General features: G+C 68.8%; 71 protein-coding genes and 1 pseudogene (2 of these 72 only partly in view). 35 read left to right on the top strand and 37 right to left on the bottom strand.

Annotation, left to right across the window (positions count from 1 at the left end; all coding sequences use genetic code 11):
* From ABD164_RS18020 to ABD164_RS06165, 5 genes and pseudogenes are all read left to right on the top strand, one after another.
* Positions 1–115, top strand: a pseudogene (locus ABD164_RS18020) (alpha/beta fold hydrolase); its annotated part reaches 218 nt to the left of the window's first position; the annotation flags it as partial.
* Entirely contained in the window at positions 9–623 is a 615-nt protein-coding gene (locus ABD164_RS06150; RefSeq protein WP_425545912.1) for an alpha/beta fold hydrolase, read from the top strand. The pseudogene ABD164_RS18020 and the gene ABD164_RS06150, both read left to right, overlap by 107 nt.
* 179 nt (positions 624–802) lie before the next feature.
* A complete protein-coding gene (locus tag ABD164_RS06155; protein WP_344294516.1) occupies positions 803–1528 on the top strand; it encodes a hypothetical protein in 726 nt (241 codons plus the stop codon).
* A gap of 53 nt (positions 1529–1581) precedes the next feature.
* Positions 1582–2481 (top strand): NAD(P)H-binding protein, encoded by a 900-nt coding sequence (locus tag ABD164_RS06160; protein ID WP_344294518.1) that lies wholly within the window; start codon positions 1582–1584, stop codon positions 2479–2481.
* A gap of 53 nt (positions 2482–2534) precedes the next feature.
* Positions 2535–3125 (top strand): hypothetical protein, encoded by a 591-nt coding sequence (locus ABD164_RS06165; RefSeq protein WP_344294521.1) that lies wholly within the window; start codon positions 2535–2537, stop codon positions 3123–3125.
* Positions 3126–3351: 226 nt separating this feature from the next.
* Here ABD164_RS06165 and ABD164_RS06170 read toward each other — a convergent pair whose 3' ends face one another.
* From ABD164_RS06170 to ABD164_RS06180, 3 genes are all read right to left on the bottom strand, one after another.
* Positions 3352–3933, bottom strand: a complete 582-nt coding sequence (locus ABD164_RS06170) for a DUF6036 family nucleotidyltransferase (protein ID WP_344294523.1) — start codon at positions 3931–3933, stop codon at positions 3352–3354.
* Entirely contained in the window at positions 3930–4508 is a 579-nt protein-coding gene (locus ABD164_RS06175; RefSeq protein WP_344294525.1) for a helix-turn-helix domain-containing protein, read from the bottom strand. The genes ABD164_RS06170 and ABD164_RS06175 overlap by 4 nt, the downstream gene beginning before the upstream one ends.
* Before the next feature lie 160 nt (positions 4509–4668).
* Positions 4669–5019 carry a metallopeptidase family protein gene (locus ABD164_RS06180; protein WP_344294527.1) on the bottom strand — a complete coding sequence of 117 codons (351 nt, stop codon included), beginning with the start codon at positions 5017–5019 and terminating at the stop codon, positions 4669–4671.
* A 151-nt stretch (positions 5020–5170) separates the two neighbouring features.
* On the opposite strand from ABD164_RS06180, the gene ABD164_RS06185 reads away from it, so the two are divergent.
* Positions 5171–5704: a GNAT family N-acetyltransferase gene (locus tag ABD164_RS06185; protein WP_344294529.1), complete on the top strand. Its 534-nt coding sequence runs from the start codon at positions 5171–5173 to the stop codon at positions 5702–5704.
* A 51-nt stretch (positions 5705–5755) separates the two neighbouring features.
* Here ABD164_RS06185 and ABD164_RS06190 read toward each other — a convergent pair whose 3' ends face one another.
* The 6 genes from ABD164_RS06190 to ABD164_RS06215 form a co-directional block, all read right to left on the bottom strand.
* Positions 5756–6631 (bottom strand): RNA polymerase sigma-70 factor, encoded by an 876-nt coding sequence (locus tag ABD164_RS06190; RefSeq protein WP_344294531.1) that lies wholly within the window; start codon positions 6629–6631, stop codon positions 5756–5758.
* On the bottom strand, positions 6628–7248 hold the full coding sequence (locus ABD164_RS06195) for a carboxymuconolactone decarboxylase family protein (RefSeq protein ID WP_344294534.1): 621 nt from the start codon (positions 7246–7248) through the stop codon (positions 6628–6630). Before ABD164_RS06195 ends, ABD164_RS06190 begins: the two co-directional genes overlap by 4 nt.
* A 97-nt stretch (positions 7249–7345) precedes the next feature.
* Positions 7346–7729: a type II toxin-antitoxin system death-on-curing family toxin gene (locus ABD164_RS06200; protein ID WP_344294536.1), complete on the bottom strand. Its 384-nt coding sequence runs from the start codon at positions 7727–7729 to the stop codon at positions 7346–7348.
* Positions 7726–7929: a TraY domain-containing protein gene (locus ABD164_RS06205; protein WP_344294538.1), complete on the bottom strand. Its 204-nt coding sequence runs from the start codon at positions 7927–7929 to the stop codon at positions 7726–7728. Before ABD164_RS06205 ends, ABD164_RS06200 begins: the two co-directional genes overlap by 4 nt.
* A 26-nt stretch (positions 7930–7955) precedes the next feature.
* The gene (locus ABD164_RS06210) at positions 7956–8216 is read right to left on the bottom strand and encodes a hypothetical protein (protein ID WP_344294540.1); all 261 of its coding nucleotides are present in this window, start codon (positions 8214–8216) and stop codon (positions 7956–7958) included.
* 12 nt (positions 8217–8228) lie between these two features.
* Entirely contained in the window at positions 8229–9155 is a 927-nt protein-coding gene (locus tag ABD164_RS06215) for a LysR family transcriptional regulator (RefSeq protein ID WP_344294542.1), read from the bottom strand.
* Between the two features lie 197 nt (positions 9156–9352).
* On the opposite strand from ABD164_RS06215, the gene ABD164_RS06220 reads away from it, so the two are divergent.
* The 3 genes from ABD164_RS06220 to ABD164_RS06230 all read left to right on the top strand — a co-directional run bounded on the left by ABD164_RS06220 (position 9353) and on the right by ABD164_RS06230 (position 12088).
* Positions 9353–9769: a helix-turn-helix domain-containing protein gene (locus ABD164_RS06220; RefSeq protein ID WP_344294544.1), complete on the top strand. Its 417-nt coding sequence runs from the start codon at positions 9353–9355 to the stop codon at positions 9767–9769.
* Positions 9756–11072 (top strand): HipA domain-containing protein, encoded by a 1317-nt coding sequence (locus tag ABD164_RS06225; RefSeq protein WP_344294546.1) that lies wholly within the window; start codon positions 9756–9758, stop codon positions 11070–11072. Before ABD164_RS06220 ends, ABD164_RS06225 begins: the two co-directional genes overlap by 14 nt.
* Before the next feature lie 89 nt (positions 11073–11161).
* On the top strand, positions 11162–12088 hold the full coding sequence (locus tag ABD164_RS06230; protein WP_344294548.1) for an EamA family transporter: 927 nt from the start codon (positions 11162–11164) through the stop codon (positions 12086–12088).
* A gap of 23 nt (positions 12089–12111) precedes the next feature.
* Here the strand turns inward: ABD164_RS06230 and ABD164_RS06235 are convergent, their stop codons facing one another.
* Positions 12112–12792: a hypothetical protein gene (locus ABD164_RS06235; RefSeq protein ID WP_344294550.1), complete on the bottom strand. Its 681-nt coding sequence runs from the start codon at positions 12790–12792 to the stop codon at positions 12112–12114.
* Between the two features lie 96 nt (positions 12793–12888).
* Here ABD164_RS06235 and ABD164_RS06240 point away from each other — a divergent pair, with 96 nt between their 5' ends.
* From ABD164_RS06240 to ABD164_RS06255, 4 genes are all read left to right on the top strand, one after another.
* Positions 12889–13512, top strand: a complete 624-nt coding sequence (locus tag ABD164_RS06240; protein WP_344294552.1) for a TetR family transcriptional regulator — start codon at positions 12889–12891, stop codon at positions 13510–13512.
* Positions 13513–13570: 58 nt separating this feature from the next.
* Positions 13571–14062 (top strand): hypothetical protein, encoded by a 492-nt coding sequence (locus tag ABD164_RS06245; protein ID WP_344294554.1) that lies wholly within the window; start codon positions 13571–13573, stop codon positions 14060–14062.
* A gap of 101 nt (positions 14063–14163) precedes the next feature.
* Positions 14164–14505, top strand: a complete 342-nt coding sequence (locus ABD164_RS06250; protein ID WP_344294556.1) for a hypothetical protein — start codon at positions 14164–14166, stop codon at positions 14503–14505.
* Between the two features lie 55 nt (positions 14506–14560).
* Positions 14561–15001 carry a VOC family protein gene (locus tag ABD164_RS06255; protein ID WP_344294558.1) on the top strand — a complete coding sequence of 147 codons (441 nt, stop codon included), beginning with the start codon at positions 14561–14563 and terminating at the stop codon, positions 14999–15001.
* A 49-nt stretch (positions 15002–15050) separates the two neighbouring features.
* Here ABD164_RS06255 and ABD164_RS06260 read toward each other — a convergent pair whose 3' ends face one another.
* From ABD164_RS06260 to ABD164_RS06270, 3 genes are all read right to left on the bottom strand, one after another.
* Complete coding sequence (locus tag ABD164_RS06260; RefSeq protein ID WP_344294560.1) at positions 15051–15539, bottom strand: hypothetical protein; 489 nt, start codon at positions 15537–15539, stop codon at positions 15051–15053.
* A 76-nt stretch (positions 15540–15615) separates the two neighbouring features.
* Complete coding sequence (locus ABD164_RS06265; protein WP_344294562.1) at positions 15616–16512, bottom strand: TerC family protein; 897 nt, start codon at positions 16510–16512, stop codon at positions 15616–15618.
* 44 nt (positions 16513–16556) lie between these two features.
* Positions 16557–17351, bottom strand: a complete 795-nt coding sequence (locus tag ABD164_RS06270) for an SDR family NAD(P)-dependent oxidoreductase (protein WP_344294563.1) — start codon at positions 17349–17351, stop codon at positions 16557–16559.
* A 250-nt stretch (positions 17352–17601) separates the two neighbouring features.
* Here ABD164_RS06270 and ABD164_RS06275 point away from each other — a divergent pair, with 250 nt between their 5' ends.
* The 5 genes from ABD164_RS06275 to ABD164_RS06295 all read left to right on the top strand — a co-directional run bounded on the left by ABD164_RS06275 (position 17602) and on the right by ABD164_RS06295 (position 20195).
* Entirely contained in the window at positions 17602–17835 is a 234-nt protein-coding gene (locus ABD164_RS06275; protein WP_344294564.1) for a helix-turn-helix domain-containing protein, read from the top strand.
* Entirely contained in the window at positions 17828–19084 is a 1257-nt protein-coding gene (locus ABD164_RS06280) for a HipA domain-containing protein (protein WP_344294566.1), read from the top strand. Before ABD164_RS06275 ends, ABD164_RS06280 begins: the two co-directional genes overlap by 8 nt.
* A 94-nt stretch (positions 19085–19178) precedes the next feature.
* A complete protein-coding gene (locus ABD164_RS06285; protein WP_344294568.1) occupies positions 19179–19574 on the top strand; it encodes a hypothetical protein in 396 nt (131 codons plus the stop codon).
* 21 nt (positions 19575–19595) lie between these two features.
* Complete coding sequence (locus ABD164_RS06290) at positions 19596–19937, top strand: SDR family oxidoreductase (RefSeq protein ID WP_344295068.1); 342 nt, start codon at positions 19596–19598, stop codon at positions 19935–19937.
* Positions 19938–19988: 51 nt separating this feature from the next.
* Complete coding sequence (locus ABD164_RS06295) at positions 19989–20195, top strand: hypothetical protein (RefSeq protein ID WP_344294570.1); 207 nt, start codon at positions 19989–19991, stop codon at positions 20193–20195.
* 52 nt (positions 20196–20247) lie between these two features.
* Here the strand turns inward: ABD164_RS06295 and ABD164_RS06300 are convergent, their stop codons facing one another.
* A complete protein-coding gene (locus tag ABD164_RS06300; protein ID WP_344294572.1) occupies positions 20248–20781 on the bottom strand; it encodes a dihydrofolate reductase family protein in 534 nt (177 codons plus the stop codon).
* 97 nt (positions 20782–20878) lie between these two features.
* Here ABD164_RS06300 and ABD164_RS06305 point away from each other — a divergent pair, with 97 nt between their 5' ends.
* Complete coding sequence (locus ABD164_RS06305) at positions 20879–22180, top strand: glycosyltransferase (RefSeq protein ID WP_344294573.1); 1302 nt, start codon at positions 20879–20881, stop codon at positions 22178–22180.
* Here ABD164_RS06305 and ABD164_RS06310 read toward each other — a convergent pair.
* From ABD164_RS06310 to ABD164_RS06345, 8 genes are all read right to left on the bottom strand, one after another.
* A complete protein-coding gene (locus ABD164_RS06310) occupies positions 22155–23006 on the bottom strand; it encodes an alpha/beta fold hydrolase (protein WP_344294575.1) in 852 nt (283 codons plus the stop codon). The two genes, ABD164_RS06305 and ABD164_RS06310, sit on opposite strands and share 26 nt — an antisense overlap.
* Positions 23007–23019: 13 nt before the next feature.
* Positions 23020–23520 carry an SRPBCC family protein gene (locus ABD164_RS06315; RefSeq protein WP_344294577.1) on the bottom strand — a complete coding sequence of 167 codons (501 nt, stop codon included), beginning with the start codon at positions 23518–23520 and terminating at the stop codon, positions 23020–23022.
* Positions 23510–23860: an ArsR/SmtB family transcription factor gene (locus tag ABD164_RS06320; RefSeq protein ID WP_344294579.1), complete on the bottom strand. Its 351-nt coding sequence runs from the start codon at positions 23858–23860 to the stop codon at positions 23510–23512. The genes ABD164_RS06315 and ABD164_RS06320 overlap by 11 nt, the downstream gene beginning before the upstream one ends.
* Positions 23857–24582 (bottom strand): DUF998 domain-containing protein, encoded by a 726-nt coding sequence (locus ABD164_RS06325; RefSeq protein WP_344294581.1) that lies wholly within the window; start codon positions 24580–24582, stop codon positions 23857–23859. Before ABD164_RS06325 ends, ABD164_RS06320 begins: the two co-directional genes overlap by 4 nt.
* Before the next feature lie 84 nt (positions 24583–24666).
* Positions 24667–25056 (bottom strand): type II toxin-antitoxin system VapC family toxin, encoded by a 390-nt coding sequence (locus ABD164_RS06330; RefSeq protein WP_344294583.1) that lies wholly within the window; start codon positions 25054–25056, stop codon positions 24667–24669.
* On the bottom strand, positions 25053–25289 hold the full coding sequence (locus tag ABD164_RS06335) for a FitA-like ribbon-helix-helix domain-containing protein (RefSeq protein WP_344294585.1): 237 nt from the start codon (positions 25287–25289) through the stop codon (positions 25053–25055). The genes ABD164_RS06330 and ABD164_RS06335 overlap by 4 nt, the downstream gene beginning before the upstream one ends.
* A 20-nt stretch (positions 25290–25309) precedes the next feature.
* Positions 25310–25765, bottom strand: coding sequence for a hypothetical protein (locus ABD164_RS06340; protein WP_344294587.1), 456 nt, complete (start codon positions 25763–25765; stop codon positions 25310–25312).
* 184 nt (positions 25766–25949) lie between these two features.
* Positions 25950–27542 carry an ABC-F family ATP-binding cassette domain-containing protein gene (locus ABD164_RS06345; protein WP_344294589.1) on the bottom strand — a complete coding sequence of 531 codons (1593 nt, stop codon included), beginning with the start codon at positions 27540–27542 and terminating at the stop codon, positions 25950–25952.
* Between the two features lie 168 nt (positions 27543–27710).
* Here ABD164_RS06345 and ABD164_RS06350 point away from each other — a divergent pair, with 168 nt between their 5' ends.
* The gene (locus ABD164_RS06350) at positions 27711–28133 is read left to right on the top strand and encodes an acyl-CoA thioesterase (RefSeq protein ID WP_344294591.1); all 423 of its coding nucleotides are present in this window, start codon (positions 27711–27713) and stop codon (positions 28131–28133) included.
* A 31-nt stretch (positions 28134–28164) separates the two neighbouring features.
* On the opposite strand, the gene ABD164_RS06355 is transcribed toward ABD164_RS06350, so the two are convergent.
* The 3 genes from ABD164_RS06355 to ABD164_RS06365 all read right to left on the bottom strand — a co-directional run bounded on the left by ABD164_RS06355 (position 28165) and on the right by ABD164_RS06365 (position 30154).
* Positions 28165–28641, bottom strand: coding sequence for a recombinase family protein (locus ABD164_RS06355; protein ID WP_344294593.1), 477 nt, complete (start codon positions 28639–28641; stop codon positions 28165–28167).
* 61 nt (positions 28642–28702) lie between these two features.
* A complete protein-coding gene (locus tag ABD164_RS06360) occupies positions 28703–29581 on the bottom strand; it encodes an LLM class flavin-dependent oxidoreductase (RefSeq protein WP_344294595.1) in 879 nt (292 codons plus the stop codon).
* Positions 29582–29629: 48 nt separating this feature from the next.
* Positions 29630–30154: a TetR/AcrR family transcriptional regulator gene (locus ABD164_RS06365; RefSeq protein ID WP_344294597.1), complete on the bottom strand. Its 525-nt coding sequence runs from the start codon at positions 30152–30154 to the stop codon at positions 29630–29632.
* Between the two features lie 57 nt (positions 30155–30211).
* Here ABD164_RS06365 and ABD164_RS06370 point away from each other — a divergent pair, with 57 nt between their 5' ends.
* Positions 30212–30562, top strand: coding sequence for a VOC family protein (locus ABD164_RS06370; protein ID WP_344294599.1), 351 nt, complete (start codon positions 30212–30214; stop codon positions 30560–30562).
* On the opposite strand, the gene ABD164_RS06375 is transcribed toward ABD164_RS06370, so the two are convergent.
* Entirely contained in the window at positions 30563–31216 is a 654-nt protein-coding gene (locus ABD164_RS06375; protein ID WP_344294601.1) for a LysE family translocator, read from the bottom strand. It lies immediately after the preceding gene.
* 102 nt (positions 31217–31318) lie between these two features.
* Between ABD164_RS06375 and ABD164_RS06380 the strand changes: the two genes are divergently transcribed.
* Complete coding sequence (locus tag ABD164_RS06380) at positions 31319–31771, top strand: Lrp/AsnC family transcriptional regulator (protein WP_344294603.1); 453 nt, start codon at positions 31319–31321, stop codon at positions 31769–31771.
* A 24-nt stretch (positions 31772–31795) separates the two neighbouring features.
* On the opposite strand, the gene ABD164_RS06385 is transcribed toward ABD164_RS06380, so the two are convergent.
* Both ABD164_RS06385 and ABD164_RS06390 read right to left on the bottom strand, forming a co-directional pair.
* Entirely contained in the window at positions 31796–32110 is a 315-nt protein-coding gene (locus ABD164_RS06385; protein WP_344294605.1) for an ArsR/SmtB family transcription factor, read from the bottom strand.
* The gene (locus tag ABD164_RS06390; RefSeq protein ID WP_344294606.1) at positions 32107–32577 is read right to left on the bottom strand and encodes an SRPBCC family protein; all 471 of its coding nucleotides are present in this window, start codon (positions 32575–32577) and stop codon (positions 32107–32109) included. Before ABD164_RS06390 ends, ABD164_RS06385 begins: the two co-directional genes overlap by 4 nt.
* Before the next feature lie 109 nt (positions 32578–32686).
* On the opposite strand from ABD164_RS06390, the gene solA reads away from it, so the two are divergent.
* From solA to ectB, 5 genes are all read left to right on the top strand, one after another.
* On the top strand, positions 32687–33853 hold the full coding sequence (gene solA / locus ABD164_RS06395) for an N-methyl-L-tryptophan oxidase (protein ID WP_344294608.1): 1167 nt from the start codon (positions 32687–32689) through the stop codon (positions 33851–33853).
* A gap of 103 nt (positions 33854–33956) precedes the next feature.
* Positions 33957–35180: an FAD-dependent monooxygenase family protein gene (locus ABD164_RS06400; protein WP_344294610.1), complete on the top strand. Its 1224-nt coding sequence runs from the start codon at positions 33957–33959 to the stop codon at positions 35178–35180.
* Between the two features lie 12 nt (positions 35181–35192).
* Complete coding sequence (locus ABD164_RS06405) at positions 35193–35573, top strand: YciI family protein (RefSeq protein ID WP_344294612.1); 381 nt, start codon at positions 35193–35195, stop codon at positions 35571–35573.
* A gap of 94 nt (positions 35574–35667) precedes the next feature.
* Positions 35668–36168, top strand: coding sequence for an ASCH domain-containing protein (locus ABD164_RS06410; RefSeq protein ID WP_344294614.1), 501 nt, complete (start codon positions 35668–35670; stop codon positions 36166–36168).
* Positions 36169–36232: 64 nt separating this feature from the next.
* Positions 36233–37507 carry a diaminobutyrate--2-oxoglutarate transaminase gene (gene ectB, locus ABD164_RS06415; protein WP_344294616.1) on the top strand — a complete coding sequence of 425 codons (1275 nt, stop codon included), beginning with the start codon at positions 36233–36235 and terminating at the stop codon, positions 37505–37507.
* A gap of 12 nt (positions 37508–37519) precedes the next feature.
* On the opposite strand, the gene ABD164_RS06420 is transcribed toward ectB, so the two are convergent.
* The 4 genes from ABD164_RS06420 to ABD164_RS06435 all read right to left on the bottom strand — a co-directional run bounded on the left by ABD164_RS06420 (position 37520) and on the right by ABD164_RS06435 (position 42928).
* Positions 37520–37897: a nuclear transport factor 2 family protein gene (locus tag ABD164_RS06420; protein ID WP_344294618.1), complete on the bottom strand. Its 378-nt coding sequence runs from the start codon at positions 37895–37897 to the stop codon at positions 37520–37522.
* Between the two features lie 134 nt (positions 37898–38031).
* Entirely contained in the window at positions 38032–38694 is a 663-nt protein-coding gene (locus ABD164_RS06425; protein WP_344294621.1) for a response regulator transcription factor, read from the bottom strand.
* A 7-nt stretch (positions 38695–38701) separates the two neighbouring features.
* A complete protein-coding gene (locus tag ABD164_RS06430) occupies positions 38702–40777 on the bottom strand; it encodes a sensor histidine kinase (RefSeq protein WP_344294623.1) in 2076 nt (691 codons plus the stop codon).
* Between the two features lie 78 nt (positions 40778–40855).
* The gene (locus tag ABD164_RS06435; protein ID WP_344294625.1) at positions 40856–42928 is read right to left on the bottom strand and encodes a sensor histidine kinase; all 2073 of its coding nucleotides are present in this window, start codon (positions 42926–42928) and stop codon (positions 40856–40858) included.
* Between the two features lie 197 nt (positions 42929–43125).
* Here ABD164_RS06435 and ABD164_RS06440 point away from each other — a divergent pair, with 197 nt between their 5' ends.
* Entirely contained in the window at positions 43126–43608 is a 483-nt protein-coding gene (locus tag ABD164_RS06440; protein ID WP_344294627.1) for a hypothetical protein, read from the top strand.
* Positions 43592–45082 (top strand): multicopper oxidase family protein, encoded by a 1491-nt coding sequence (locus ABD164_RS06445; protein ID WP_344294629.1) that lies wholly within the window; start codon positions 43592–43594, stop codon positions 45080–45082. Before ABD164_RS06440 ends, ABD164_RS06445 begins: the two co-directional genes overlap by 17 nt.
* A gap of 55 nt (positions 45083–45137) precedes the next feature.
* Here ABD164_RS06445 and ABD164_RS06450 read toward each other — a convergent pair whose 3' ends face one another.
* The gene (locus ABD164_RS06450; RefSeq protein ID WP_344294631.1) at positions 45138–45569 is read right to left on the bottom strand and encodes a MarR family winged helix-turn-helix transcriptional regulator; all 432 of its coding nucleotides are present in this window, start codon (positions 45567–45569) and stop codon (positions 45138–45140) included.
* Between the two features lie 97 nt (positions 45570–45666).
* Here ABD164_RS06450 and ABD164_RS06455 point away from each other — a divergent pair, with 97 nt between their 5' ends.
* Positions 45667–46320 (top strand): FMN-dependent NADH-azoreductase, encoded by a 654-nt coding sequence (locus ABD164_RS06455; protein ID WP_344294633.1) that lies wholly within the window; start codon positions 45667–45669, stop codon positions 46318–46320.
* Between the two features lie 54 nt (positions 46321–46374).
* Here ABD164_RS06455 and ABD164_RS06460 read toward each other — a convergent pair whose 3' ends face one another.
* Entirely contained in the window at positions 46375–47025 is a 651-nt protein-coding gene (locus tag ABD164_RS06460) for a TetR/AcrR family transcriptional regulator (RefSeq protein ID WP_344294636.1), read from the bottom strand.
* An 89-nt stretch (positions 47026–47114) separates the two neighbouring features.
* Here ABD164_RS06460 and ABD164_RS06465 point away from each other — a divergent pair, with 89 nt between their 5' ends.
* The 3 genes from ABD164_RS06465 (at position 47115) to ABD164_RS06475 (ending at position 49395) form a co-directional block, all read left to right on the top strand.
* Positions 47115–47930, top strand: a complete 816-nt coding sequence (locus ABD164_RS06465) for an alpha/beta fold hydrolase (protein ID WP_344294638.1) — start codon at positions 47115–47117, stop codon at positions 47928–47930.
* A 146-nt stretch (positions 47931–48076) separates the two neighbouring features.
* Complete coding sequence (locus ABD164_RS06470; protein ID WP_344294640.1) at positions 48077–48670, top strand: NADPH-dependent FMN reductase; 594 nt, start codon at positions 48077–48079, stop codon at positions 48668–48670.
* A gap of 152 nt (positions 48671–48822) precedes the next feature.
* Positions 48823–49395: a GNAT family N-acetyltransferase gene (locus tag ABD164_RS06475; RefSeq protein ID WP_344294642.1), complete on the top strand. Its 573-nt coding sequence runs from the start codon at positions 48823–48825 to the stop codon at positions 49393–49395.
* Positions 49396–49613: 218 nt separating this feature from the next.
* On the opposite strand, the gene ABD164_RS06480 is transcribed toward ABD164_RS06475, so the two are convergent.
* A complete protein-coding gene (locus tag ABD164_RS06480) occupies positions 49614–50123 on the bottom strand; it encodes a MarR family winged helix-turn-helix transcriptional regulator (RefSeq protein WP_344294644.1) in 510 nt (169 codons plus the stop codon).
* A 40-nt stretch (positions 50124–50163) separates the two neighbouring features.
* On the opposite strand from ABD164_RS06480, the gene merB reads away from it, so the two are divergent.
* Together merB and ABD164_RS06490 are read left to right on the top strand one after the other, a co-directional pair.
* Positions 50164–50868: an organomercurial lyase gene (merB, locus tag ABD164_RS06485; RefSeq protein ID WP_344294646.1), complete on the top strand. Its 705-nt coding sequence runs from the start codon at positions 50164–50166 to the stop codon at positions 50866–50868.
* A complete protein-coding gene (locus ABD164_RS06490; protein WP_344294649.1) occupies positions 50865–51629 on the top strand; it encodes an SDR family oxidoreductase in 765 nt (254 codons plus the stop codon). The genes merB and ABD164_RS06490 overlap by 4 nt, the downstream gene beginning before the upstream one ends.
* Here ABD164_RS06490 and ABD164_RS06495 read toward each other — a convergent pair.
* Positions 51626–52441 (bottom strand): alpha/beta fold hydrolase, encoded by an 816-nt coding sequence (locus ABD164_RS06495; protein WP_344294651.1) that lies wholly within the window; start codon positions 52439–52441, stop codon positions 51626–51628. The genes ABD164_RS06490 and ABD164_RS06495 overlap by 4 nt on opposite strands.
* Before the next feature lie 73 nt (positions 52442–52514).
* Positions 52515–52668, bottom strand: the final stretch of a protein-coding gene (locus ABD164_RS06500; protein WP_344294653.1) for a cysteine hydrolase family protein. It continues 413 nt past the right edge of the window; 154 of the gene's 567 nt are visible here — the last part of the coding sequence; its start codon lies beyond the right edge, outside the window; its stop codon occupies positions 52515–52517.

Genomic DNA, 52668 nt, shown 5'->3' on the forward strand with positions numbered 1-52668 from the left:
GCAGGTCGATGACGTCGAGGCGCTGCGATCGCACTTGGGGCTGGAGCGCATCGACCTGCTTGCGCATTCCGCCGGTGCGGCTCTCGCCCTCCTGTACGCCGTGCGGTACAGCGATCGGCTTTCGTCGGCTCGTGCTCGTCTGCCCGACACCGAGGGTGGTAGGCATCGAGGTCTCCGACCAGGACCGCCGCGAGACGGCCGAGCTGCGGCGCAACGAGCCCTGGTATGCCGAAGCATTTGGTGCGTTCGAGCGCATCTGGTCGGGGCATCCGACAGACGATGACTGGGATGCGATCGAACCCTTCATGCATGGACGATGGGATGCCGCGCAGCAGGCGCAGGTTGCTCGCGAGGCGAGCCTCACGAACACTGCTGCGGCGGCCGAGTACTACGCGCCGGGCGCGCTCGAACCGGAAGGGGTGAGATCCGCGATCGCGCACTTGGATGTGCCCGTGCTGCTTATCGCCGGCGAGCTCGATGTCGCGCTTCCGACGGGGCCCGCTGCAGCGTACGCCTCGTTGTTCCCGCGCGGCGAGCTCGTCGTCGTGCCGAACGCCGGGCACTCGCCGTGGCAAGACAACCCGCGGACGTGCGTCGACACCATTGCACGCTTCCTGGGCTGAGCCCGAGCCAGGAGGGTTCGTGGGAGCCGCGACGCCTGCTGCCGCGGCATGCAACTGCCCGAGAAATTCCTGCTCGTGATCCGTTACGCACCGAATCAGTGCCAGCCCGGAACTACGGAAGCATGGATGGGCCGTAGAGTGTGGCGACCAGTGTCGCTGACTGCCCGAAGTGGAGCCCCATGAACGCCGCCACCCGCCGCTCCACCATCATCGTGTCGGTCGCCGCCGCTCTCGCGCTGTCGGGGTGCACGTTCGGCACGGCCCTGGCGCCCACACCGTCGCCCGAGGCGGTCGCTTCGTTGACTCCGACGCCAACCCCCGAGCCGGTCGACCCGCTCACCACGGTCTCGGCGATCGTGGTTCGGCCAGAGCACCTGGACCTGCTCGACGCCGCCGGGGCCGTGGTCACGACGCTCTCCTACGACGCCGACAGCACCGAGTTCATCGGCACGCTGTCGACGGTGCTCGGCGCAGAACCCACCATGAGCGAGCACGGCGCGAGCATGGAGACCCCGCCGAGAACCGAGTACGACTGGGATGGCGTGCGGGTCACCGACGATCACGAAGACGACGTCCCCACCGACAGCGGAGCGAAGTACGGCGAGGTCGACATGAACGTGAGCGTGCACTTCAAAGCGCCGACCGTTGGCGACGGGGTGGCCGTGCGCACGGTCAACGGATTCCAGCCGGGCGGCGATGCGCAGGCGCTCGCCGCCGAGTTGGGCGAGCCGTGGTACGACAACGGGTTCGACCAGGTGCGGGTCGAGACCGGCGAGCCGATCGGTGAGCAGCAGTCGTACACCGAGTACGAGAACGCGTATTCGGTCGCGGTCAACACGTGGGAGTGGCAAGGCGCGTCGAACACGGTGTTCGCGCCGTGGAACTTCGGTATCGGCCACGTGTAGCGAGCGGCATCTGTGGCCGCGGCGTCCGCGATCAGTCGCCCTAGACTCACCACGTGACCCACCACCCGCGCACCGCAATCACCGGCGGCACCGGATTCGTAGGACGCCACCTGGCCGAACGGCTCGGGCCAGAGGCATCCGTCATCATCTCGCGACGCACCGGCGTCGACACCGGTGACGTCGACGCGCTGACGCGAGCGTTCGAGGGGTGCGAGGTCGTCGCGCACTGCGCGGGCATCAACCGGCAGATCGGCGACCAGACCTACCAGCGGGTGCACATCGAGGGCACCGCGAACGTGATCGAGGCGGCGAGGCGGGCCGGGGTGCGCAAGGTCATCATGCTGAGCTTCCTGCGGGCGCGACCCGACTGCGGATCGCCGTACCACGAGTCGAAGTGGGCGGCCGAAGAGCTGATCCGCGACTCTGGGCTCGACTACACGATCCTTAAGGCCGGCATGATCTACGGCCGCGGCGACCACCTCATCGACCACCTCAGCCACACCGTGCAGACGCTGCCGGTGTTCGCGACCGTCGGCTTCCGCGAGAAGCCCATTCGTCCCATCCCGATCGACGACCTCACCGACATTCTCGAGGCCGCCGTCAACGGTCGGATGTCGCGCGCGACCGTCGCGGTCGTCGGCGCCGAGCAGCTGCTGCTGTCGAAGGCGGTGCGGCGCGTCGCATCTGTTCTCGGACGCCGAGTCATCGTGGTGCCGTGGCCGGTGTGGGCGCAGTATGCGCTCGCGCAAGTCGCCGAGTGGACGATGAAGGTGCCGCTCATCGCGAAGGCCCAGGTGCGCATGCTCGCCGAGGGGGTGACGGATGCCGCGCCGCCGGCGGCGTCCGTGCCCGACGACCTTCGGCCGCGGCGCATGTTCACTGCGGAGCAGATCCGAGAGAGTCTGCCCGAGCCAGGCGGGTTCGGGTGGCGCGATCTGCGGGTCAGCCGCTGAGGGGAGCCGGGGCAGCAGGAGTACTCACCGGTACCGCCTCGTAGGCTGGGAGCGTGCCCCGACTCCAAGCTGAACCCGATCGATCCAAGTGGGTACCCGTCACCGACTCCCTCGGATTCCGCGGTCGCCGCCACCGCAAGGCGGCGATCGGGATGCTGCTGGCGCAGGCCAAGCGCCCCGACGCGGCGCCGGCCAGTTCGGGCGGCGGCTTCACCGCGTGGGCTATGAGTCAGGCCGTTCCGTTCCTGATGCGCAAGGCGGCCGGCCGGGTGCTCGTGTGGGTCTGGAAGGCCGACCCCGAACTGGTCGTCGCGATGGCGCAGGTGCAGGCCGCGACATCGCAGTTGCGGGTCGCCCGCGCATCGATGCCGATCGAGTACGACGACACCGACGAGTTCCGCGGCACCTACCTCGGGCTCGGCGAGAAGCTCGTCATGCCGCTCCCGCCCGGCGGTCGCCCGCCCTTCGCCACGTACACGTGGGACCTCGGTACGCATTTCGTGAGCGTCACGGCGGTGTGTAGCGATCGCGAGCGGTTCGGCACCGTCATCGGCGCCATCGACGACCTCGCGCGCGGCATTCGGGTCATCGACGACCTCACCGTCGGCGAGTCCGCGCCTGTGCTTGGCATCGACCCGGCCTGACTCCACCTGACGCACGCTCACGCAGAGACCTGCGCGAGCGGATGCATCCGCTCTCGGATCCAAATCGGCGACGGCTTCGGGCGCGACGCCGCCCGAAGCGACCAGGCGAAGAAACGGTCAGCACCGTACACCCGCGACGGCGTGGATCGCGTCGGGCACGGGCTGCAAGGCCGGCGGGTCGGTCTGGCTAGGTGCCGTTCCGGCGGGCGACCTGGGCTCCGGAACGCTAGCCGGGATGCAGGTCAGGCGCTGGCGGCGTTGACGGCGGAACCAGCGGCCCGTCGACGAGGATGCGCTCGACCATCGCCCACGCTCGGTCGGTCAGTGAGTCTCCCGGAAAGAACTCGCCGAAGAGCTCGTCGGCTTCTTCGGTCGACCCGATTCCGCAGACCGCGAGGAGCTGGCGGATGTCGTCGGTATCTCGGCCGGGCCGGCTGGCCTTGAGCTTCATGGCGAGAAGCGCGTCGGCCGGCGCGACCTCGATCGTCACGAGGTCGTCACGGTGAATCGGCTCCCACCGGATCTCGCGACCCCACCAAGGAGCAAGCTGCGAGGCCTTGAAGTTCAGCCAGTCGAGCTGCCACCCGCGGCGCTCGGCGACCCGTTCGGCCGCCGCGACGAGTTCCGTCTCGTCGCCGGGACTCACCCTCACAGCATCCACATCGACCGTGGTGCGTCGATCGAAGTGCCGCAAGGCCAGCGCGCCGCCGCCGACGATGCGCAGACCGACCGGCCTCCCCGCCGCGTGAAGCTCCGCGACAAGCTCTCTCAGCCCGTCGATCAAATCGTCGCGATTGAGGAGGATCACACGCTCTCCAGCGAGTCACCCCAGACGAGCACCCCGTGCGCAAGGAACTCACCCGGCACTTCTTCGAGGGGCGGAACCGGATCGGCAGGATCGACGAGCAGCGGACGAGCCCGCTCGAGCCGGCGCCCGGGTTCGCTCGTCCACTCTGGGGAGGGGACGCCCTCTTGGTTCAGCCGGTAGTCGACGAGCGCGGCGATCGCGGCATCCCACGTCTTCGATCCCGTCAACTCGGGCTCCGTGATCGCGAGCACTCCGCGCAGCAAGCCGTGCTCGGCGACGAGGTGGTCGTTCATCTGCACCAGATAGCGGAACGCCAGCCCCGGCTCGTCGCGGTTCAGCGCATGCCGGATGTCTGCCGCGATCGTCGCCACGTCATCACGCGTGGTCGGCGCCGCGTAGAGGCGATAGCCCGCTCCGGCGAGGAGGCGCGTTGCAGTGTCGAAGCGGGGGTTTTCGTGCGCGTTCTCGGCGACCGCGACCCTGCTCTGCGAGAGGCCGGCGCGGCGGGCGAGGTCACGCTGAGAGTAGCGACGTGAGCGGCGTGCGGAACGCACCAGTGTGGCGATGTCAGCCATGCGCACCTCCGACATGATCTGGTTTACCGAATTATAGCTCTTTTTGTCGAAGGGCGGCAAGGCTGGGCGCGAGCAGGTCGTTGCTACTCGACCGACGAAAGCGACCCAACCGGCCGCGACGAAAAGAACAAGCATTCGACGCACCGCGCAGGACAGCGCCCTACGCCCACCCGAGCTCGCGGAGCCGGGCATCGTCGAGCCCGAAGTAGTGACCGATCTCGTGCACGAGCGTGATGCGGACCCGCGAACGGAGCGCGTCGAGGTCGGCGCTGTGCTGCTGCAGGTTGTTCTTGTAGAGCGTGATGCGGTCGGGAAGCTCCCCGAAACCGTAGACGCCGCGAGTGGTCAGCGGATGCCCGCGGTACAGCCCGAACAACCGCGGTCGCTCGCCTACCGGCTGGTTCTCGACCACGATCGCGACGTTCTCGACACCACGCACCATGTCTTGGGGCAGCCCGTCGAACTCCTCGGCGACCATCCGCTCGAAGTCGTCATCGGAGATCTCGACCATGTCCCAATTGTGCAGCCTGCAAGATCGGATGCCGCTGCCGGTCGATTCACGTCGCCCGGGTGCGGCATCCGAGCAGTCTCTCAGGTGCGACATCCGCTCGCCGCATCTGGGACGTGACGCGAACTCCCTCGCGTACCGCCACACTGGAGGAATGCTCCGTGAACTCGACCTGCCTGCCGACCTCGACGCCCGCTCAGCCCGGATCGTGCTGCGGCGCGCGACCTCTGACGACCTCGACCAGATCATGGCCCTGCTCGCCGACGATCCGGTCAGTGCCTCGCGGGGCGATGTCGCGGCGCCCGACGACCGGCTCGCCTATCTCGACGCCCTCGAGCAGATCATCGGTGATGCGAGCAACGACGTGCTGGTGGCGGTCGATCCGACGGGCGGGCTCGTCGGCACGTTTCAACTCACGCGCATTCCCGGCATGGCGCGGCGCGGCGCCGCACGCTTGCAGGTCGAGGCGGTGCGGGTGCGCAGCCACGCGCGCTCGTCGGGCATCGGCAGCGCGATGATGGGTTGGGTCACGGATGTCGCAGCGCCGACGCTCGACGCACCGCTCGTGCAGCTCACCTCAGACGCCGCACGCTCCGACGCCCACCGCTTCTACGAGCGTCTCGGGTTTCACGGTTCGCACGTCGGCTTCAAGTACCGGGTTGCCGCCGAGACGTCACCCGGCGAGTAGCACCGGGGGCACCATCACGACGCAGCTGGGCGCGCCTCGCAAGCGGGGCCGCTACCGCACCAGCTGCGCCGCCTCGTCGAGCCGCCCGAGCTTGTTCGGGTTGGCGATCGAGAAGATCCGCGTGATGCGCCCGCCCTCGACCTCGAAGCAGATCGCGCCGGCCAGCTCGCCGTCGACCTCGCCGCGGATCGCCGGGTGCCCGTTCACCCACGTCGGCCTCGCCTCGAACGGCAGCCCGAGCTTCGCGAGACCGCCGAGCAGGTAGCGCGCGATCTTGTCGGCACCGTAGATCGGCCGGCGCGCGGCACCCTTCACGAACCCGCCACCGTCGGCGACCGAGACCACGTCGGGCGCGAGCACGTCCATCAGCCCCTGCAGGTCGCCCGAGTTGACCGCCGCGATGAATCTCGCGACGACCGCCTCCTGCTCGGTTCGGTCGACCGCGACACGCGGTCGCCGGGCAGCGACGTGCTCCTTCGCCCGGTGGGCGATCTGCCGGACGGCTGCCGGCGACTTGTCGACGGCAGCCGCGATCTCGTCGTACGGCACATCGAACACCTCGCGCAGCACGAACACCGCACGCTCCGTCGGGCCGAGCGTCTCGAGCACGGTCAGCATCGCGATCGACACGCTCTCGGCGAGCTCGACGTCGTCCGCGACATCGGGACTCGTGAGCAGCGGCTCGGGCAGCCACTCCCCCACGTACGTCTCGCGCCGCCGCGACATCGTGCGCAACTGGTTCAGCGCCTGCCGGGTGACGATGCGCACGAGGTACGCGCGCGCATCGAGCACCTCGCTGCGGTCGACCTGGCTCCACCGAAGCCAGGACTCCTGCAGCACGTCTTCGGCGTCGGCCGCGGAGCCGAGCATCTCGTACGCGACCGTGAAGAGCAGGCCGCGGTGGGTGACGAACGGGTCGGCGGTCATGACGCCGAGCCTACGACCTCGGTTGCGACATCCGCCGTCGCAGACGCCCGGGTGACGATCGGCGCCAACTCGCACGCATCGGCATAGCCCTCGGAATGGATGCCGAGCGCCAGGTTCATGCGCGAGCTCATATTCATGAACGCGACCTTGGCGGTGAGCTCGATGAGGGCGGCCGGGCCGAGCTCGTCGAGCAGCGCAGCCGACAGCTCGTCGGTGACGGCGGGCGGGGTCTGGCTCATCGCCTCGGCGTACTCCATGACGTTGCGTTCGAGCGGCGTGAACACGGCGGCCTCGCGCCAGTTCGGCACCTGCCGCGCCTTCGCTTCGTCGAGGCCCTCATTGTGGGCCTTGTAGTAGTTGAAGTCGAGGCACCAGCTGCAACCGATGTACGCCGCCGTCGCCATCACCGCGTAGCTCGCGAGGTTCTCGTCGAGCTCGTCGAGCGCCTCGATCTTGCGGCCGATGCCCATCGACGCCCGCATCAGGGCGGGGTGGTGCGCGAGCACGCCCATCGAGTCGGGCACTCGGCCGATCATGCGCTTGGCGGCGACCTTCACGACCGTTCCGAAGACTCCGGTGAGCTCGGTCGGCGGGATGCGGGTCTGGGTTGTGGTCATCGTGTCCTCCTGCGATTCGACGGCCCGGCTGCGGTTTCCGGATGACCCGTCGACATGCAGACACCGGGCGTCGCACGGTTGTGACATCGCGGCGGCTCTACGCGAGCGGATGCATCCGCTCTCGAACCCATTCCGCAACGTCTGCCAGTTCGACGTCGCCCGACGCAGTCAGGCGAAGAAACCGATCAGCGGCATCGACGTCGTCGACCACCAGATCGGCGCCGTTGAGCTCGAGGAACGCCGCCGTCACCAACCACGCGAGTCGCTTGTTGCCGTCGGCGAGCGCGTGATTGCGCATCACTGCCATGAGGAGCACGCCCGCCTTCTCGTCGAGCGTCGGATGCACGTCTTCGCCGAAGACGGGCATCGGTGCTGCGAGCGCTGAGAGCAGCAGATTCCGACCGCGTGCGCCGTCTTTGTGGTGGAAGCCCTCATCGTCGAGAAGGGCTTCCACATCTTCGGGGTCGAGATACTCCGTCACCGGGCGAGGCGGTCGAGCAGGTCGGCGTCGCGGGCACGAACACGCTCGAATGCGGCGCGTGTGCGGGCGGACTTGTCAGCGCGAGCGGCGAGATCGTCGAGGGCGATCTCGACGACCTCTGTCTTCGATCGCCCGAACTTCGCAGCGAGCGCCGCGAGCAGACGATCGTGCTCCTCGTCGAGGCGCAGGGTCATCGCCATGGCAACTCCTTTCGTCGATGCTCATTCTAGCGCCCTGGTATCAGGCTGATACCAAGGGCTGCGCCGACATCCGATTCGCTGTACTCGACGGTCGCGAAGACCGGGCGCTGCGGCGATTCATCCAACTCAGCGACAATCTGCTCGCGAAGCAGGGAGCTGCGATTCGCACTCACGATCTCGGAGCCCGAATCCACGGGCAGCAAGCAGTGGGATGCCGCGATCGCCGCACTCGTGGCGCGTTCGACCGCGACGGCCTGATCGACGGCCTCCGGCAGCGGGCGTCGCAACGTCCGTCAACGTCAAGCGGCGCGCTCGACCGCAACCTCGCGGATCGCGTCGAGCACCGTCTGCAACGCCGGCGAGTCGGCCTGGCTTCGGCGGTGCACTGCCGAGACGCCACGGGTCGACGCCGGGCGCACGGTCGGGATGGCGACGAGATCGCGATGCAGCGGCGGCCGCCCCATGCGCGGCACGAGCGCGACTCCGAGGCCCGCCCGCACGAGCTCGAGGTGGTTCTCGAACTCCATCGACTCGTGCACGATGCGCGGCGCGTTCGAGACACCGTCGAACAGTCGTCGCAGCCACTGACGACAGATCGTCGAGTCGAATGTCGCGATCCACTCCTCATCGGCGAGGTCAGCGGGCTCCAGCTCGGTGCGGCCGGCGAGCGGGTGGTCGCGCCGCAAGATCACGTCCGCGACATCCGTGAGCAAGGGTGTCTCGACGAGGTGATCGGGCATCGCGAGGGCAACCCCGCCCCAACGGTGCACGATGCCGAGGTCGCGCTGCCCCGACGCGACGAGTGCGATCGTCTCCCACGGCTCGCTCTCGCGCATCGGCACGCGAAGCTCGGGATGCTCGGCGCGCAGGCGCGGCAGCACGTCGACGAGGATGCCGCGCACCGCGGTCGAGAACGCGCCGATGCGCACCTCGCCGGTGACCCGGCGATCGGCAGTGCCGGCGCCGCCCGCGAGGTGCAGGTCGGCCTCGAGTCGCTCGAGGTCGGCGAGCACGGTCGCCGACGAGGTGACGAGTTGCCGCCCGGCATCGGTCAGCACGACGCCGCGACCGGCCCGCTCGAGCAGGGAGACGCGGGTGCCGCGCTCGAGCCGCTTGATCTGTTGCGATACCGCCGACGGCGTGAAGCCGAGCGCGTCGGCCGCGGCCGCGACGCTGCCGTTGGTGGCGACCGCACGCAGCGCGACCACGGCTTCGAGATCAATCATGTATGAATACTACCGATTATGAATCCGAACCGGGAGCTAGCCTTCCGGATCACGGGGGTCGCGTCTTCGTGCGGAAGAGATGCATCCCATCCCGATCGATGGGCCGTTTCCCTTCCATCGGAGCCAGTTTCGGCTAACATGGAATAGCTTCATTCCACCACCAATGTATGGAACGAATCCATTCCACAGGAGGCGCCATGCTCGTCAACGATCTCGCCGAACTCGGCGACCTCATCCGTCGGCGACGCACGAGCCTCGGTCTCTCGCAGACCGAACTGGCCGAGCAGGTCGGCAGCACTCGGCAATGGGTCTCCCGGCTGGAGAAGGGCAAGAACGACATCAGCACAGCGCGATTGTTCGCCGTGCTCGACGCACTCGAGCTGAACCTCGATCTCCGGCCGCCAACGAACGCGCGTTCGCCCGAGTCTTCTCGGATGGCTTCGCATTCGATGCTTCCGACGGAGGTTCTTCACGCACTCGCCACGGCACGCCCGACACCGGTCCCGTTTCCCCGCTCCACCAGTGAGATGCTCGATCTCGCCTCGAGGAAGCTCAATGAATCCGGTATCGGTCTGACCGAAGGCGAGCGCGAGAAGCCCGATGCCCAGCCTTGACATCTATCTCTACGGCGCGCACGTCGGCGACCTCGAACTGCTCGGCCCCCAGCAATACCGGCTGACATACCGCAGCGAGTGGCTCGACGACGATGCCCGCATGCCGCTGAGCCTCTCGCTCCCGCTCAGTGCTGCGCCGATCACGGGCCCCACGCTCGCCTCATTCCTCGACAACCTGCTTCCCGACAACGCTGATGTACGCGAACGCTGGGCCGTGCAGGCGGGCCTTGCCACGGCCGAACCGTTCGATCTGCTGCGTGTGTACGGCACCGACGTCGCCGGCGCCATCCAGTTCGCCGAGCCGGGCGCCGACCCCAACCAGAACGGCGCCGCCGAGCCGATCAGCGACCGCGAGATCGCGGCGAGAATCAGGGCGATCCGCGAAGACGACACGAGGTGGCACGACACCGAGCGGCACACCGGCTATTTCTCCCTCGGCGGCGCGCAGGGCAAGTTCTCACTCGGCAACATCGACGACGGCTGGTACGAGCCGACCGGCAGCCACCCGACGACGCACATCATGAAGCCGCGTGTGCGCGGCCAGCGCGACGGCGAACTCATCGAGTACCTCACGATGACGCTCGCCGCGGCCGCCGGCATCCCGACCGCGGCGGTGCAGCTGGGGCAGTTCGACGGCGAGCACACCCTGGTGGTCGAGCGCTTCGACCGTGTGCACCTTGCTGACAGCACTCGCGGCATCGTGCGTCTCCACCAGGAGGATCTCGCGCAGGCGGCCGGCGTCACGCGGCTCCAGAAGTACGAATACCGCGGCGGACCGACGTACCGCGGCGTGCTACGACTGCTCGATGAGCACGCGCCCGACGAAGCCAAGGCCGCCTCCAAGCAGGCGTTCGTGCAGGCGCTGGTGTTCTCATGGATGGCACTGAACACCGATGCTCACGCGAAGAACTACTCGATATTCATCCGCCCCGACGGCGTCGCGCTCACGCCGCTCTACGACGTGAGCAGTCTCATCCCGTATGCCGGTCGCATCGAGAACAACGCGAAGCAGACGGCCGCCGCGTTCCGCGACACGAATCTCTCGATGCGGATCGCCGCCGACTATCAGGCGGGTGAGCAGTCCTGGTTCGAGTGGGAGGCCGTGGCCCGCGAGGCGGGCCTCGCGCGAACGGCGATCACCGAGTGGGCGAGCGCCGTGTCGGCCGCTCTGCCCGACCTCGCTGCCACCGTCGCGACGACCTTGCCGCAGCACCTCCAGACCGAAGTCGTCGCACGATTCGTCGAGCGCATGCCGATCCGAGCCGCGCAGGTCACGGCTGCGATCGCCAAACAGCACCGGTAGCGACATCCACCGATCATGCAGATTCGCTACCGAATCTGGCGCAGAAATGATCGCTGGTGTTTCTGGATGCCCCGCGCTGAAGTAGAACCATGACAAGACGCGACATGCTGCTGGCTGCCCTGGTGGCGACGATGTGGGGCTTCAACTTCGTCGTGATCGACTGGGGCATGGCCGGCATCCCGCCGCTCTTCTTCGTCGCCGTACGCTTCGCGGTCGTCGCCCTCGCCGTTGTCGTCGTGCCCCGCCCGCTCGCGAGCTGGAAGACCGTCGTCGGCGTCGGCCTCTTCATGAGCCTCGGCCAGTTCGCCCTGCTCTATACCTCGATCGCGCTCGGGCTGCAGCCCGGCATCGCGGCGCTGCTGCTGCAGGCGCAGGTCGTCTTGACGATCGTGGTGGCGGCACTCGCCCTGCGCGAGCGCCCGAGCCGCATGCAGACCATCGGCGTGCTGATCGGCACCGTCGGGCTCGGCGTCGTCGCGCTCGGTCGCGGCGGCGACGCACCGGCGATCGCCGTGGTGCTGTGCCTGCTCGCCGCACTCTCGTGGGCGATCGGCAACGTCATCTCGCGCAGGGCGGGCCCGGTCGCTCCCGCGAAGCGCCTCGGAGCCCTGTCGCTGACGGTGTGGTCGTCGCTCGTCGTGCCGCTTCCGGCTCTCGGACTGTCTGCGCTCATCGAGGGCCCTGACGCGATCGCTGCGGGCATCGCGGCGTTCGGCTGGCGTCCGATCGTCTCGACGCTCTACACCGCGGGCCTCTGCACCCTCGTGGGCTACGCGATCTTCAACGCGCTGCTCGCGCGCAACCGCTCGGCGTCAGTGGTGCCGTGGGTGCTGCTCGCGCCGGTGGTCGCGATGGCGTCGGCCGCCCTGCTGCTCGGCCAGATCCCGAACGTGTGGGAGACCGTCGGCGGGCTCGTGCTCGTCGCCGGGGTGTTCATCGCGAATGCGCCGGGGCGGCGGCGGGCAGCGGGACGGCCGGACGCTGCTCCGGAGCCGATCTCGACATCCAGGACCTAGTCCGACAGTGATCAAGAGGGCCCCTACTGCGCGACAGGCTGGGAAAGGGACTCCTCGGCCGAGGACCACCGCCAGAGCCGCATGCCGGCTATCGCCAAGCCGGTCAGCAGCAGGAGATAGGACCCGCCGATGCCGACGTTCGCAAATCGCAGGTCGAAAAGCGTTTCTTGCCCCGCGGGCGGAAGAGCGGCGAACAAGACGTTGAAGGCGACGAAGACCGGTAGCCAGCTGATGACCAGCCATCCAGCCACGCGTGGGAACCGACGAGTGCGCACCAGCGCGATCCCGTAGATGATCGGGCCGAGGCTCACCGGAGCCGCGAGCCACATCCGAAGCGTCCCCTGTTCGACCACGCCCCCGTGGGCGAACAATCTCTCGGCGGCGGAATCTTGCGCCATGAACGCAACCGGCCCGGTTTCGTAGAGGAACATGTACACGTGATAGGCGACGAATACAACCATCAGGACATACCCGACGAGACCGAGCACGCCTGAGCGTCCCGCATGCGATCCATACAGGCCCGGTAGGCCGAGGAGTAGGAACACGAATGCGAGGGCGAGGATCGCATGTGACTGCGACTGACCGGAGCGAACGATGTCGGCCAATCCCTCGCTCCTCGGATGGATCGCCTCGCCGGCGATCCACAGGGGAACCGACAGCATGAGAGCCATCCCTGCCAGCCTGCGCAGCATCAGTTCGTTCATGACCCAACCTCCCGATCAACTGTCCGGAGAGTGGCAACTCTTTGTTGAGAGTAACTCCATTTCTTGGAGTCTTACTCCATTGTGTAGTCTGTCACAGTGAACAACGAATCCGCAAGGCCCAGCTTGCGCCAGATCCAGAGGGAGGCTGGCCGAGCCCATATCGCAGATGTCGCGTCAGTTCTCTTCATCGAGGGCGGCTACGCGAACACATCCGTCAAGTCCGTCGCCGCTGCCGCGAAGGTGGCCGAGGCCACGGTGTTCAACCTCTTCGACACCAAGGCGACACTCCTCCGAGAGGCGCTCGCCCGTCGCGTCATGGAAGTCGTGGGCGGCTGGTCGGAAAGTCTGGCGGAGATGGAGCGGCGGGACGACCCGGGCGACGTCATCGATCTCTTCAATCGCTTCGACGAGCAGGTCGCCCCGCGAGCACTCGGCGTAGTGCGCGTTTTTCTCGAAGCGGCTGCAGTCGACGCAGATGTGGCCGAGGCTTGGCGCATATCGGAGGAGACGCGGTGCGAAATTCAGCAACAGATCCTTGATGTACTCGAGCGTGGCGGCTGGCTGCGCACCGACCGAACCCGTGACCAGATGGCCAGAGATCTGTGGCTCACCGCCTCGCCGGAACTGTATTTGAAGGCCCGGAACTCCGAACTTGACGATGAAACGTATTGGGCCTGGCGAGCCGCGACACTGAAGGCGCTGCTCCTTGCACCCTCCTGAGTCTGAGCATCGGCCGGCCGAGGCGGCTGACGGCGGGCTCGTCTACCCAGGAGACCGAATGCCCGAGACGCTCGACCGCCCACCCGCCGCGTCGCTCTCGACCCTGCCGGGCGCGACGATCATCCGACGCATCCGACGGATGATTCTCTCGGCGCTCGCGGTGGCGCTCGTCTACTCGATCCTCGGCACGGCGAGCAGAGGCGGCTGCGCCGGCGGCTCCACCGACGGCTTCCCCGAGGTGAACGCCGGCCCGGCCGACATCGCGCCGGCCTGCGTGCAACTCAATCTGCGGCCGAGCGTGATCGTGTTCGTCGCGATCGCGGTGACGGTCATCATCGCGATCACCCTGATCCTCCGACCCGGCCGGTCGGAGGCATCCGCCCTCCGCATCATCGACCGCGCGGTGCTCGTCATGATCGTGGGCACGCTCGTCTGGGCGGCGGTGACGATGGTCTCGTTCTTCGCGATTCCGCTCGATCCGCCGCGTCCCGGAGAGAGCTTCATGATCCCGTTCACGTTCGGTGATGTCGTCGTCGACATCACGCAGTAGGGGTTTCGAGACGCTCCTTCGTCGCTCCTCGACCACCCGACTGCTACGCCCAGCCGAGCTCGCGCAGTCGAGCGTCGTCGCCCGCAGCCTAGACTCGCCGGGTGACCCACGCCCCCGCCACCCGCCGCATCGAACTGACGCTGCACAAGCCCCGGTTCGCGCTCTATTGGGGCGTCAAGCCGACACTGGTCCTCGACGGCCGCGGCCAGCCGAGCCAGTGGGGCGTCGGAACGTGGCAGGTCTGCGCCGACGAACGGGCTGTCATCGGCGCCTACCTCTTCAACCGGGTGTGGCGCTTCGGCGCGGCCGAGTTCACGCTCGAGCCGGGCCATCCCGCCTCGCTCGTCTACCGGGCGCCCGCGCTGCCGTTCCTTCGCGGCCACTTCCGCCCCGCTGAAGAGGATGTCCCCGACCCCGACGCGCCGGGCATGGTCGCCGCCTGACCGTACGCTCCGGAACCGCGCGGGGGCACGCACCCCGGGCGTAGGCTCACCTCCTATGACCATTCAACGGATGGACAATGTCGGCATCGTCGTCGACGACCTCGACGCCGCGGTCGCCTTCTTCGTCGAACTGGGCATGGCGGTCGAAGGCCGCGCTCCGATCGAAGGCCCCTGGGCCGACCAGACTGTAGGGCTCACCGGCATCCGCAGCGAGATCGCCGTGCTCGTCACGCCCGACGGCCACGGCCGGCTCGAGCTCGCGGAGTACCTCGAGCCCGTGGCATCCGAGATGTCACCGCCGAACCCGCCGCCGAATACGGTCGGCCTCCACCGGGTGATGTTCGCCGTCGACGACGTCGACGACACCGTCGCCCGCCTGCGCGGGCACGGCGCCGAACTCCTCGGCGAGATCGCCGACTACGAGGACGTCTACCGCCTCTGCTACCTGCGCGGCCCCGCCGGCATCATCGTGGCGCTCGCCGAGCGACTGGGCTGAGACCCGAGCAAAGGACGTCGAGCGATCGCGACCCGCCGGCCCGCCGCATTCAGTCCAGCACGACCTCGACCGGCTCGAACGAGAACGGTCCCGTGCACTGCCCGAAGATGCCGGTCCGCTCGACCGACACCGGGATCTCGAATGCATCGTCGACGAGCGTGCGTTGCTCAGCCCCCGCAGGATCGGGGGCGACCACGACGATGCGCAGCGTCGTCTCCGAGCCGTCTCCGAACGTCCCAGCGCCGAGGTACGGTGCCTGCTGCGGTACCTGCCAGACGTCACCGACCGGCTCGAACGGCGCAGGCGTGCACTCGTCGCCGAAACAGGCGGCGGTCGTCGAGCCGGGCGGCGGCGGCGGCGAGAACTCCACGACCGCGGGCCCGCTGTAGAGGTAGCCGATGGCCGGGCACGCGTCGAGCACGATACCCGAACACCCCGTGAGGGTCGCCGTCACGATCGCCGCGACCGACGCTGCCGCGGCCCGGCGCCGGTGCACGCCGGGCCCTCGCCTGCCGCGTCGCCCTCGTCCGGTGTCCATGCCTCGCATGCTGCCACGCAGCTCGCGCTGCGCCCAGCGAGGGGTCGGGTCGTTACCGAACCGCGACCGCAGCGCGTCAGCCGAGCCCGGCGCGCTCCTCCGAGGCATCCGTCTCGCCCTCGACCGGGCGGTTCGAGAGGCCCACCGAACCCGCCCCCGGTTCGCCCTTCGACAGCGCCGCCGCCACCGCGACCGACTCGTCGACGTCGGGGTACTGCGGGCGCAGCTGCACGGGCTCGCGGCGGCGCTGCTCGCGCTTCGCCTTGCGCGACGAGGCGATGAGGTTCAGCGCCTCGACGAGAATGGCGAACGCCATCGGCGCGTAGATGAGTGCCTTGTCGATGTGCACGCCAAAGCCCTCGGCGATGAGGAACACGCCGATCAGCAGCAGGAACGACAGCGCGAGCATCTTCACCGTGGGGTGCCGGTTCACGAACGTGAAGATGAAGCGCGCCGCGAACAGCATGATGCCGAACGAGAGCACGACGACGGTGACGATGACGACGAGGTTCTCGGTCATGCCGACCGCGGTGATCACCGAGTCGAGCGAGAACACGATGTCGAGCGCGAGAATCTGCGCGAGCACCGAGCCGAATGTGATCTTCTTCGGCGCTGCGCCGTGCTCCTCCTCGGCCCCCTCGAGTTTGTGATGGATCTCGGTGACCGCCTTGTAAACCAGGAACAGGCCGCCGGCGATCAGGATGAAGTCCTTCACCGAGAAACCCATGCCGAACCAGACGACCACGTCCTCCTTCAGCGTGATGATCCAGCCGGCGAAGAACACGAGGATGACGCGGATCACCATCGCGAGCGTGAGGCCGAGGTTGCGGGCCTTCGCCTGCTGCTCCTTCGGCAGCTTCGACGCGAGGATCGAGATGAAGATCACGTTGTCGACGCCGAGCACGATCTCGAGCACGAAGAGCGTGACGAAGACGGCGATGAGGTCGGGGGTGAAGGCGAGCGAGAAGTCCACCCGCTCATGCTAGATGGCGAGGAGCGAATACCCGGCGGCCCGGCTCAATCGACGAGTGCACCCGCCGACAGGTTCGCGATCGCCCCGGTGATCGAGCGAGCACGATCGGATGCCGCGAATGCGAGGTACTCCGCGACCTCGTCGAGCACCGGCAGGCGGCCGAGCAGCGTCATATCGGTCAGGCCGGAGAACCATTGGTCGAACGGGATGCCGCTCGCATCGGCCGTGCGACCGAACATGTCGCGCGTGTACGAGGTTGCGAGGGCATCCGGCATCGCGTGCGGACGCACGCAGACGACGCGGACTCCATCAGGGCCAAGCTCGCCCGCGAGCGCGCGTGAGAAGCCCTCGAGCGCCGCCGACTGGGCCGCATTGCCGATGAGACCGCGCCCGGTGAGCCGCGCACCGGGCGTCGAGATCGTGAGAATCACGCCACTGCGCTGCGCGATCATGTGCCGCGACACCGCCTTCGCGGTCACGAAGTTCGTCTGCAGGTACCCGACGACGGGGTGCAGGTAGTCCTCGAGCGACGTCTCGGCGATCGGCGGGCCCTGCACGTGGTCGAATCCCACCGCGTTCAGCGCGATATCGATGCGGCCCGCGACATCCGCTGTCTCATCGACGTGCCGGTCGACCGCGGCCTGGTCCATCGCGTCGACGACCGCCACCGAGACATCCGCCCCCTCTGCTCTTGCGACGGATGCCGCCGCCTCGAGCCGCGGCAGGCTCTTGCCTGCCAGAAACAGCCGCGCGCCCTCGCGGGCGAACACGCGCGCCGCCGCGGCTCCGATCGAACCGCCACCGCCGTGGATCACGGCCACCTTGTTCTCGAGCAGCATCTCGCCGCCTCCATTCCCGTCATCGTCTTCGCACCGAATGCGTGCAACCGTATGATTGCAGGTAAACGCGGATGCCCGCAACCTATAGGTTGCAATTCGGCGTGAATCGAGCGAGCACGGCAATACGAAATCGTAGTCATCGCACTTGACTACAAAAACGTAATGGACTATCGTTACTACGAATTCGTAATGATCGGAGGGTCGCACAATGCCGTATCGGGGACGCGTTCCGAACGCTGAGACACTCGGGATGATCCTGCAGCAGGGGCGACTGGCGCGTGGGTTGAGTCAGCGCGAACTCGCTGCCGAGCTCGGACTGACGCAGCGATGGGTCTCCGAGATGGAGGCGGGCAAGCCGGGCAAGCTCACTGAGCGGCTCTTCGCGATGCTCGATGCGACGGGTGTGCGGCTCATCGCGGAGCTCGACCCGCCGAATGCGGACGATGAGCACGAGCCGGAAGAGCCGGGAGCCGGTGATGACTGAACTCGCCGTCGAACTCTACGGGCAGACCGTCGGTCGCCTCAGCGGGAGCGATTGGCGCCGATTCGACTTCGAAGCGGCTGGGAGTGCGATCGAACGCTTCGGTCTGGGCAGCCTGGTGCTGTCGGCATCCGTGCCATTGGTACCGTTCGGGAGTCGATCGCACGTCGGGCGGCGGCGCAACTTCTTCGCCGAACTCCTTCCCGAAGGCGACCTCCTGACCGATCTGGCCGCCCAGGCCCGCCTGCCCGAGTACGACGTGCTCGGCCTGCTGGCCCATTACGGCCGCGACGTCGCCGGCGCCCTGCAGATCTACGATCCGGCGGCGCCCGGCGAACCACGCGCCCCGTTCGCGACACCCATAGATGCATCCGCGATCAGCCGGCTCCTGCAGAGCCCCGATGCGCTTCCGCTCGGCAACGACCTCGCGACCGGCAAGACCTCACTGAACGGTGTACAGCCCAAGGTGGTGCTCGCCCGCATCGACGACCGATGGCACCGGGTGCATGACGGCTTTCCGTCGACGCACATCCTCAAACCCGAAGTCGCGCGGTACCCGACGATGATCTTCGATGAGGAGTACGGCGCCCGGATCGCCCGCGCGCTCGGCCTCGCGGAGTACGCGACGTGGATCGAGGAGTACGGCGACATCCGCGCACTGGTGATCGAACGGTACGACCGTTCCGCGGATGCGCCGACCGGGCGAGTGCACCAAGAGGACATGTGCCAGGCGCTCGGCGTGCCCCGCACGCAGAAGTACCAGGAACAGGGTGGCGCGGCGACGCTCGACCGGATCCTCACGGTCGTGAAGTCGCAAGCCGACCCGGCATCGATCGAACGCCTCGCGACGACCGTCGTGCTCGCCGTCGCGATCGGCAACGTCGACCTCCACGCGAAGAACCTCGCGCTGCTGCATCCGTTCGCCCAACCGGCAGTCCTCGCCCCCGCGTACGACACCGTGCCACTGCGACACCAGCCGAACGACGGGAGGATGGCGTTCGCGGTGAACGGCGTCTACCGGCACGCCGACCTGACGATCGACGACCTCGAACAGCACCTCGGCACGTGGGGGTCGGCGGCCGGAGCGCTCGTGCGGCCGACGCTCGAGCGCATCGCCGCCATGATCCAGTCGGAGCAACCGCATCCGGCGGCGTACGGTGGGCTGCGGCGCGACCTCACGGGGTTCGTGACGAACCTGCTCGCCGGCGAATCGGTGGGCGATCCGGCTTCAGGCTCAGGGCCTCGCTACTGAGGCAACCGATCCGATCGCGCTCCATGAGCCGCGGAGCGTTGACGCGCCGCGGGCGCGGGCGTAGACCTGAGGCATCCGACAAGGAGGTGCCGTCATGGCGAAGGATCTCTTGGTCATCCTCGAGGACCGGCCCGGCGAGGGGGCTCGTCTCGGCGAGGCGCTCGGCAACGCGGGGGTCAACATCGAGGGCCTGTGCGCGATCATGGAGGGAGGCTCGGGCGCCGTGCACTTCCTCGTCGAAGACGTCGCCGCCGCCAGGTCGGCGCTCGAGGGCGTCGGCATCACGGTCGAGGCTGAGACCGACGTCATCGTGAGTCCAGCACTCCCCGAACCCGACTTGGATACGCCGGGCAAGTTCGGTGCGATGGCGCGCGCGCTCGGCGACGCCGGCATCAACATCGCCCTCGTCTACGTGGCCGCCAGGAACCGCGTCGTCCTTGCGACCGACGACAACCAGCGGGCCACGCAACTGCTGAAGTCGATGATGTAGCGATCCGCCCGGCTGAGCGAAATCCTCGAGACTGCGGGGGCAACAGGCGCGAGGAAGGCTGCCGCCGAGTACGGCCACCACGGCATCCGCGTGAACGTCGTGACCCCCGGCTGGACGCGCGCCCCGCACACGAACGAACGTCTCGACGTGCGTGATGAGGCGCTGCTCCTGGATTCCACTCCCCTGCGCGAACTCGTCGAGCCGCGCGACATCGCCGACGCCGTCGCATGGCTCGTCGGTGAAGATTCACGACACGTCACCGGTGCCGACGTCGTCGTCGACGGCGGGGCACACCTCATCGGCGGCGCAGCCGCGCTGCGAACGACGTACCGGCACCGGCTGGGCATGCCGCCCCACGGATGATCCGTGCAGCGCACGGATGCCACGCCGACCCGAGCGGCCTAGCGTGCTGCCATGACACTTGAAACCGAATCGCGCGGGCACTCCGACATCGACGTGTCGCAGTCGTTGCAGGTCACCGAGGCCGACGGCGCCCGGCGCGTGTCGGGCACCGTGACCTCCGTCGACGAGTCCGGCCGGGTCGATCACGCACAGATCCGCTGCGTCGTCCGCGCCGACGGCGACGCCCTGCGCGTCGTCAGCGCGCGCTTGTCCGACTGAGGCGACGCTCGCGGCATCCGTTCGCCGGAAGCATCGGAAGGTTGCACGGATGCTACGCCGGCGCGTACTTGGCGGCGATGATGCCCGAGTCGTACGCCTGCACGCCGAGCAGTCGCAGCCCCACCGGGTGCGGCGTGCGCAACCGTTCCTCGGCGTTGCCCACCAGGAACGGATGGATGCCGGCGTGGATCTCGTCGACCAATCCGGCGTCGACGAGCGTGGCGGCCAGCTGGCCGTAACCGTGCGAGATGATCGAGTCGTACCGATCGCGCAGGCCCCGCACGGCCTCGGCCACATCGCCCTCGATGAGCGTCGCGTTCCAGTCGAGCGGGCCTGTCAACGTCGTCGAGGCGACGTATTTCGGCAGTGCGTTGTAGTGCGCGGCGAAGCCGCGTTCATCGGTCTGCGCGGGCCAGTACTCGCGGAAGAACTCGTAGGCCTTGCGGCCGACCAGCACCGCGTCGGCACCGAAGACGAGTTCGTCGGAGTGGCGCACCAGCTCGGGATCCTCGACGTTGAACCAGCGCTCCATCTGGTCGAACACGCCGTCGAGCGTCATTTCGAATGAGATCGTCACTGTTCCCATGCGCCCCAGCATGGTCGGTTCGCCGCCGGATGTCACGGCGCACAGTTCCGAGCTACCCCTATAGTGCACCGCGGCGACACGGGCTAGCCTCAGGGCCATGACCGCCGGAGAATCCACCACCGACGCCGCCGGAGCCACGAACACGACGACTCCTCGCACGTACCTCTTCACGCTCACCGACGCCGGGGGCACCGTTCCGCCCGAACTCGGTGTGGTTCGCCGGCTCGTCGACCGCGGCCATCGCGTCACCGTGCTCGCCGAGCAGTCGATGGCCGACCAGGTGCGCCCTACCGGCGCGGCCTACCTTTCTGGCGACTTCGGCGGACCCGGAGAGCTCCGCGACTGGGAGCTGCGCAGCCCGACGAGCATGGCCCGGGGAATGGCCGACCACATGATGAGCGGACCAGCGCCCGGACAGGCACGCGAGACGGCGTCCGCGATCGATGCGATACATCCCGACCTCGTGGTGGCCTCGGCGATGGGCATCGGCGGCATGATCGCTGCCGAGGCGCGCGGGGTGCCGTTCGATGCACTGATCCCGAACGTCTACCCGCTGCCCGTGCCGGGATCACCGCCGTTCGGCATGGGTCTGGCACCCTCGCACGGATCGCTCGGCCGACTTCGCGATCGCGTCGTGAGCGCGGGTGCAACCGGCATGATCGACCGGTACGCGCTCGCGCCGATCAACGCGGTGCGCCGGGACTACGGCCTCGATGCGATCGAGCACTCCTGGGATCAACTGCGCGGCGCCCGCCGCCAGCTCATCCTCACCTCGGCCGCCTTCGACTTCGTCGGCGAGTTACCGCAGAACGCCCGGTACGTGGGACCGATCCTCGACGACCCTGCCTGGGCCGCCGACCAGGCCTGGATTGCGCCGGCCGGCGACTCGCCGCTCGTGCTCGTCGCGATGTCGTCGACCTTCCAGAACCACGTCGACTGCCTGCAGCGCATCTCGGATGCCCTCGGCAGTCTGCCCGTGCGCGGTCTCGTGACGACGGGGCCCGCCATCGACCCCGACCAGATCCAGGCGCCGGCGAACGTCTCGGTCGTCGTATCCGCTCCGCACAGCGAGGCGATGCGGCAGGCCGACCTCGTCGTCACGCACGGCGGGCACGGCACGGTCATCAAGACGCTCGCCGCGGGCCTTCCGCTCGTGATCCTCCACCATGGCCGCGACCAAGCCGACAACGCGGTGCGGGTCACGACCCGTGGCGCCGGGGTCGCGGTGTCGCGCCGCGCATCTGCCGAGAAGATCGCACGAGCCGTCGCCGACGTGCTCGGCGACCCCGCGTACCGTCGCGCTGCCGAAGAGCTCGGTGAAGCCGTCGCGCGTGACGCGGCCAGCAGCGCGCTGCTCGATGAGCTCGAGGGTGTCACCGGGCGCGCGACGCCTCGCTGAAGAACCACTCGAGCGTCGGCAGCAGCAGCGCCGGCTTCATCATGGGCGTGGCGTGGTGCGCGCCGTCGATCACGTCGTGCTCGGCACCGAGGTGCGCGGCGAGCGCGGCACTTCCGGTGCGCATGAAGGCGTCGCCCTTGCCGCCGACGAGTACCAGCGCCGGCGCGACGAGTCGCTGCCACCGCGTCGTGGTGAGCGGCACGCCGTCTTGCAGACCGGCGCACAACCGCAGGTCGTAGACCGTGGTGGGCGCCATGGCCTCCATCGAGCGCCAGATCGGCACCATGAGCCTCATCGCGCCGACCATGAAGCCCGACGCGCCCAGCGCGGTCTTCATGAACTCGGTGACCGCCTGCGAGCGACGCCCCGTTTCGATCAGCGCGGCGATGCGGTCGGCCAGGTCTCGCGGTACGGGCGGGCGCTGGTCGTCGACGATCACCGGCGCTTCGTAAGCTGCGACGGCCCCGACCTTCGACGGCAGTGCGGCCGCCGCGTCGAGCGCGAGCACACCGCCCGACGACGCGCCGAACACCAGGGCGGTGCCACCGTGTGCGTCGATCAGCGCCTCGATGTCGTCGACCTCGCGCGCCACGGCCCACTCCCCCGCGTCGGTGCTGGCGCCTCGTCCGCGCCGGTCGTAGTTGACGACCGTGTAGCTCGCTGAGAGCTGGGCGGCGAGCTTGCGGTTGTCGCGGCGGTCTGAGAGGGCCTGCGCGACGAGCACGAGCACGGGGCCGTCGCCCGAGCGCTCGAAGGCGATGGTGGTGCCGTCGCGCGAGGTCACCGTCGCATCAATGGGTCGCGTTGCGACATCCGTCTTCGACATCGTCTTCTCCTCTTCAACCAGAAGCGGCGAGCGCGGTCGCGAGCCGCTCGAATGCGTCGGTGAATCCCTCGACCATGCCGAGCGCCTCGGCCTCGTCGAGTTGCTCGGTGCCGGTGAATGCGACCGTGATCGACACCGACGTCGCGCCGTGCGACTGATCGATGAGCACCGTCGTGGGCATCTCGGTACCCACGATCAGCGCGCCCGATGCATCGGCGAACGAGTCAACGAACTCGAGGCGATGCGGTGCGTCGACGACGCGGTAGATGGCTCGACCCCACTGTTCGTCGTCGAGCTCGTGCTCGGCCTCGGGCCGCAGACGGTATCGCCACACCCCGCCGGGGCGGACGTCGAGCTCGAAGATGTCGACGAGCCATCCGCTCGGACCCCACCACATGCGCAAGCGGTCGGCCTGCGTCCAGCACGCCCACACGAGGTCAGCGGGTGCCGCGAACTCGCGTTCGACGATGAGCCGGCAGCGTTCGTAGTCTTTCGTGACGGTGCTAGCGGGCATCAGGGGCATCCGTTCGGGTCTCGAGCTCTGACAGGTAGTTGTCGAGGCGGTCGAATCGACTCGTCCACACTTGGGCGAAGCTGTCGAGCCACGTCTCGAGCGAGCGGAACTGCTCCGGCAGCAGGTGATAGACCCGCGACTGCGCCTGCCGTTCGGCACGCACGAGACCTGCCTCGGCGAGGATGCGCAGGTGCCGCGAGGTCTGTGGCTGCAGCAGCGACAGGCGCTCGGCGATCTCGCCGACCGGCCGCCCACCGTCGCGCAGCAGCTCGACGATGCGCAGGCGATTCGGTTCGGCGAGCGCGACCAGCACGTCGAGTTCGAGCGCGGCGCCGCTCACGACGCACGTCCCGACAGGGTCGGTGCCGAGATATCGGATGCCCCGGGCGCGGCGCCGCGGCGGATCGCCAGCGCACAGCCGCCGACGGCAGCGAGCCAGACCGCGTCGGCAGCCAGCAGGAACCGGCCCTGCCAGCCGACGGGGACGTCGGGGCCGAGCCGGCCGGTCTCGGGCATCAGCACCGCCAGGCTCACGGTGAGCAGCACCGCCGCCCATACGGTGAGCACCGCGCCGAGCACGAGCACCCAGCGCACGCGACGCCACTGCGGACTGTGGCGCGTGAGCGACACCGCCAAGATGACCGCCGCGATCGGGATGCCGTCGGCGAGCACCGGCCCGATCGAGTGCAGCGTTCCCGTGAGCGTCATCTCGCCCGGGGGCGTGGTGGCGGGATCGGTGGGGAAGATCGCGGCCACGACGAATCCGGTCGCCGCCAGCAGGACAGCCGCCAGGCCGATGCGACCCGGCCAGGTGACGGCCTGTGAGGTCAGGGCGAGGAAGAGGCCGACGCTCGCGGCGGCCAGCAGCAGGAACGCCGTGGTCATCACCCAGCCGGTCGCGCCGAGGGCGAGCTCACTGGGCGGCTGCCACGACGGGTCGACGGTCGGCTGCACGAGGTGAGCGACCACGAAGACGGCGATGAAACCCGCGCCGCCGAACACGGCGACCAGCGCTGGTGCGCGGCGGATCCGGGTCGGTGAGGGAGCAGTATGTTTCGTCATGGCTTAAGAATACACCTGTGTGTATATACACACAAGTAGATATTCAGGCAAACCGGGCACGGCTCGCACGCCGATCCCCGCGCCTCAGGGCAACACCTCGACGGAACAGCGAAGACGCGGCGCCGTGGCGATGCGACGATCGCGCGTCACGAATGAGCAACCGAGAGTCTCGGCGAGAGCGACGTACGTCGCATCGTAGGTCGTGAGATTCGCTCGGTGGTGCAACGATCGCCGGATGAGCAGGGTGGACGGATGCCGTTCGACGCGAAGTCGGGCGAGGTCGTCGATCGCCCGGTCGAGGCGCATGTCGTCAAGCCGCCCGGTCAGCCAAAGCCCGCGCAGGGCAGAGGCCACCTCGACGTCGAGGATGTCAGGGGCGAAGAGTTCGTCGTCAGAGAGTCGCGCGCGGGTTGCCCGGGCCCGCGCGCCATTCACCAGAACATCGACGATCACGGACGCGTCGACGACGATCACTGCCGACGCTCGCGTCCGGCGCGGATCGCGCGCTCGATCTCTTGCGATGTCAGGTCGAGCCCGTCGGGTCGCGCGTCGATCTCGGCAAGCAATTCGGTCACGGTCGGTCGGCCTGCGAGCTTCGCGAGTTCGAGGGAAAGATACTGCTGCAGCGACTGCCCTTCGCGCTCGGCTCGCGCGACGAGCACGGCGTGCACGTCGGGCGAAAGATCGCGAATGAGCACGTTCGGCATGCTTTCATTATGCATGCATCTCAACCGATCAGGTACACGAGGCCTTCGCCTCGCTCTGCGAGCGTCTGCGTGAAGTAACGAGCGGCCGTCAGATAGCTTCGCACGTAGTCTGTCGCCCCATCGAAGGGGCAATCGATCCAGGTTGCATCGACCTCGGTGAGCACGAGTTCAAGGTCGTTCGCGATTGCCGCGACCTCAGCGGCGTCGAGAACGCGCCGAAAGCCGAACCATCCGAGATCGACGAACCTCACTTCGCCGCGCACCAGTTCTGCCGCGGGTCGTTCGTTCGCAGTACCGATCCCGAACTCGCCCTGAAGGCAGCTCCAACATTTGTCGAGATAGAGCATCCGCGGTCGAGGTTCGGTTCCACCCCATGCATCCATGAGTGGGTCAGCGCCGAGATAGCGGTCGGGGTTGCGCTTCGCGTCGTCGATATCGTTCGGCGCGACCGGATAAGCGTAGTAGCGGATTCCCATGCCGATACGGTCGCACCGATCGCCGGTGAGACCCGCGCCTGAGAGCGATCAGAAGAGAAGTGCACCGAACCTCACGATGGGGAGGACGGGTGACGACGCGCACCGCGCACGCGTGCGACGCACGAATCGGCAAGAGAACCGCCAAAAGGTCACCGAGTTCGGCACACAGGGGCGCTGCCCGAGCTCACAGCGCCCCGGTGGCCGCCGTCTCGCGCACGCGCGGCCCGCCGTCGAACACGAGCAACCGGTCGGCGAGCTTGTCGACGAAGAACCGGTCGTGGCTCACGACGACGACCGCACCCGGGAAGTGGGTCAGCGCCCGTTCCATCACCTGGGTCGAGGTGATGTCGAGGTGGTTCGTCGGCTCGTCGAGCACGATCACGGCCGCCCCCGAGAGCAGGCACTGCGCGATCGCGACCCGGGCGCGCTGACCGCCCGAGAGGGTGCCGATCTTCTGCTGCAGGTCGGCCTCTGAGAACTGCAGCATCGCGAGGAACCGGTTCACGCTCTTCTTCGTCGCGGTGAACGCGAGCGAGTCGGGGTAGGCGTTCACCGCGTGGCCGACGGTGTCGTCGAGGTTCAGCTCGGCGTAGACCGCGTTGTACGAGACGAACCGCACACCCTTCGCCCATCGCACGGTGCCGGCATCGGCTTCGGCCTCACCGGTCAGCACATCGAGAAGGGTCGACTTTCCCGACCCGTTCGAGCCGAGCACCGCCACCCGGTCGCCGCGCTGCAGGTCGAACGACAGTCCCTCGAACAGCGGCGTGCCGTTGAAGCCCTTCGAAAGCCCGGTCACGGTGAGAAGGTCGTTCGACACCCGCAGCCCGTCGTAGATGCCGGTGATGATCTGGTCGATCGGGCGCGGCGCCTGCCGCTTCTTGATGTCGGCGAGCCGGCGCGCGACAGCGTTCGACGGGTTGCGGGCTGCCTCGCGGCGCGCGGCCGACGCGGACTGCTCGTAGGCCAGCAGCTCCTCTTCATGCGCGAACTGGCGCTCGAGCATCTTCAGCCGCGACTGCTTCGCGTGCACGTACGCCGAGTAGTTTCCGTCATATTCCTGAAGGCGGTGGTTCTCGATCTCGACGATGCGGTCGACGACGCCGTCGAGGAACTGCCGGTCGTGCGAGACCACGAGCACGGCGCCGGCGAAGCCGCCGAGCCAGCCCTCGATCCAGCGCACCCCGTCGAGGTCGAGGAAGTTCGTCGGCTCGTCGAGCAACAGCACATCGGGTGCCTGCACCAGGATCAGCGCGAGCGCGGCGCGGTTGCGCCATCCGCCCGACAGGCGGTCGACCGGCAGGTGCCGGCGCTCCTCATCGAAGCCGAGGCTCGTGAGCACGGTGTCGATCGTGTTCTCGTAGGTCCAGCCGCCGACGTGGTCCATGCGCTCGAACAGCTCGCCCTGCTCGGCGAGCAGAGCCGTCATCGCGGCATCCGTCATCGGTGCAGCCAGCTGCGCACCGATCTCATCGAGGCGCGCCTGCGTCTCGTGCACCGCGGCGAAATGCGCGCTCAGCGTGGCGTAGGTGCTCTGCTCGCCGTCGAGTTCTGAGAACTGCGAGAAGTACCCGATCGTGGTGCCGAGCGTCACGTCGATGGTGCCGCCCGTGGGCTCGCGCCGGCCGAGCACGAGCTCGAGGAACGTCGTCTTGCCGGTGCCGTTCTTGCCGATGAGCCCGATGCGGTCGCCGCGCCGCAGCTTGAGGAACGCCTCGCGCAGCACCGGCCGCCCGTCGAACTCCATGCTCACGTCGTTCAGGCGGATCAGGCTCACGGGTGTCCTTGTTTTCAGGAGGGGTGGAGAAGGCGAAGGCGAGCGGATGCCGCGAGCCGATGTGGCGCCGATGGGGTCGGCAAGCCTCACACACGATACCTCGCCATCACTCGGGCATCGGCGTAGCGTGAACCGCGACTCGACTCGCCGACCGAACGAGGAGCGACCATGACGAAGAAGCCGGTCGTCTACGAGACCACCCACCGCATCGCCTTCTCTGAGCTCGACCCGTTCCAGCACCTGAGCACCGGCAACTACGCCAGGTACTTCACCGACCACCGTATGGAAGGGCTGGCGAAACACGCCGGCTGGAACCTCGAGTCATACGGCTCGCTCGGCTTCATGATCTGGGTCAAGCGCATGGAGATCGACTTCCGCCGGCCGGTGGGCGCCGACCAGGAGATCACGATCACGTCGTTCGTTCGCGAGTTCGCCGGCACCGATGCGTTCATCGAGTGCACGATGACGGATGCCGCGGGCACGACCATCGCCGCGTGCCTCATGGTCGCGACGCATGTCGACGCGCAGACCCGGCGCGCGAGTGACTGGCCCGCCGAGCACGAGGCGCTGTTCTTCGAGCCTGACGACTGACGCACGCTGCCGGGCGTCGGCACGGGGCAATTCAGGCGCGAGCGTCTTCGAGGTGGGGCGCACCGTGGCTCAGCACCTTGACCACGAGGTTGTGGCGGCGCAGGGTTCGCACGGTGCGGGCGACCTCGTCGCTGTTGCGGCCGAGTGCGCGTTCGTTGGCCACGACGAGCACGTCGCCGGCCCGCAACGTGCCGAACAGTCGACCGAGGCGCTGCTCCCAGGTCTCGGGCGCCTCGGGCGCCGGGTGCTTGAAGTCGAGGATCGCGACGCCGAAAGCCGCGAGGTCGTTGCGCTGCTCGACCACCGTGGGCATGTCGTCGCGCGCGACGACGAGTCCCACCAGTCGGGCGCCCTCGGGGCGCGCCTTCCACCAGTCGCGGTTGCGCTGCAACTCCTCGAAGCACACGGGGCAGTCGAGGGCGTGATGTCCGGGAGTGTGCGGGGTGCGCGTCGCCTCGGGAGCCGCCGCCGACCCGGTCGTCGTCTCACCTGTGTTCAGCTCAGCCATTCCGTGCCCCTTCGAGTCGCCTTCCATTCTCGCCCCGAACGCGACGCGCTGCATCCCGACGTCATACCGACGAAAACAGCCGGGCGACCTCGCCGACCTGGCGCATGAATCCCTCGAGGTCGGGCTCGTCGGATGTCGGCTGCAGCACGACCGTATCGACGCCGACGGCGAAGAACCGTCGGGCGACCTCGGCAACGGCTGCGGCGTCACCGACGGCGGCGAGGCGTTGGTCGTCGGGCATGTTCCAGAGCGTGAGCTCTTGCTCAATGCGCGCCTCGGCCTCAGCCCCACCGAACGCCGCCGGCACGTAGACGACCACCTCGCTGCGCCCCTCGCGTTCGGCGGCGCGGCGACCCGCGGCGACCGTCACCACCGCCTCGGCCGCACGTTCTACGGTCGTGCCGCCGGTGAGCACGGTGCCGTCGGCGACCTCGCCGGTGAGGCGCAGCGTCTTGGGCCCCTCGCCGGCGGCGTACAGGGGAGGCACGACGGTCGGCGGCCAGTCGAGCCGTACCCGATCGAGCTGCACGTATCGGCCGTTCATCGTCACCTCGTCGCCGGCGAGCAGTTGCCGCAACGCCGGCACGTACTCCCGCATGAGCGTGAGCGGCGACGCGACCTTGCTGCCGATCTGCGCCATCCACCGCTGCACGCCGTGCCCCACACCGGGAACCAGGCGGCCGGGGAACATGCGGGCGATCGTCACGATCTCCATGGCCGTGATCGCGACGTTGCGCAGCGGCATCGGGGCGACGCCGATTCCGACGCGCAGCTGCTTCGACCAGGCGAGGGCCGCGGCGGCCGTCGCGAAGGCCGACTCCTGGAAGCAGTCCTCCCAAAGCCAGAGCTCGGGTAGCCCACCGGCCTCGGCGGCCTCGACCACGGGCCGCAGCCGCTCGGGTGGGAATTCGGGCAGGAAGATCGCTCCGATTCGACGCATGGCCCCACTCTTCCAGGTCACCGACGCGGCGACATGGCGGCGCTACGGTCACGACGCGAGTCGGAACTCCAACGCGGTCAGGGCCGCGCGCGCCTGCTGTGGCTCGACACCCTCGGCGACCGCCACGAGCGCAGCCCGCCAGGCCGCGGCGAGGACGCGACCGAACACCGGCGATGCCTGGGCGGTGCTGGCACCGAGCATCTCGGCCAGGCGGTCGTGTTCCGACCCCGTCGGCGGTTCGGCGAGGATGCGGAGGAACTGTTCGCGCACGGCGAAGTCGAAGCCGATCAGCAGCGCCGCCTTCACAGCAGCCGCTCGATCAGACGCCATCGGGGATGCGGCGATGGCCCCCTCCATGCGGTCGAGCAGGCGCTGCTCGACATCGCCGCGCACGAATGCGTACAGCCCGAGCTTGCTGCCGAAGTGGTGGTAGAGCGCGCCGGTCGTGACGTTCGCGGCCGCGGCCAACTCGCCGACGGTGACCTCGTCGAAGGGCCTCGCCCCGAACTGGTGCACGGCAGTGAGCGCGAGCCGCCCCTTCGGGGAGGTCGATACCGGAATCCACTCGCGCACCACACCATAATGCCGTTATGCTGTGGGTAAATCCAATTACGACACGGAGGACGTGCCATGAAGCTCGAGTTCCTGTTCGTTCCAACCTCCGACCTAGGAGCGTCGCTCAGTCTCTACCGCGACGGCCTCGGGTTCACCGAGATGTGGCGAGAAGGCGATGCCACGGTCGCCCTCGCCCTGCCCGGCTCCGACACGCAGCTCATGCTCGACGCGCACGACCCCGAGGCCCCGATCGGGCCGCTGTTCGTCGTCGACAGCGTCGAGGCGTTCCACGCGTCCCGACCCGAGACGCTCGGTGTGATCGAAGCGCCCGGCGAGATCCCCGGCGGCTTCATGGCGACCTATCGAGATCCGGGCGGGGCCACGATCTACGTCATGGACCAGGCGGCCGACTCCGCCGAGCAGTAGTCACCCGCTGACGAAGTGCGACACCTGTTCGGCGACGAGGATCACCGCGAGCACGATCATCGCGGCGCCTGAGACGCGCGAGATGATGCGCGTGGCCGACGGCCGCACGCGAAGCACCGCCTTGGCGCCCATGCCCACCACGGAGTAGACGAGCGCGCAGCTGCCGACGAAGATGAGGCCGAGCACGGCGAGCTGCACGGAGATCGGCCATGCGCCCGCGGCATCCGTGAACTGCGGCAGGAGCACGACGAGCACCAGCAGTCCCTTCGGGTTCAGCCCGCTCACGCCGGTGCCCTGGGCGAATCGCAGCCACGGCCCGGTCGAGGCGCCCCCGGCGTGGTCGACGCCTGCGGCGCCGGCGCCCGCGGCGAGCTCGGGCGGCTGCCGCAGCACGCGGACGCCGAGATACGACAGGTAGGCCGCGGCTGCGCACGTGAGCCCGATGAGCACCCACGGCAGGGCGGCCACCGCGGCGCCGACACCCACTGCGACCGCAGCCACGGCCACGAGGTATCCGACAAGGATGCCGCTGAGCGACGGCACGATGGTGCGATCCCGCAGGCCCGCGTCGATGATGTACGCCCAATCGGGGCCGGGGACGAGCACCATCAGCGTCATCATGCCCCAGCACGCGAGCAGCAACTCGGTATTCACGCTGCGCTCCCGTCGTTCGATACGACGAAGGTACGCAAGATCAAGCAGAATAGGCTGCCGTGTTTCTCCTTTAGAGGCGGCGGGCGTGGAAGAATTCACCCCATGGACGCCATCGATCGGAGAATCCTTGCCGAGCTGCAGCAAGACGGTCGGCTGAGCCTCACCGACCTCGCGGGGCGCGTGCAACTCAGCATGTCGCCGACCCATCGTCGCCTGCATGCGCTCGAGGCCTCTGGTGCGATCACCGGGTACCGGGCCGTCATCGATCCCGAGGTCGTCGGGCTCGGGTTCGGCGCGCTCGTGTTCGTCACCATGGAGCAAGCGAACCAGGCGACAATTTCCGCCTTCGATGCGGCCGTCGCCGAGGTACCCGAGGTGATCCAGGCCCTGCGACTCTTCGGCGACCCCGACTACCTGCTGCGCATCGCCGTGCCCGACCTGCCGGCCTATCAACGCCTGTGGGACGAGAAGCTCTCGGCCCTGCCGGGTGTTCGCCGGGTCGCGTCGACCATCGTCATGAAGACGATCGTCGATGACCGCCCGCTGCCCATCTGACGAGCATCGAACGATGACGGGCCGTCAGAGCCCTTCGGCGATCTGCTTGATCGCGGCGAGACGGCGATCCCATTCGGCGCCGATGGCGTCGAGTCGGCGTGCGGTGTCGCTCAGCTGCGACCCGATCACGCGGTAGCGCACCTCGCGGCCGACCCGCACCGGCTCGACGAGGCCGACCTCCGCCAGCACGGCGAGGTGTTTCGCGATCGCCTGTCGAGTGACGGGCAGTCGCCCGGCGAGGGCCGACGCCGACGCGTCGCCCTCGCCGAGTGCCGTCAGGATGCTCCACCTGGTCTCGTCCCCGAGAGCGGCGAACACCGGAACCAGCGTCGTCGTCATGCGTCGCCCTCGAGCAGGGCGACGAGCTTGTCGAGTTCGGAGACCCAGCCCTCGCCGTGGCTCGCCATGTTCTTGGCGGGGTCGCTCGTGTGCTCGAAGCCGGTCTCGACGACGGTCAGCTGCGTGCCGCCCTGCACCGGCTCGAGGGTGAAGGTGAAGACGGTCGCGTGATCGTCGAGCTCGTCACGCAGGTGCCCGAGCGCGTCGTCGTTTCCCCACCGGTACGACACCGTGCGCGGGGCATCCGATTGCTCGACGCGGATCGGTACCGAGCCGTAGTCGGCGAACGTGATCGTGCCGGTCGCGCCGACGCCCGCGCCGTCGAGCACGGTACGCCCGAACCAGCGCGAGATGTGCTCGGGTTCGGTGACGGCGGTCCACACCTTCTCGATGGGCGCGGCGATGCGAATCGTGCGCCGAACACTGAAGGTGCTTTCGTCGATGACGGATGCCTCGTTGTCGGTCATGCTCACAATGATCGGTCCTTTCGTGATTGTCTGCAACTTCATGGTTGCAGATTAATCCCCGTTGCGCAACCTTTTGATTGCATATCACGAAGCGGGAGATGATCGAGGGATGGAATCCGAACAGGTCACGCCCCGATTCGATGCCGACGTCGCCGTGATCGGCCTCGGTGCCGTCGGCTCGAGCGCCGCCTGGCGGCTCGCGACCCGAGGGCTCGACGTGCTCGGCTTCGAGCAGTTCGAGCCCGGGCACGCGCTCGGCGGATCGACCGGGGCCACCCGGCTGTTCCGGGTGGCGTGCCTCGAACACCCGGGCCTCACGCCCATCGCCCGTCGCGCGCGCGACCTCTGGCGTGAACTCGAGGCGTCGAGCAGTCAGGCGCTCTTCCACGAGACGGGCGGCATCATGATCGGCCCGCCCGGCTCGCGCATCATCGAGGGCACGCTGCGCGCCGCCGACGCGCACGGACTGCCGATCGAGCAGCTCGACGCCGACGAGGTCGCCCGGCGCTTTCCGGCGCACGCGCGCCACAACCCGGGCGACGTGGGGGTGTGGGACCCCGAGGCGGGCATCGTGCGCCCCGAGGCCGCGATCGTCGCGGCGGTCGACGCCGCCCGCGCCGCCGGCGCGCGCATCCGCACGGGTACCCGCGTGACGGCGATCGAACCCGGCGACGCCGGCGTCACCGTGCGCACGGCCGACGCCGAGTTTCGCGTGCGGCACGTCGCCGTGACATCCGGACCGTGGATCAGCCGCTTGGTACCCGACCTGCCGCTCACGCCGCATCGCGTCGTGATGACGTGGTTCCGCGCGCGCGACGGTCGCGATGCGAACCTCGAGGTTCTGCCCGTGTTCATCCGCAGCGTGCCCGGCCACGACACGTGGATCTGGGGCCACGGCGCGATGCCCGGCCCCGACGGGTTCGACGCGAAGGTCGGGCCCGAGTTCGACGGCCCGTTCACGCCCGACGACCCCGATGCGATCGACCGCGAGATCCACCCGGACGAGACCGACGAGATCCGCGACCTCGTCGCAGCGACGTTCCCCGACCTCGACCCTGCCCCGTCGGGCGTGACGACCTGCATCATGACCCACACGCCCGACGGCCAGTTCGTCGTCGGACCGACCGCGCACCCGCGCGTCGTCGTCGGCGGCGGATGCTCCGGCCACTCGTTCAAGCACGCCTCGGCACTCGGGGAGCTCGTCGCGCAGTCGGTCGCGGGCGAGCAACCGTTCACGGATGCCGCCTTCCTCGACCCCCGAAGGTTCGCCCGGTAGTCTGGCGGCGGCAGGCACCGATGGCGATGCCGTGCTGCGCGGAACCCGGGGCGACCGAGCCGCCGAGGCCTTCCGCGTCTCTCCCGTGTGAGGAGCGCCTCGAATGGCTCTCGAAACGTCGACGCCCCGGCGCCAGGTGTACATCATCGGAGGCGGCCCCGTGGGCCTCATGTTGACGGCGCTGTTGCAGACGATGGGCGACTACTCAATCCACCTCTATGAGAAGCGCACCGATTACACCCGCACGCGGATGGTGAAGCTCGACACCTATCTGGTCGCCGACTCGGTCGAGAGCTACTGCATCGACTACATCGACGAGGAGAACGTCGAAGCGGTCTTCGATCGCACCGACCTCGAGGAGGGCGTCGCATCCAGGCGGTCGATCGCGCCCGACCTGAGGTCACTGCTGCTCGAATGGACGCTCGGGTTCTGCCCGCTCAACGCCATCGAACGGGCGCTGAGCGACCTGATCGACCAGCGTGGAACCCGCTCGGTCGAACGGATCACCGGGGCGGTCAGCGCCGAAGACGCCCTCGCGATGGTGGCACCCGACGACATCCTGATCGACTGCACCGGAAGCAGGTCGCTGCTCCGCGACCACATCTCGCCCGCCTTCGGCGGCGAGGGCGGCGAAGCCAACGTCTTCACGGTGCGGCTCGAGTACGCCCTCGTGACCACGTTCCTCTACAGCCGGACGTATGCCTGCGACGAGTTCTGCAAGTACTACAAGAACGCCGAGAACGACAGGTACAAGTTCATCCCCGCGGTGCACCGCACCTTCTACGACCGGGGCGTCACCCACGTGACCGGCATAGTGAACATCTCCGAAGGCGAGTTCAACTCGATGCCGACGCGGGTCGACCCCGAGTGGCTGCGTGAGAACTTCCCGGGCGTCACCGCATCGATGGACCGGTTCATCGACTGCATCAAGGGTGAGACCGGAGGCGAGATCCTCGGCGACCTCGAGATCGTCCGCATTCCGCTGGACCTCTACCACGCCCGCGACGTGAGCAGCCGCAAGTGGCACGCGCTCGGATCGGCCGACCACCCGTTCGCGAACTCGCCGACGTTCCTGGCCGGCGATTCGGCGATCGGCTCGCCCTATTTCCAGTCGATCTCGCTGGGGTTCGAGTGCGCGATGTTCCTCGCGGGCCTCATCGAACAGCAAGACCTGGAGCTGCGCGAGAAGTTCGACCGGTACGAGAACTTCATGTACAAGCAGTGGCTGCGCGTCTACATGCGCAGCAAGATGATCAAGCACAACAAGGACCTGTTCGAGACGCTCGACGATACCCTGGCGCTGCTGCAGAAGCTGCACATCTATTGACGAGGATCACCGATGCGCACCCCCGACATCCCCGACGCGTTCGACGTCTACACGGTCGTCGTGCTGCGGCGCCCGGCCGATGCTCCAGAGATGTCCGAAGGCGAGCTCGATGAGCTCCAGGCCCGCCACCTCGCGTACCGAGCCGAACTGGGGCGCAGGGGACTGATCGTCGCGAACGGGCCATTCGACGAGCAGAGCGACCCGACCTATCGCGGCATGTCTATATTCGCCTGCGACCCGGCCGAGGCGGCACGCCTGTCCGACAGCGACCCTTCGGTCGTGGCGGGGCGGCTCGCCTACGACGTGATGGAGTGGTGGGTCCGCGCCGACTCGCTTGCCTTCCCGCTCTCCGACCGCACGGTCGGCGACCGCCGCTCGATGCCCGACGACTGAGGCGTCCCCGTATCGGGGCCGAATCGCGCCGATCGTTCCACAATCCGCGGATGGCCGCGCTGCGGCATCCGTCGCTCGCTGTCAGACTGAGAGCGTGCAGAACTCGCCCATCGACCACGCCGCCGCGATCGAATTCTGGGAGGAGTATCGAGCCGCGAGGCCCGACCGCGCCACCGATCCAGAGCCACCGTCGGCCGAGGTCTTCGGCGACAACCCCGAGCTGACCGATGCGCTCCTTGGCCTCGTGCTCGACGGCACGAAACGTGCGACGGCCACCCTCGTCGCCGAGTTCGCCCTCGATGGCCAGCCGCTCCCACGGATCGGGAGCCATTGGATCGCCTGCGACTCGACCGGCCGGCCACGGGTCATCCTGCGCGACATCGAACTGCGCATCGACACGTTCGCGAGCGTCGACGCGGCGTTCGCGTTCGACGAGGGCGAAGACGACCGGTCGCTCGAGTCGTGGCGCGAGAACCACAGCCGGTACTGGCAGCGGGTGGGCGCACAGCTCGGGTTCGAGTGGACCGAAGAGCACGAGATCGTGCTCGAGCGCTTCGAGGTCGCCTGGCCCGAAGCGAGCGCTGACACGCACTGACCGCCCAGCCTGACGATCTAGGCTCGTACCACCCCACCACCCCCTGAGAAGGAGCCCGCACGCCATGAGCGACGCCGCATCCCTTGACGTCTTCGACCGCCGCGAATCAGAGGTCCGCGGGTACATCCGCGCCTTCCCCACGGTCTTCGACCGTGCCAGCGGCTCGACCCTGTTCGACGTCGACGGCCACGAGTACCTCGACTTCTTCGCGGGCGCGGGCGTGCTGAACTACGGCCACAACAACCCGGCGTTCACACGCGCGCTGGTCGAGTACCTCGAGCACGGCGGCATCATCCACGGGCTCGACATGGCCACGTCGGCCAAGAAGGCGTTCATCGAGGCGTTCGAGCAGTACGTGCTCGCACCGCGTGGCCTCGACCACAAGCTGCAGTTCACCGGCCCGACGGGTGCGAACGCCGTCGAGGCGGCGCTCAAGGTCGCCCGGCAGGCGACCGGCCGCTCGAACGTGGTTGCGTTCACGAATGCGTTCCACGGTCTCAGCATCGGCGCGCTCGCCGCTACGGGAAACAGCACGTATCGGGATGCCGCGGGCATCGCCCTCGGCGACATCACGCGCCTGCCCTACGACGGGTACCTGGGTGCCGACGTCGACACGCTCGACCTGTTCGAGAAGATGCTCGACGACCCCGGATCGGGGCTCGACCTGCCCGCAGCCGTGATCGTCGAGGCGGTGCAGGGCGAGGGCGGCATCAACGTCGCGAGCGTGTCGTGGCTGCAGCGGCTGCGGTCGCTCACCGAAGAGCGGGGCATCCTGCTGATCCTCGACGAGATCCAGGCGGGCGTCGGGCGCACCGGCACCTTCTTCGCCTTCGAGGCCGCGGGCATCGTGCCCGACATCGTCACGGTGTCGAAGTCGATCTCGGGGTCTGGCCTGCCGATGTCGCTCGTGCTGCTGCGCCCCGAGGTCGACGTGTGGAAGCCGGGCGCCCACACCGGAACGTTCCGCGGCAACAACCTGGCGTTCGTGTCGGCTCGCGTCGCGCTCGAGACCTATTGGGCCGACTCGGCGTTGACCGACGGTGTCGCCGCGAAGTCGGCACTGCTGCGGGCCGAACTCGACCGCATCGCCGCCGACCATCCCGAACTCGGGCTCGTGCCGCGCGGTCGCGGCCTCATGTACGGGCTCGCCTGCGACGGCGACCGCACGCTCGCGGGGCGCATCTCGGCCGAGGCGTTCCGCCGCGGGCTCATCGTCGAGACATCCGGTGCATTCGACGAGGTGTTGAAGTTCCTGCCGGCGCTCACGATCACCGACGACGAACTCACACGCGGTCTCGCGATCGTGCGCGAGAGCCTCGACGCGGTACTCGCCCGCTGAGCCCCGACGACCTCAGCGCGAGAGCTCGACGGTGTACGAGACGATCTCGGTGATGCGTCCGTCGACGAAATCGTAGACATCGCACGAGGCGACGACCGAGACGTCTCCCCTGGCGTCGGTGTACCTGGCGAGGCTGTCGACCGCGACGCTGTCTTCACCCACCACGGTGCGCTGCCGCTGAAACTCGGTCGTCACCCCGGCGAGGTCCTTGGCGGTGCGCTCGCAGGCCTTCTTCACGGCTTTGAGCCCGATCAGCGGGTCGGAGCCGACGAGCGTCCAGACGACGTCGTCGGCGAGGTGCGGCAACGCGACCTCGAATCGGTGACTCGAGAACGCGCAGGCGATCTTCTCGGTCATGAGCTCGGTCGTGAGTTCGGTCGTGGGGTTCATGAGACCTGCCCTCTCGCGCGGCATCCCGCGCCCTTGCGGTTGACGTATGCGATCAGCGTGCTCCGGACTCGCGCGGGCGTCAACCCTCGACTGCTTCGGGGCGGTCGCCCGAGCCCCGTTCCTGCGAAGAACGGCTAGGCCGCGTCGTTCTGCAGGAAGGCGAGCACCGCGGCGACCCGCCGGTGCACGCCCGTCTCGGGCAGCCGCAGCTTCGTGAAGATCGCGTTGACGTGTTTCTCGACGGTCGACGTCGAGAGGAAGAGCGATTGCTCGATGCCCGCGTTCGTCTTGCCCTGCGCCATCTCGCGCAGCACCTCGAGCTCGCGCGGGGAGAGCGCGGCGAGCGGGCTCGATGCGGCCGCGCTGCGGCGGCGCACGAGGGTGTCGACGATCTGCGGGTCGATCACGGAACCACCGGCGCAGACCTCGCGCAGAGCGTGCACGAGGTCTTCGAGGTCGCCGATGCGGTCCTTCAGCAGGTAGCCGAGCCCGGCCGAGCCGTCGGCGAACAGCGCGAGCGCGTAGCTCTCGTCGGCGTGCTGCGAGAGCACCACGACACCGGTCTCGGGGTGCGCGGCGCGGATGTCGCGGGCGGCCTCGATGCCCTCCATGTGGTGGCCCGGCGGCATGCGGATGTCGGTGAGCACCGCCTGGGGGTTGAGGCGCCGCACCGCGTCGAGCAGCTCGGTCGCATTACCCGTCGAGGCGACCACGTCGACCTCGCCCGAGTCCTCGAGCAGGCGCCGCAGGCCCTCGCGCACGAGGTAGTTGTCCTCGGCGATCACGACTCGCAGCATGCCCGACTCATCCAACTCGGTCCGCCTCGCGTTCGGCGGCTGCGGCGCCGGCTCGATGCACCGGAAGGTCGACGAGCACCGTCGTCCCCGACGGGTTCGCCGCCGACACCCGCAGCGTGCCGCGCAGCGCAGCCACCCGGTCGCGGATGTTCGCGAGGCCGCCGGTGGTCGCAGCAGCCGGCTCGAGCGTGCCGATGCCACGCCCGTCGTCGGTGATGGCGATGCGCAGGTGCCCGTTGCTGCGGGCGAGCGCGACCGACGCGTGGGTCGCGTGCGCGTGCTTCGCGGTGTTCGCGAGCGCCTCGCGCACGACGTAGTAGGCCGTCGTCTCGACGTCGTCGGGGAACCGTTCGGCGCGCATCGCGGCATCGGCTTCGACGGTCAGCGGGATCGGGAACCTCGCGACACCCGATTCGACGGCGGCCACGAGTCCGTTGTCGCTGAGCACCGATGGGTGGATGCCCTGGGCGAGTTCGCGCAGGTCGGTGAGCGTCTCGCGAGCCTGGTCCTGCAGCTCGACGAGTTCTTCGGGGGTGAGCTCGCTGCGCTGCAGCCGGTTGCGAGCGAGGCGGAGTGCGGCGATCTGCGCCACGACGTTCTGCTGGATGCCGTCGTGCAGGTCGCGTTCGAGGCGCTTGCGCTCGTCGTCCTGTGCCGCGACGAGTCGCTCGCGCGACGCGGTGAGCTCGTCGAGTTGTTCGGCGAGCTGCGCGGTGAGGCGCACGTTCGCCACGGATGCCGCGGCCTGGCCCGCGACCGTGCGCAGCAGCATGCGCTCGGCCTCGATGTAGTCGCCGTGATTCCGCGGCCCGACATCGATGCGTCCGAGCATCTCGTCGACGCGCACGAGGTCGGCTGAGAGCGAGGGTTCCCCGGCCGCATCTCCGGCGGCGCCGACGGGCGACGCGGCGAGGGCGCCGTCGGGCGACATGAGCCGGATGCGCACCCAGGAGGCGCCGAGCCCGTCGCGTACCGCCTCGGCGAGGTAGGTGAGCAGGTCGCGCGCCTCGCCGGCCTCCTCGAGACGTGCACCGAGCTCGCTGAGCATCTCGAACTGCCGTTCGCGGTCACCGAAGAGCCTGCGGTGGATCCATCGCTGCAACCAGGTGCGCACCGGCAGCAGCGCGACCGCGATGAGCGCCGTGACGAGCACCGCGGGCACCACCTGGAGCTGCCCCGACAGCATGATGGCGGGCGTCGCGACCCCGATGCCGTAGAACACCGTGATGAGCAGGTTCGACGAGCGCGCCACGCTGCGCCCGCGGTCGCCCGGAGCGATTTCGAATGCGCCGTAGCGGAAGACGCCGTGCACCACGGCGATCGGCAGGGCGATGAGGGATGCGTAGACGAGCAATTCCGCGATCCACAACCCAGGCAGGAAGGTCCACAGCATGAACGCGACCATCGCGGCACCGACGGTCAGCGCGATGACCCGCGTGCTCTCTCGCACCGCGGACGTACCGAACAGCGCGCGTGTGCCGAGCACCACGAGCCCGATCGCCAAGGCGGGCCACGCCTGCACCACCAGGAGTTGCACCGCGGGCGCCGCCCACTCGAGCCACGGCACTGCGAACGGGTTCGGAATGGCTTCACCGCTGATGCCGATGTACGGAGACATCACCACATGCGGCGTAGTGATGAGCGTCAGCGGCCCGACGAGCATGGGCGTCCAGAGGAACACCACGGCGATGCGCTGCCACCGCCGCTCGACGACGCCGCTCGGGAAGGTAGCGAACACGACGAGCAGCGTCGAGGTCGTCGTGGCATCAGCCGTCAGCCCGATGACGTTGAACAGCGGGAACCACGGCTCCGACATGACCTCGATATTGCGTTCCAGGAAGGTCTCGTAGGCCGAGCCGACGAGCATCGCAGTGGCGGCGAGCGCGACGAGCACTGCGGTGCGCGACCGCGTCACGGTGAGCAGCCACATGCCGAGCACGAAGAAGGGCAGCGCACCCAGGAGCGGCCAGGCGAGGGCATGACCGGCGTCACCCTCGACGAACCCCAGCACGACGACGATGTACACCAGCGCCGCGACCCCGATCGGGCCGAGCGTCGCGAGGCACACCCACCTTCGGTCCACGGTCCTATCGTCCTCCTGCCGCGGCCCTCGCGGGAGAGGGCCATCCATGCCCGCGGGTGGGGGCTGTCCTCCATCCCCTCATGGGCTCCGCGGACCCGCCTGGTCGGCTTCGGCGAATCCCCGGACCGGCAGGTCGACGTCCACCGTCGTGCCGCTGCCCGAGGGGCTCGCGGAAGAGATCCGGACCGTGCCGCGCAGCACCGCTACGCGGTCGCGGATGTTCGCGAGCCCGCCGCTCGCCGCCGACGTCGGGAAGACGGCACCCAAGCCGCATCCGTCGTCGCGGATCGAGACTCGCAGCCGGCCGTCGCTCCGGGCCAGCGCCACGGTCGCGTTCGTGGCGTTCGCGTGCTTCGCGGTGTTCGCCAGGGCCTCCCGCACCACGTAGTAGGCAGTCGTCTCCACGTCGTCGGGATACCGCTCGGCGCGGACCCGCGAGTCGGCGTGCACTGTCAGCGGGATCGGGTACCGCGCCGCGCCCGATTCGATCGCGGCGACGAGCCCGTTGTCGCTCAGCACCGGCGGGTGGATGCCGTGCGCGAGCTCACGCAGGCCGGTGAGCGTCTGACGGGCCTGCTCCTGCAGTTCGCTCAGTTCCGCGCCATCGAGTTGACCGCGCGCGAGCCGGTTCCGCGCCAACCGGAGCCCCGCGATCTGCGCCACGATGTCCTGCTGGATGCCGTCGTGCAGGTCGCGCTCCAGCCTGCGACGCTCGTCGTCCTGCGCAGCCACGAGGCGCTCTCGCGAGGCGGTCAGCTCGGCGAGCTGCTCGGCGAGCCGCGCCGCGAGGCGCACGTTGGCGACGGATGCCGCGGCCTGACCGGCGACCGTACGCAGCAGCGCCCGCTCGGCGTCACTGTACTCCCCGCGATGGCGCGGTCCGACCTCGATGCGGCCGAGGAGCTCGTCGGCGTGCACGAGATCGGCCGCCTCGACCGGCTCACCCACCACGTCGCCGGCGACGCCCACGGGCGACGCGCCGAGCGCGCCATCCGTCGCCGCGAGGCGGATGCGCACCCACGACGCGCCCAGTCCGTCGGCCACCGCGGCCGCCAGATGGTTCAGGAGGTCACCGGGCTCTCCTGAGCGCTCGAGCTCCGAGCCGAGCTCGCTCAGCATCGCGAGCTGGCGGTCGCGGTCGCCGAACACGACCCGGTGGATCCAACGCTGCAGCCACCCGCGAACGGGAAGCAGGACGACCGCCACGAGTGCGGTGAGCAGGGCGGTCGCCAGGGGCGTCAGGCGCCCGGCGAGCAGCACGGCCGGGGCGAGCGCGGCGATGCCGTAGAGCACGGTGATGAGCACGTCGGAGGATCGCGTGACGAGGCGCGCGCGGTCCGCTGCGGCCACGTCGAACGCGCCATGCCGGAGGATTCCGTGGATCGCCACGAGCGGCACCGCCGTGAGGACCACCAGCACGGCGGCGTTGAGCATCACGTTCTCGGACAGGACCAGCGTGAGCGAGTAACTCACGACGATCGCGAAGGTGACCCATGCCATCAGGCGCGTGCGGGACCGCACCTCTGGATCCCCGAAGAACGTCCGCGAGATCAGGACGGCGAGTGCGAGGAACACCGCGGGCCACGAGTAGACGATCCACGTCACGATCGGGTCGGCCCACGCGAGGGCCGGCAGGGCGAACGGGTTCGGGATGCCCGTCCCCTGCTCGGCGTGCACCTCTGCCGTGAGGACGTGCGGCACCACGACGAGCGAGAGCGGCACGAACACGACGGGAACCCAGAACAGCCAGACCGAGATGCGCTGCCACCGCCGCTCGGGGATTCCCGTCGGGAAGGTCGCGAACATGCTGATGAACGCGGAGGCGGCGACCGTGGAGGCGGCCAGCCCGACGAGGTTGAAGATCGGGTACCACGGCTCACGGATCACGTCGGGGTTCGTCAGCATGAACGTCTCGAAGGCCGCCCCCACCGCCATCGCGGTCGCCGCCCACGCGAGGAACAGGGCCGAGCGTGCCGTGGAGGCCGTCAGCAGCCACATGCTGAACGCGAACAACGGCATGATGCCGAGCAAGGGCCAGGCGAGGGCGGGATCGGCGGATGCCGCGAGGAATCCGCGCGCGACCACGACGTACAGCAGCGACGCCGCTCCGAGCGGCGCCAGGGCTGCGAGCCATCCCCACCTGCGGAGCACACCCCCATCGTCCTCCTCTCGCGCGGGCTTCGGGAGAGGGACATCCGTACCCGCCCTTGGAGGCTGGCCCCCATCGGTCGTGGGGCGCTCCCCCACGCGGCATCCGGCCTGCCGTGTTCCGGCGCGCGCCGCCTTCGGTGAGCGTTTCAACCAGCGGATGCCCCTCCCCGGCGCCGCACGAACAGGGAGTGAATCTCATGTGCAGGATCTACGCGGGCCTGGCCTGGATCATCGCCGGCGCCGTCGTCGTGCAGGCCGCCGCGATCGCGTTCGCGTTCGGAGGCGTGCTCAACCATGTCTCGGAGGGAGGGGTCGTCGACAAGGCGCTCCTCGAGAGCGGCGGGGCCGGCGGCTCGGGCGAGCTCGGCTTCTGGATCCACGGGATCGTGGGCGCCGGCCTCATCCCGCTGCTCGCGCTCTCGCTGCTCATCGTCTCGTTCTTCGCCCGCGCGAAGGGCGCGCGCCTCTGGGCGGCGATCGTGCTCGGGCTCGTCGTGGCGCAGGTGACGCTCGGCTTCTCGATCACCGACATGCCCTTCCTCGGCCTCATCCACGGCGCGAACGCGCTCGCCATCGTGGTCGCCGCGGTCGTGGCCGCGCTGCGGGCACGTCGGTCGCGGCTGGACCGCGCGGCGCGCGCGGCTGCGAAGGAGGCGATCTCAGATGCCGTCGCGGCGTGATCTCGTGCGGTGCGCCGTCGTCGGCGTCGCGGTCACCACCGCGCTCGGCGCCGGCGTGCTCGCATGGAGTTCCACGCTGCTCGGCGAGTACTCGGTGATGGCCATGGGCGGCGGGCACGGGCACGCCGGCCACGACGACGGCGCGATCGGCGCTGCCGGGGCCGGGGCATCCGTCGCACCCGGCGAGGTCAGCGTGACGTCGCTGACCGCCGACCCCGGCCGGCCCGCCGACGTGCGCGTCGAACTCGTGGCCCGGCAGCAGGCCATCGACGTGCCCGGCGGCCACGCGGTCGAGGGCTACACGCTCAACGGCACGTCGCCGGGCCCCGAGATCCGTGCCCGGCAGGGCGACCTCGTCGAGGTCGCGTTCGTGAACGAATCGGTCACCGCCGGCGCCACGCTGCACTGGCACGGCATAGACGTGCCCAACGCGGCCGATGGGGTGGCGGGGATCACGCAGGATGCCGTGCCGGTCGGCGGCCGCCACATGTACCGCTTCGAGGCGACCGATGCCGGCACCTACTGGTACCACTCGCACCAGGTATCGCACGAGCAGGTCAAGGGTGGCCTGCTCGGCGCGATCGTGATCGATCCCGCACACCCGGCCGTCGCCGGTGACCTCGACGTCACAGCACTGCTGCACGTATACGGCGGGCAGCATACGCTCAACGGACGCGCCGAGGATGAGCAGGTGGCCGCCGAACCCGGCGCGACCGTGCGGGTGCGTGTCATCAACACCGACCAGGGAACCGCCGCGGTCTGGTCGGCGATCCCGTTCCGCGTGCTCGCGACCGACGGGCACGAGGTGAACGCACCGACCGATGTCGACGGGCAGCGGCTGCTCATTCCCGCCGGCGGGCGAGCGGATGTCGCGGTGCAGGCCCCGCCCCGCGGAACCGCGCGCCTGCACGTGGGCGGTGCTCGCAGCATCGAGATCGGCGAGCCCGGGTCATCCGCCCCTCGTATACCGCAACCGTCGCGCACGCTCGACCTGCTCGCCTACGGCGACCCGACGCCCCTCGAGTTCGAGGCGTCGTCGCCAGACCGCTCGTACGACTACGTCGTCGCCCGCCGCTTCGGCATCATCGACGGCCGGCCCGGAAACTTCTGGACCATCAACGGTCGCATGTTCCCCGACGTGCCGATGTTCCATGTGCGCGAGGGCGACGTCGTCGCGATGCGCATCGTCAACGAATCGGGCGAGGTGCACCCGATGCACCTGCACGGCCACCACATCGTCGTGCTGTCACGCGACGGCGTCGCGGCCGCAGGAAGCCCCTGGATCGTCGACTCACTCGACGTGCACCCCGGCGAGTCGTACGAAATCGCGTTCGTCGCCGACAACCCCGGCATCTGGAGCGACCACTGCCACACGCTCCCCCACGCCGTAGACGGGCTCATCGCCCACGTCATGTACGAGGGCGTCACGACTCCGTTCACGATCAACGGCGAGGCCGGCAACCAGCCCGAGTGACCGACCGCGGCCGTATGGGCCGCTCGGCGCTTCGAGCGCGCTGTGAAGCGAGCCGCTATGGCGCGATGTCGGCGAGCAGCGTCTGGAGCCCATCGGCGACATTCGCGAGGACGTCGCCGTCGACGGCCTCGAACTCCCGCTCGATCGCGGGAAGGTAGACGCGGGCCGCAGCGAGGAACCGGCGACGCCCCTCGGTCGTGAGCACGGCGTATGCCGAGCGTCGGTCATTGGGATTCGGCTCGCGGGCAACGAGACCGGCGCCGACCATCTCGTCGACGAGCCGGCTCACCCGGGTGCGGCTGAGCACCACGCGTTCGGCCAGCTGCCCCATGGTGAGACGACCCCCGCCATCGCGCAGCTCGAGCAGCACGTCGTACCAGGTGAGCGGCATGCCGCCGTGCCGGGTGACCGCGAGGTCGAGTCGCGGGAGCAACGCCGCATGCAGTCGCAGCACGGCCTCCCAGGTGCGTTCGGCGTCGGTCGGCATGCGTTGAGCATATCCACATTTGTGTGCGTGCGCACGTACATGCTAGGGTCGGCTCACTGAATTCATGTGCGTCTGCACGCAACGAAAGGACCAGCGCATGACCACCCTCCTGCACATTTCCGCGTCACCCCGCGGCGAGGCATCCGAGTCGCTCGCCATCGCCCGCACCTTCATCGACGCCTTCACCGCCGCCGAGCCCACGACGACCGTCGACGAGTGGGACCTGTGGGACGGCTCGCTGCCGTCGTTCGGCCCAGACGGCGCGGGCGCGAAGATGCGCATCTTCGCCGGCGAGCAGCCGGTCGGCCCCCAGGAGACGGCATGGCATCGGGCCCGCCTCGCATTCGAGCGGTTCGCCGCCGCCGACCTCTACCTCTTCAGCCTGCCGATGTGGAACGGGGGCATCCCCTACATCGCCAAGCAGTTCATCGACGTCGTCAGCCAGCCCGGCATGGTGTTCGACTTCGACCCCGAAGTCGGCTACTCGGGCCTGCTCGGCGGGCGCCGCGCCGCCGTCGTCTACACGAGCGCGGTGTACGGCGACGATCGTCCGGCGTCATTCGGCAGCGACTTCCAGCGGCCCTACTTCCACGACTGGCTGAACTGGGCGGGCATCACCGATGTCTCGTCCATCACCTTCCGGCCGAATCTCGCCATCGCCGATGCCGAACCCGGTCGGCGGGCCGCGCACGATGAAGCACGTCGGGCAGGTGCCGAGTTCGGCCGGAATGCGATGCGCCTCGCGTCCTGACCGCCTCGCGGGCCCGCCGCCTCGGCAGGGGCCGCACCCCCGGACGCGAGGTGATCAGCGTGCGCCGTAGGCGGCGAGGAACACCCGCACAGCCGTGCGCACCTGTGAACGCCGGTGGTCGTGCGAGGGGATCGCGGCATCGCCGAGCAGCATGGCGCGGTTCAGGGGCTCGCCCATCACGAGCCAGTTGAACGCGGTGGCTGCTGCGGTCGCGTCGTCGACATGCAGCAGGCCGCGTTCGGCCAGTCGCTCGAACATCGCCGCCAGCCTGCCGATGGCCCGCTTCGGGCCGTGCTCGTACAGCGCCTCGGCGAGGTCGGGAAACCTGCCGACCTCGCCGATCACGAGGCGTCGCAGCTGCAGCAGCTTCGGCGTCATCACGATGTCGAGCTGCCGGTCGGCGTACGACTCGAGGAATCCGACGAGATCGTCGCCCTCGGCAGGATCGGCGACATCGCTGTGCACGCGGTCGCCCGCGGCATCGGTCATCGAGGTGACGAGTTCGACGAACAGCGCCTCCTTGCTGCCGAAGTGCTTGTACACGGTCTGCTTCGACACACTCGACCGCGCGGCGAGCTCGTCCATGTTCGTGCCGAGGTAGCCGCCGGCGAGGAACATCTCTTCGGCCGCCGCGAGGATCGCGCGGTGCTTTCGCTCGGAGCGCCCCATCGACTCCATGACCGAGGCACCGTCGGTCGCCATCATGAACCACCCGTCGTTGACATCAAGTACTGAGCAGTCTAGTCTACCCAGAACGGAACTATACCGTCTAGTTTGATCAGAAGGGTACGACGATGACCGACTACATCACCACCTCCCACGGCGACCGCGTCGCCTACGACCTCCGCGGCGACGGCCCCGCGCTGATCTTCATCGCCGGGGCCGGGCCGTACCGGGCCATCGACCCGTGGACCACCGAGACCGCCGAGCTCGCGTCCCGCGACGGCATCCGCACGCTTGTGTACGACCGCCTCGGCCGTGGCGAGAGTCCGGCCACCGGGCGGCTCGATCTCGACCGCGAACTGACCGTGATCACGTCGCTCATCGAGCTCGTCGGCGGCAGCGCGGTGCTCTGCGGGCACTCCTCGGGCTGCTCGATCAGCCTTGCCGCGGCGGCCCGCGGCCTGCCCGTCGCGGGCCTCGTGCTCTGGGAGGCGCCGTTCGGCCCCCAAGACGGTCCCGCGCGCGAGTGGGCCGCTGAAGTCGAGCGACGCATCGACGCCGGCGAACTCGAAGGTGCGCTCGAGTACTACATGAAGGACATGCCGCCCGAATGGCTCGAGGGGGCGCGGCGATCGCCCGAGTATCCCGAGTACGTCGCGCAGGTCGTGAGCTACCGGGCCGACGGCGAATCGCTCGCCTGGGTGGAGTCGGCGCCGATGGCCGAGCTCTTCCGCGACATCCGAGTGCCCGTCGACGTACTCCTCGGCGACGAGACGTTCCCCGCCCTCTTCGACGCCGCACGAGCCATCACCGCCGCCATTCCGGGTGCAACCTGGAAGCAGGTGCCCGGCGCCGACCACTCGTGGGAGCCGGCATCGATGGCGCGCGAGCTCGTGGAGTTCGTGACCGCTGCGGCGGCGCTGCCGGCGCGCCGCAGCGGCACCTGACGCGGCAGGGATACCCGGGTCGGGCTGGCGAATCCGATCCTGTGAATTGCATGAGACTGCATACATCAATTAGTTGTCTCGACAACTATCATGCGATAGTTGATGGGTCACCGACTCGGTGATCGGTTCTCATGAAAGGGTTCTCAGTGTCAGACCTCAACATCGGCATCATCGTCGGAAGCACTCGTCCTGGCCGTCTCGGCCCTCTCGTCGGAGAGTGGGTGCAGCGCAACGCCAAGGCTCAGGGCGTGTCGTTCGAGCTCGTGGACCTGCACGACTTCAAGCTGCCGATGCTCGAGGAGCCCTTCCCCGCAGGCGCGGGCAACTACCAGGGCACCGCTGCCAACGCATGGGCGCACAAGGTCGCCGAGTTCGACGGCTTCGTCTTCGTCACCGCCGAGTACAACCACTCGATCCCGGCCGCGCTCAAGAACGCACTCGACTACGTCAGCGCCGAGTGGAACAACAAGGCCGCTGGCATCGTGAGCTACGGCTCGATGGGGGGCGTGCGCGCCGGCGAGCACCTGCGCCAGGTGTTCGGCGAGCTGCAGATCGCCGACGTGCGCCAGCACGTCATGTTCTCGCTGTTCACCGACTTCGAGGGCGCGATGTCGGGCAACCCGGCCTTCACGCCCGCCGCGCAGAAGGCCGACGAGCTGCAGACCCAGATCGACCAGGTCGTCGCCTGGGCCGACGCGCTGCGCTCGGTCCGCGAGGGCGTCGAGCAGATCGCGGCGTAACCCAGCTTCGAAACGGATGCCCCTGCCGCACTGCGGTTGGGGCATCCCGTCGTTTCGGGCCCGACCGCCAGGGGCGGGTGCGCCAGCCTCGGCAGAGTTTCGATACGCCCTCGATGACGCCCGATGTCCGAGGCCGGTGACAGGGTGGTCATATGGCAATCGACGTTCGCCCCGCGACGGTGTTCACCGACGTGAAGGCGATGGTGGGGCCCAAGCGGCCCGACGCGAACGTGTGCTGGTGCCTGAGCTACCGCATCCCGTCGAAAGAGAACCTCGCCCTCAAGGGCACCGAGCGGGGCGACCGGGTTCGCGAGCTCATCGCGCAAGACCCGCCGCCGGGGATCATCGCGTACGACGGCGACGAGGTCGTCGGATGGGCGGGCGTGCACCTGCGGGCCGACACGAACTTCGCGACGAACCGCAGAATTCCGCATGTCGACGACCTCGACGTCTGGTCCGTGTGGTGCATCCGCGTGCGGCCGGGGCATCGCGGCGAGAGTATCTCGCACCACCTGCTGGCCGGCGCCGTCGAGTTCGCCCGCGACCACGGCGCACCGGCGATCGAGGGGTATCCCCTCGACAACCAAGGCGAGAAGATCGACCTCACCATGGCATACGTCGGCACGCGCGCACTGTTCGAGAAGGCGGGGTTCACGAAGGCCGCCGACACCGATTCGGTGCTCAACGGCTTCCCGCGCGTGCTCATGCGGCTCGACCTGCGGTGAGCAGAATCATGGCCACCCCCGATGCATCAGGCTTGTGCCATCGGTATCGTTGACGAGTCGAACGAGCATCGGTCAGTCGCGAGGTAAGCGCGGGAAACCGGGTTTCAGACGGCCTCCGGGTAGCGTCAAGCAGAACGCGACTGGTCCCACCCGCCACCGACCCAATTCATTCGCCCCGACCACACGGTGGGCGATTCGAGGGCACACGTGTCGGGGCATCATCTCTCGGGATCCTGCACGAGACGGCGCAGCAGGCGCACCAGCGTCGCCTGCTCGTCGCGGCTGAGGCCGCGAAGCTCGTCGCCCTCGCGGGCTGCCAGCCGGCGCATCGCATCGTCGACGTGCATCGCACCCGCGGCGGTCAGGCGCACGAGCACGCTGCGACCGTCACGTGGGTTGGGTCGTCGGTCGACGAACCCGCGCCGCGACAGGTTGTCGAGCCGATTGGTCATCGCAGCACTGCCGATCATCGTCGCCTCGATCAGCTGTGCTGGATTCAGCTCGTGCGGCGGTTCCTCGCGGCGCAGCGCCGCGAGCACATCGAACTCCCACGCCGCGAGGCCTGCCGACTTGAAGGCGTCGGCCCGCAGTCGTGCAAGTCGGTTTGCCGCACGCCGCAGGCGCGACATGACGTCGAGCGGAGTGAGGTCGACATCGGGCAGCCGACGCGACCACGCGTCGATGAGCAGGTCGACCTCGTCGTCTCGCTCATTCTCCGTCGGGGACATATACCGAACGTACCGCGACTCAACGGCGTACCCTTCACCCATGGGCGCTGATACGGGCGAACCGACGCGAGCCGACATCGAGCGGGTTCGGGTCGAGGTCTATCGGGGTTACGCCGAGCAGGGACATCCGCCCGTTCGTGCCGCACTCGAGGCAGCGACGCGGCTGTCGCCCGCAGACGTCGAGCGCGCACTCGCCATCCTCGCGGCGACGCGCCACATCGTGCTCGACGACGACGGCCGCATCATCATGGCGCACCCCTTCGCGAGCATCGACCTGCATTTCTCAGTGAAGGGCTCGCACACACTGTGGTGGGGCGGGTGCGCGTGGGACGCGTTTGCGATCCCCCATCTCGTGCCCGGCGAGAACGAGGTGCTCGTCGCGACGACCTGCCCCGCCTGCGGCACGCCCCACGCGTACGTCGTCGGCACGTCGCGGGCACCCGCCGGTGATGAGGTGGCGCACTTCCTCGTGCCGGCGGCGCACGTCTGGGACGACGTGGTGCACACATGCTCGAACCAGCGCATCTTCTGCAGCGAGCGGTGCGTCGACGACTGGCTCTCGGCCACCGGCAACGAACACGGGTCGACCTTCGACCTCGCGACCCTTTGGCGTCTCGCGGCGCACTGGTACGAGGGCCGGCTGGACTCGCCGTACGTGCGGCGCGAGCCGTCGGAAGCGCGTGCGTACTTCGCGGACGTCGGCTTGAAGGGCGCCTTCTGGGGATTGGAGGAACCGGAACCATGAGGATCGCGGTCATCGGCGGCACCGGGCTCATCGGAACCCGGCTCGTGGCGCGGCTCGCAGCTGAGGGGCACGACGTCGTCTCTGCCTCGCGCGCAACCGGGGTCAACGCCTACACCGGTGAGGGCCTCGCGGAGGCCCTCACCGGGGTGGAGACCCTCGTCGACGTCTCGAACTCGGGATACCTCGACGAGCGGGGCGCGAACGACTTCTTCTACGGATCGACGATGAACCTGCTTGCGTACGGCGATGTGGCCGGCGTGAAGCATCACATCGCCCTGTCGGTGGTGGGCACCGATCGGCTGGCGCGCACCGAGGGCGGCTACTTCGCTGCCAAGGCGGCGCAGGAGCGGCTCATCAGCCGGTCGGGCCGTCGCTACACGATCGTGCACGGTACCCAGTTCTTCGAGTTCGTCAGGAGCATCGCCGATGCCGCGACGAGGCAGAACATCGTGCGGCTGTCGCAGGCCCTGATTCAGCCGATCGCCGCCGACGACATCGCGGCGGCGATCGCGACAGTCGCGACGGGCTCGCCTGTGAACGGCATCGTCGAATTCGCCGGACCAGAGGTGTTCCGCCTCGAGGCGCTCGTGCAGAACGATTTGCGGCTGCGCGGCGACCCGCGCGAGGTCAGAGCCGACCCGCTGGCGACGTACTTCGGCACCGAGCTCGACGAGCGCGAGCTGCTGCCGGGACCCGACGCCACGCTGGCGCCGACGCGGTTCAGTGATTGGCTCGAGCTGGCCGGGATGCGGTTGAACTAGGTTGCGGCGTTCGAGGCGCGCGCGCTGAAGAACTCCACCGCAGCCTCGCGGAACACCCGCGAGCCGGGCGCATTGAAGTGGTGCCGACCGGGGAGCTCGACGAACGTGCCGTTCGGCGTGGCATCCGCCAGTCTTTTCGAATCCTCGAGGATCGCGTCTTCACTGCCCGTCGCGAACAGGATCTGCTGCCTCGGCGGATTCGCCGGGTCGGGGTCGGCGTCGGCTGATCGCATGCCCTCGGCGAGTGCCACGATCGCGAGCAGGTCGTTTCCATCGACGCGCTCGGCGAGCGTCACGTAGTTGCGGGTGACCGTGTCGTCGACCGGTGTTCCGTGTACGGCGTACGCTCGCGCCTGTTCGATCTGCAGGCGGGCGAGCGGACGACCATCGGGGATGCCGCCGAGCACGGCGCGTTCGACGTGCTCGGGCGCCTGCACGGCGAGCTGCCAGCCGACGCGCGCACCCAGTGAGTAGCCGGCGTACAGCACACGGTCGAGCAGAAAGGTGTCGAGCACGGTGATGAGGTCGTCGACGAGCGCGTCCATGGCGTACTCGGATGCCTCGTACGGCTTATCGCTCGCGCCGTGGCCGAGCTGGTCGACGCCGAGCACCCGGTAGCCGGCGCGCGTGAGATCGCGCACCCACCCCGTGTTCACCCAGTTGTCGCGACAGCTCGACGCGAACCCGTGCACGCACAGCACGGTCGGCGCGTCGTCGTCGCCCCACGAGTATGTGGCGATGCGGCGGGCCTCGGCCGACATCACGAACTGCGGCTTCGGCATCTCGGTGAGGGCTGGGATCGCGGCATCCATGTCGCCATTCTTGCTGGTGAACGGATGCCGCTGCCAGCGCCGCGCTCGAGGCGCGGCGCTGGCAGGCCGTACATTACTTGACGATCTCGGTCGTCTCGGCGAGCGTCACCATCGGAGCGAGCATGCCCATGAGTGCCACGGCCTGGTCGTGGGCCTCGGGTGTCGCGCCGCCGCAGGCATCGGTGACGAGGGTGACCTGCTTGCCCGCGTCGACCGCGCCGAGCACG

It is taken from the genome of Agromyces neolithicus, from assembly GCF_039529735.1.
Taxonomy (GTDB): Bacteria; Actinomycetota; Actinomycetes; order Actinomycetales; family Microbacteriaceae; genus Agromyces; species Agromyces neolithicus.

Coding starts and splice junctions, on each gene's coding strand:
- ABD164_RS06150 (WP_425545912.1), top strand. CDS start 9: ATGACGTCGAGGCGCTGCGATCGCACTTGGGGCTGGAGCGCATCGACC.
- ABD164_RS06155 (WP_344294516.1), top strand. CDS start 803: ATGAACGCCGCCACCCGCCGCTCCACCATCATCGTGTCGGTCGCCGCC.
- ABD164_RS06175 (WP_344294525.1), bottom strand. CDS start 4,508: ATGGCTGACATCGCCACACTGGTGCGTTCCGCACGCCGCTCACGTCGC.
- ABD164_RS06180 (WP_344294527.1), bottom strand. CDS start 5,019: ATGGTCGAGATCTCCGATGACGACTTCGAGCGGATGGTCGCCGAGGAG.
- ABD164_RS06185 (WP_344294529.1), top strand. CDS start 5,171: ATGCTCCGTGAACTCGACCTGCCTGCCGACCTCGACGCCCGCTCAGCC.
- ABD164_RS06190 (WP_344294531.1), bottom strand. CDS start 6,631: ATGACCGCCGACCCGTTCGTCACCCACCGCGGCCTGCTCTTCACGGTC.
- ABD164_RS06195 (WP_344294534.1), bottom strand. CDS start 7,248: ATGACCACAACCCAGACCCGCATCCCGCCGACCGAGCTCACCGGAGTC.
- ABD164_RS06205 (WP_344294538.1), bottom strand. CDS start 7,929: ATGGCGATGACCCTGCGCCTCGACGAGGAGCACGATCGTCTGCTCGCG.
- ABD164_RS06215 (WP_344294542.1), bottom strand. CDS start 9,155: ATGATTGATCTCGAAGCCGTGGTCGCGCTGCGTGCGGTCGCCACCAAC.
- ABD164_RS06220 (WP_344294544.1), top strand. CDS start 9,353: ATGCTCGTCAACGATCTCGCCGAACTCGGCGACCTCATCCGTCGGCGA.
- ABD164_RS06225 (WP_344294546.1), top strand. CDS start 9,756: ATGCCCAGCCTTGACATCTATCTCTACGGCGCGCACGTCGGCGACCTC.
- ABD164_RS06230 (WP_344294548.1), top strand. CDS start 11,162: ATGACAAGACGCGACATGCTGCTGGCTGCCCTGGTGGCGACGATGTGG.
- ABD164_RS06235 (WP_344294550.1), bottom strand. CDS start 12,792: ATGAACGAACTGATGCTGCGCAGGCTGGCAGGGATGGCTCTCATGCTG.
- ABD164_RS06245 (WP_344294554.1), top strand. CDS start 13,571: ATGCCCGAGACGCTCGACCGCCCACCCGCCGCGTCGCTCTCGACCCTG.
- ABD164_RS06255 (WP_344294558.1), top strand. CDS start 14,561: ATGACCATTCAACGGATGGACAATGTCGGCATCGTCGTCGACGACCTC.
- ABD164_RS06260 (WP_344294560.1), bottom strand. CDS start 15,539: ATGGACACCGGACGAGGGCGACGCGGCAGGCGAGGGCCCGGCGTGCAC.
- ABD164_RS06270 (WP_344294563.1), bottom strand. CDS start 17,351: ATGCTGCTCGAGAACAAGGTGGCCGTGATCCACGGCGGTGGCGGTTCG.
- ABD164_RS06275 (WP_344294564.1), top strand. CDS start 17,602: ATGATCCTGCAGCAGGGGCGACTGGCGCGTGGGTTGAGTCAGCGCGAA.
- ABD164_RS06280 (WP_344294566.1), top strand. CDS start 17,828: ATGACTGAACTCGCCGTCGAACTCTACGGGCAGACCGTCGGTCGCCTC.
- ABD164_RS06285 (WP_344294568.1), top strand. CDS start 19,179: ATGGCGAAGGATCTCTTGGTCATCCTCGAGGACCGGCCCGGCGAGGGG.
- ABD164_RS06295 (WP_344294570.1), top strand. CDS start 19,989: ATGACACTTGAAACCGAATCGCGCGGGCACTCCGACATCGACGTGTCG.
- ABD164_RS06300 (WP_344294572.1), bottom strand. CDS start 20,781: ATGGGAACAGTGACGATCTCATTCGAAATGACGCTCGACGGCGTGTTC.
- ABD164_RS06305 (WP_344294573.1), top strand. CDS start 20,879: ATGACCGCCGGAGAATCCACCACCGACGCCGCCGGAGCCACGAACACG.
- ABD164_RS06310 (WP_344294575.1), bottom strand. CDS start 23,006: ATGTCGAAGACGGATGTCGCAACGCGACCCATTGATGCGACGGTGACC.
- ABD164_RS06315 (WP_344294577.1), bottom strand. CDS start 23,520: ATGCCCGCTAGCACCGTCACGAAAGACTACGAACGCTGCCGGCTCATC.
- ABD164_RS06325 (WP_344294581.1), bottom strand. CDS start 24,582: ATGACGAAACATACTGCTCCCTCACCGACCCGGATCCGCCGCGCACCA.
- ABD164_RS06335 (WP_344294585.1), bottom strand. CDS start 25,289: ATGCCGAACGTGCTCATTCGCGATCTTTCGCCCGACGTGCACGCCGTG.
- ABD164_RS06340 (WP_344294587.1), bottom strand. CDS start 25,765: ATGGGAATCCGCTACTACGCTTATCCGGTCGCGCCGAACGATATCGAC.
- ABD164_RS06350 (WP_344294591.1), top strand. CDS start 27,711: ATGACGAAGAAGCCGGTCGTCTACGAGACCACCCACCGCATCGCCTTC.
- ABD164_RS06355 (WP_344294593.1), bottom strand. CDS start 28,641: ATGGCTGAGCTGAACACAGGTGAGACGACGACCGGGTCGGCGGCGGCT.
- ABD164_RS06360 (WP_344294595.1), bottom strand. CDS start 29,581: ATGCGTCGAATCGGAGCGATCTTCCTGCCCGAATTCCCACCCGAGCGG.
- ABD164_RS06370 (WP_344294599.1), top strand. CDS start 30,212: ATGAAGCTCGAGTTCCTGTTCGTTCCAACCTCCGACCTAGGAGCGTCG.
- ABD164_RS06380 (WP_344294603.1), top strand. CDS start 31,319: ATGGACGCCATCGATCGGAGAATCCTTGCCGAGCTGCAGCAAGACGGT.
- ABD164_RS06385 (WP_344294605.1), bottom strand. CDS start 32,110: ATGACGACGACGCTGGTTCCGGTGTTCGCCGCTCTCGGGGACGAGACC.
- ABD164_RS06390 (WP_344294606.1), bottom strand. CDS start 32,577: ATGACCGACAACGAGGCATCCGTCATCGACGAAAGCACCTTCAGTGTT.
- solA (WP_344294608.1), top strand. CDS start 32,687: ATGGAATCCGAACAGGTCACGCCCCGATTCGATGCCGACGTCGCCGTG.
- ABD164_RS06400 (WP_344294610.1), top strand. CDS start 33,957: ATGGCTCTCGAAACGTCGACGCCCCGGCGCCAGGTGTACATCATCGGA.
- ABD164_RS06405 (WP_344294612.1), top strand. CDS start 35,193: ATGCGCACCCCCGACATCCCCGACGCGTTCGACGTCTACACGGTCGTC.
- ectB (WP_344294616.1), top strand. CDS start 36,233: ATGAGCGACGCCGCATCCCTTGACGTCTTCGACCGCCGCGAATCAGAG.
- ABD164_RS06420 (WP_344294618.1), bottom strand. CDS start 37,897: ATGAACCCCACGACCGAACTCACGACCGAGCTCATGACCGAGAAGATC.
- ABD164_RS06425 (WP_344294621.1), bottom strand. CDS start 38,694: ATGCTGCGAGTCGTGATCGCCGAGGACAACTACCTCGTGCGCGAGGGC.
- ABD164_RS06440 (WP_344294627.1), top strand. CDS start 43,126: ATGTGCAGGATCTACGCGGGCCTGGCCTGGATCATCGCCGGCGCCGTC.
- ABD164_RS06445 (WP_344294629.1), top strand. CDS start 43,592: ATGCCGTCGCGGCGTGATCTCGTGCGGTGCGCCGTCGTCGGCGTCGCG.
- ABD164_RS06450 (WP_344294631.1), bottom strand. CDS start 45,569: ATGCCGACCGACGCCGAACGCACCTGGGAGGCCGTGCTGCGACTGCAT.
- ABD164_RS06455 (WP_344294633.1), top strand. CDS start 45,667: ATGACCACCCTCCTGCACATTTCCGCGTCACCCCGCGGCGAGGCATCC.
- ABD164_RS06460 (WP_344294636.1), bottom strand. CDS start 47,025: ATGATGGCGACCGACGGTGCCTCGGTCATGGAGTCGATGGGGCGCTCC.
- ABD164_RS06465 (WP_344294638.1), top strand. CDS start 47,115: ATGACCGACTACATCACCACCTCCCACGGCGACCGCGTCGCCTACGAC.
- ABD164_RS06475 (WP_344294642.1), top strand. CDS start 48,823: ATGGCAATCGACGTTCGCCCCGCGACGGTGTTCACCGACGTGAAGGCG.
- ABD164_RS06480 (WP_344294644.1), bottom strand. CDS start 50,123: ATGTCCCCGACGGAGAATGAGCGAGACGACGAGGTCGACCTGCTCATC.
- merB (WP_344294646.1), top strand. CDS start 50,164: ATGGGCGCTGATACGGGCGAACCGACGCGAGCCGACATCGAGCGGGTT.
- ABD164_RS06490 (WP_344294649.1), top strand. CDS start 50,865: ATGAGGATCGCGGTCATCGGCGGCACCGGGCTCATCGGAACCCGGCTC.
- ABD164_RS06495 (WP_344294651.1), bottom strand. CDS start 52,441: ATGGATGCCGCGATCCCAGCCCTCACCGAGATGCCGAAGCCGCAGTTC.